Origin of the sequence: Martelella limonii (genome assembly GCF_013344475.1) — a bacterium.
In the GTDB taxonomy this organism is placed as follows: Bacteria; Pseudomonadota; Alphaproteobacteria; order Rhizobiales; family Rhizobiaceae; genus Martelella; species Martelella limonii.
In genome coordinates this window covers 1-56,219 of the sequence record NZ_JABUOU010000004.1, presented here as the reverse complement: position 1 = coordinate 56,219, position 56,219 = coordinate 1, and the positions used below count along the sequence as shown (strand labels likewise).

The 56,219-nt window shown below is 61.4% G+C and carries 52 protein-coding genes, 1 tRNA gene, 1 pseudogene and 1 riboswitch (1 of these 55 running past the window's edge); of the genes and pseudogenes, 27 read left to right on the top strand and 27 right to left on the bottom strand.

Annotation, left to right across the window (positions count from 1 at the left end; all coding sequences use genetic code 11):
- Together HPQ62_RS10215 and HPQ62_RS10210 are read right to left on the bottom strand one after the other, a co-directional pair.
- Positions 1-109, bottom strand: the start of a protein-coding gene (locus tag HPQ62_RS10215) for an ImuA family protein (protein WP_244629637.1). Its footprint begins 452 nt before the window's first position; the window shows 109 of its 561 coding nt (coding positions 1-109); the start codon lies at positions 107-109; its stop codon lies off the left edge, out of view.
- A 104-nt stretch (positions 110-213) separates the two neighbouring features.
- Positions 214-1,395, bottom strand: coding sequence for a TCR/Tet family MFS transporter (locus HPQ62_RS10210; RefSeq protein ID WP_174802450.1), 1,182 nt, complete (start codon positions 1,393-1,395; stop codon positions 214-216).
- 359 nt (positions 1,396-1,754) lie between these two features.
- Here HPQ62_RS10210 and HPQ62_RS10205 point away from each other — a divergent pair, with 359 nt between their 5' ends.
- Complete coding sequence (locus tag HPQ62_RS10205) at positions 1,755-2,315, top strand: bifunctional transcriptional activator/DNA repair enzyme AdaA (protein ID WP_174802449.1); 561 nt, start codon at positions 1,755-1,757, stop codon at positions 2,313-2,315.
- Entirely contained in the window at positions 2,312-2,830 is a 519-nt protein-coding gene (locus HPQ62_RS10200; protein WP_174802448.1) for a methylated-DNA--[protein]-cysteine S-methyltransferase, read from the top strand. The genes HPQ62_RS10205 and HPQ62_RS10200 overlap by 4 nt, the downstream gene beginning before the upstream one ends.
- Here the strand turns inward: HPQ62_RS10200 and HPQ62_RS10195 are convergent.
- Entirely contained in the window at positions 2,827-3,834 is a 1,008-nt protein-coding gene (locus tag HPQ62_RS10195; protein WP_174802447.1) for a helix-turn-helix domain-containing protein, read from the bottom strand. The two genes, HPQ62_RS10200 and HPQ62_RS10195, sit on opposite strands and share 4 nt — an antisense overlap.
- Before the next feature lie 128 nt (positions 3,835-3,962).
- Here HPQ62_RS10195 and HPQ62_RS10190 point away from each other — a divergent pair, with 128 nt between their 5' ends.
- The gene (locus HPQ62_RS10190; protein WP_174802446.1) at positions 3,963-4,982 is read left to right on the top strand and encodes an alpha/beta hydrolase family protein; all 1,020 of its coding nucleotides are present in this window, start codon (positions 3,963-3,965) and stop codon (positions 4,980-4,982) included.
- A 37-nt stretch (positions 4,983-5,019) separates the two neighbouring features.
- Here HPQ62_RS10190 and HPQ62_RS10185 read toward each other — a convergent pair whose 3' ends face one another.
- The 4 genes from HPQ62_RS10185 to HPQ62_RS10170 all read right to left on the bottom strand — a co-directional run bounded on the left by HPQ62_RS10185 (position 5,020) and on the right by HPQ62_RS10170 (position 8,440).
- The gene (locus tag HPQ62_RS10185; protein WP_174802445.1) at positions 5,020-5,853 is read right to left on the bottom strand and encodes an ABC transporter permease; all 834 of its coding nucleotides are present in this window, start codon (positions 5,851-5,853) and stop codon (positions 5,020-5,022) included.
- Positions 5,850-6,560: an ABC transporter permease gene (locus HPQ62_RS10180; RefSeq protein WP_174802444.1), complete on the bottom strand. Its 711-nt coding sequence runs from the start codon at positions 6,558-6,560 to the stop codon at positions 5,850-5,852. The genes HPQ62_RS10185 and HPQ62_RS10180 overlap by 4 nt, the downstream gene beginning before the upstream one ends.
- Positions 6,561-6,809: 249 nt before the next feature.
- On the bottom strand, positions 6,810-7,589 hold the full coding sequence (locus HPQ62_RS10175; RefSeq protein WP_174802443.1) for a transporter substrate-binding domain-containing protein: 780 nt from the start codon (positions 7,587-7,589) through the stop codon (positions 6,810-6,812).
- Between the two features lie 53 nt (positions 7,590-7,642).
- On the bottom strand, positions 7,643-8,440 hold the full coding sequence (locus HPQ62_RS10170) for an ABC transporter ATP-binding protein (protein ID WP_174802442.1): 798 nt from the start codon (positions 8,438-8,440) through the stop codon (positions 7,643-7,645).
- A 149-nt stretch (positions 8,441-8,589) separates the two neighbouring features.
- Here HPQ62_RS10170 and HPQ62_RS10165 point away from each other — a divergent pair, with 149 nt between their 5' ends.
- The 4 genes from HPQ62_RS10165 to HPQ62_RS10150 are packed head-to-tail and all read left to right on the top strand — an operon-like array spanning position 8,590 to position 12,856.
- On the top strand, positions 8,590-9,459 hold the full coding sequence (locus HPQ62_RS10165) for a dimethylarginine dimethylaminohydrolase family protein (protein WP_244629636.1): 870 nt from the start codon (positions 8,590-8,592) through the stop codon (positions 9,457-9,459).
- 1 nt (position 9,460) lies between these two features.
- Positions 9,461-10,084, top strand: a complete 624-nt coding sequence (locus HPQ62_RS10160; protein WP_174802441.1) for a TetR/AcrR family transcriptional regulator — start codon at positions 9,461-9,463, stop codon at positions 10,082-10,084.
- 1 nt (position 10,085) lies between these two features.
- Entirely contained in the window at positions 10,086-11,276 is a 1,191-nt protein-coding gene (locus HPQ62_RS10155; RefSeq protein ID WP_174802440.1) for a pyridoxal phosphate-dependent aminotransferase, read from the top strand.
- Positions 11,273-12,856, top strand: coding sequence for a 5-guanidino-2-oxopentanoate decarboxylase (locus HPQ62_RS10150; protein WP_174802439.1), 1,584 nt, complete (start codon positions 11,273-11,275; stop codon positions 12,854-12,856). Before HPQ62_RS10155 ends, HPQ62_RS10150 begins: the two co-directional genes overlap by 4 nt.
- A 212-nt stretch (positions 12,857-13,068) precedes the next feature.
- On the opposite strand, the gene HPQ62_RS10145 is transcribed toward HPQ62_RS10150, so the two are convergent.
- The 4 genes from HPQ62_RS10145 to fabA form a co-directional block, all read right to left on the bottom strand.
- Entirely contained in the window at positions 13,069-14,148 is a 1,080-nt protein-coding gene (locus HPQ62_RS10145; RefSeq protein WP_174802438.1) for a porin, read from the bottom strand.
- Positions 14,149-14,852: 704 nt separating this feature from the next.
- Entirely contained in the window at positions 14,853-15,662 is an 810-nt protein-coding gene (fabI, locus tag HPQ62_RS10140) for an enoyl-ACP reductase FabI (RefSeq protein ID WP_174802437.1), read from the bottom strand.
- A gap of 7 nt (positions 15,663-15,669) precedes the next feature.
- Positions 15,670-16,896, bottom strand: coding sequence for a beta-ketoacyl-ACP synthase I (fabB, locus tag HPQ62_RS10135; RefSeq protein ID WP_174802436.1), 1,227 nt, complete (start codon positions 16,894-16,896; stop codon positions 15,670-15,672).
- A gap of 36 nt (positions 16,897-16,932) precedes the next feature.
- On the bottom strand, positions 16,933-17,448 hold the full coding sequence (gene fabA, locus HPQ62_RS10130) for a 3-hydroxyacyl-[acyl-carrier-protein] dehydratase FabA (protein WP_174802435.1): 516 nt from the start codon (positions 17,446-17,448) through the stop codon (positions 16,933-16,935).
- Positions 17,449-17,750: 302 nt separating this feature from the next.
- On the opposite strand from fabA, the gene irrA reads away from it, so the two are divergent.
- Positions 17,751-18,161 (top strand): iron response transcriptional regulator IrrA, encoded by a 411-nt coding sequence (gene irrA / locus HPQ62_RS10125; RefSeq protein WP_174802434.1) that lies wholly within the window; start codon positions 17,751-17,753, stop codon positions 18,159-18,161.
- An 11-nt stretch (positions 18,162-18,172) separates the two neighbouring features.
- On the opposite strand, the gene HPQ62_RS10120 is transcribed toward irrA, so the two are convergent.
- The 4 genes from HPQ62_RS10120 to HPQ62_RS10105 form a co-directional block, all read right to left on the bottom strand.
- Positions 18,173-18,931: a YdcF family protein gene (locus HPQ62_RS10120; protein WP_174802433.1), complete on the bottom strand. Its 759-nt coding sequence runs from the start codon at positions 18,929-18,931 to the stop codon at positions 18,173-18,175.
- Between the two features lie 7 nt (positions 18,932-18,938).
- On the bottom strand, positions 18,939-19,976 hold the full coding sequence (locus tag HPQ62_RS10115) for an aldose epimerase family protein (RefSeq protein ID WP_174802432.1): 1,038 nt from the start codon (positions 19,974-19,976) through the stop codon (positions 18,939-18,941).
- 57 nt (positions 19,977-20,033) lie between these two features.
- Complete coding sequence (locus HPQ62_RS10110; protein WP_174802431.1) at positions 20,034-20,966, bottom strand: homoserine O-succinyltransferase; 933 nt, start codon at positions 20,964-20,966, stop codon at positions 20,034-20,036.
- A 52-nt stretch (positions 20,967-21,018) separates the two neighbouring features.
- A riboswitch (SAM riboswitch) is annotated at positions 21,019-21,096 on the bottom strand.
- Positions 21,097-21,135: 39 nt separating this feature from the next.
- Positions 21,136-21,765 (bottom strand): LysE family translocator, encoded by a 630-nt coding sequence (locus tag HPQ62_RS10105; protein WP_174802778.1) that lies wholly within the window; start codon positions 21,763-21,765, stop codon positions 21,136-21,138.
- 150 nt (positions 21,766-21,915) lie between these two features.
- Here HPQ62_RS10105 and HPQ62_RS10100 point away from each other — a divergent pair, with 150 nt between their 5' ends.
- Together HPQ62_RS10100 and HPQ62_RS10095 are read left to right on the top strand one after the other, a co-directional pair.
- On the top strand, positions 21,916-22,119 hold the full coding sequence (locus tag HPQ62_RS10100; RefSeq protein WP_174802430.1) for a heavy-metal-associated domain-containing protein: 204 nt from the start codon (positions 21,916-21,918) through the stop codon (positions 22,117-22,119).
- A 52-nt stretch (positions 22,120-22,171) separates the two neighbouring features.
- Complete coding sequence (locus tag HPQ62_RS10095) at positions 22,172-24,649, top strand: heavy metal translocating P-type ATPase (protein ID WP_174802429.1); 2,478 nt, start codon at positions 22,172-22,174, stop codon at positions 24,647-24,649.
- A 71-nt stretch (positions 24,650-24,720) separates the two neighbouring features.
- Here HPQ62_RS10095 and HPQ62_RS10090 read toward each other — a convergent pair whose 3' ends face one another.
- Entirely contained in the window at positions 24,721-25,578 is an 858-nt protein-coding gene (locus HPQ62_RS10090; RefSeq protein ID WP_174802428.1) for a C40 family peptidase, read from the bottom strand.
- A 3-nt stretch (positions 25,579-25,581) separates the two neighbouring features.
- Entirely contained in the window at positions 25,582-26,955 is a 1,374-nt protein-coding gene (locus HPQ62_RS10085) for a leucyl aminopeptidase family protein (protein WP_174802777.1), read from the bottom strand.
- Between the two features lie 128 nt (positions 26,956-27,083).
- Here HPQ62_RS10085 and HPQ62_RS10080 point away from each other — a divergent pair, with 128 nt between their 5' ends.
- On the top strand, positions 27,084-27,872 hold the full coding sequence (locus HPQ62_RS10080; protein WP_174802427.1) for a tetratricopeptide repeat protein: 789 nt from the start codon (positions 27,084-27,086) through the stop codon (positions 27,870-27,872).
- Positions 27,873-28,015: 143 nt separating this feature from the next.
- Here the strand turns inward: HPQ62_RS10080 and HPQ62_RS10075 are convergent, their stop codons facing one another.
- The 4 genes from HPQ62_RS10075 to HPQ62_RS10060 form a co-directional block, all read right to left on the bottom strand.
- Positions 28,016-28,882, bottom strand: coding sequence for an SDR family oxidoreductase (locus tag HPQ62_RS10075; RefSeq protein WP_174802426.1), 867 nt, complete (start codon positions 28,880-28,882; stop codon positions 28,016-28,018).
- A complete protein-coding gene (queG, locus tag HPQ62_RS10070; RefSeq protein WP_174802425.1) occupies positions 28,873-30,012 on the bottom strand; it encodes a tRNA epoxyqueuosine(34) reductase QueG in 1,140 nt (379 codons plus the stop codon). Before queG ends, HPQ62_RS10075 begins: the two co-directional genes overlap by 10 nt.
- Positions 30,013-30,077: 65 nt before the next feature.
- Complete coding sequence (locus tag HPQ62_RS10065) at positions 30,078-30,770, bottom strand: glutathione S-transferase family protein (RefSeq protein WP_174802424.1); 693 nt, start codon at positions 30,768-30,770, stop codon at positions 30,078-30,080.
- 117 nt (positions 30,771-30,887) lie between these two features.
- The gene (locus HPQ62_RS10060; protein WP_174802423.1) at positions 30,888-31,727 is read right to left on the bottom strand and encodes an undecaprenyl-diphosphate phosphatase; all 840 of its coding nucleotides are present in this window, start codon (positions 31,725-31,727) and stop codon (positions 30,888-30,890) included.
- A gap of 182 nt (positions 31,728-31,909) precedes the next feature.
- On the opposite strand from HPQ62_RS10060, the gene HPQ62_RS10055 reads away from it, so the two are divergent.
- Both HPQ62_RS10055 and HPQ62_RS10050 read left to right on the top strand, forming a co-directional pair.
- Positions 31,910-32,317 carry a DUF805 domain-containing protein gene (locus tag HPQ62_RS10055; protein ID WP_174802422.1) on the top strand — a complete coding sequence of 136 codons (408 nt, stop codon included), beginning with the start codon at positions 31,910-31,912 and terminating at the stop codon, positions 32,315-32,317.
- 131 nt (positions 32,318-32,448) lie between these two features.
- The gene (locus tag HPQ62_RS10050; protein WP_244629635.1) at positions 32,449-33,732 is read left to right on the top strand and encodes a lytic murein transglycosylase; all 1,284 of its coding nucleotides are present in this window, start codon (positions 32,449-32,451) and stop codon (positions 33,730-33,732) included.
- Between the two features lie 27 nt (positions 33,733-33,759).
- Here HPQ62_RS10050 and HPQ62_RS10045 read toward each other — a convergent pair whose 3' ends face one another.
- The gene (locus tag HPQ62_RS10045) at positions 33,760-35,400 is read right to left on the bottom strand and encodes an MFS transporter (RefSeq protein WP_174802421.1); all 1,641 of its coding nucleotides are present in this window, start codon (positions 35,398-35,400) and stop codon (positions 33,760-33,762) included.
- A gap of 283 nt (positions 35,401-35,683) precedes the next feature.
- Between HPQ62_RS10045 and rimP the strand changes: the two genes are divergently transcribed.
- From rimP to infB, 4 genes are all read left to right on the top strand, one after another.
- Positions 35,684-36,295 (top strand): ribosome maturation factor RimP, encoded by a 612-nt coding sequence (rimP, locus tag HPQ62_RS10040; protein ID WP_174802420.1) that lies wholly within the window; start codon positions 35,684-35,686, stop codon positions 36,293-36,295.
- An 81-nt stretch (positions 36,296-36,376) separates the two neighbouring features.
- Positions 36,377-38,035, top strand: coding sequence for a transcription termination factor NusA (gene nusA, locus HPQ62_RS10035; RefSeq protein WP_174802419.1), 1,659 nt, complete (start codon positions 36,377-36,379; stop codon positions 38,033-38,035).
- A 2-nt stretch (positions 38,036-38,037) separates the two neighbouring features.
- Positions 38,038-38,694 carry an RNA-binding protein gene (locus tag HPQ62_RS10030; RefSeq protein WP_174802418.1) on the top strand — a complete coding sequence of 219 codons (657 nt, stop codon included), beginning with the start codon at positions 38,038-38,040 and terminating at the stop codon, positions 38,692-38,694.
- A gap of 104 nt (positions 38,695-38,798) precedes the next feature.
- Positions 38,799-41,528: a translation initiation factor IF-2 gene (gene infB / locus HPQ62_RS10025; protein WP_174802417.1), complete on the top strand. Its 2,730-nt coding sequence runs from the start codon at positions 38,799-38,801 to the stop codon at positions 41,526-41,528.
- 592 nt (positions 41,529-42,120) lie between these two features.
- Here the strand turns inward: infB and HPQ62_RS10020 are convergent.
- From HPQ62_RS10020 to HPQ62_RS10010, 3 genes are read right to left on the bottom strand one after another with little or no spacing between them, the layout of a single operon-like run.
- Positions 42,121-43,392: an HlyC/CorC family transporter gene (locus HPQ62_RS10020; protein ID WP_244629645.1), complete on the bottom strand. Its 1,272-nt coding sequence runs from the start codon at positions 43,390-43,392 to the stop codon at positions 42,121-42,123.
- Between the two features lie 44 nt (positions 43,393-43,436).
- Complete coding sequence (aroB, locus tag HPQ62_RS10015) at positions 43,437-44,564, bottom strand: 3-dehydroquinate synthase (RefSeq protein WP_174802415.1); 1,128 nt, start codon at positions 44,562-44,564, stop codon at positions 43,437-43,439.
- On the bottom strand, positions 44,557-45,150 hold the full coding sequence (locus HPQ62_RS10010) for a shikimate kinase (protein ID WP_174802414.1): 594 nt from the start codon (positions 45,148-45,150) through the stop codon (positions 44,557-44,559). The genes aroB and HPQ62_RS10010 overlap by 8 nt, the downstream gene beginning before the upstream one ends.
- A gap of 78 nt (positions 45,151-45,228) precedes the next feature.
- Here HPQ62_RS10010 and xerD point away from each other — a divergent pair, with 78 nt between their 5' ends.
- The 4 genes from xerD (at position 45,229) to HPQ62_RS09990 (ending at position 48,808) form a co-directional block, all read left to right on the top strand.
- Positions 45,229-46,188 (top strand): site-specific tyrosine recombinase XerD, encoded by a 960-nt coding sequence (xerD, locus tag HPQ62_RS10005; RefSeq protein ID WP_174802413.1) that lies wholly within the window; start codon positions 45,229-45,231, stop codon positions 46,186-46,188.
- A 75-nt stretch (positions 46,189-46,263) separates the two neighbouring features.
- Positions 46,264-47,217 (top strand): acetyl-CoA carboxylase carboxyltransferase subunit alpha, encoded by a 954-nt coding sequence (locus HPQ62_RS10000; RefSeq protein WP_174802412.1) that lies wholly within the window; start codon positions 46,264-46,266, stop codon positions 47,215-47,217.
- 143 nt (positions 47,218-47,360) lie between these two features.
- Positions 47,361-48,569, top strand: coding sequence for a L,D-transpeptidase family protein (locus HPQ62_RS09995; protein WP_174802411.1), 1,209 nt, complete (start codon positions 47,361-47,363; stop codon positions 48,567-48,569).
- Entirely contained in the window at positions 48,563-48,808 is a 246-nt protein-coding gene (locus HPQ62_RS09990; protein ID WP_174802775.1) for a sulfurtransferase TusA family protein, read from the top strand. The genes HPQ62_RS09995 and HPQ62_RS09990 overlap by 7 nt, the downstream gene beginning before the upstream one ends.
- A 110-nt stretch (positions 48,809-48,918) precedes the next feature.
- Here the strand turns inward: HPQ62_RS09990 and HPQ62_RS09985 are convergent, their stop codons facing one another.
- Together HPQ62_RS09985 and HPQ62_RS09980 are read right to left on the bottom strand one after the other, a co-directional pair.
- Positions 48,919-50,010 (bottom strand): CobW family GTP-binding protein, encoded by a 1,092-nt coding sequence (locus tag HPQ62_RS09985; protein ID WP_174802410.1) that lies wholly within the window; start codon positions 50,008-50,010, stop codon positions 48,919-48,921.
- A gap of 5 nt (positions 50,011-50,015) precedes the next feature.
- Positions 50,016-51,098 carry a D-alanyl-D-alanine carboxypeptidase family protein gene (locus tag HPQ62_RS09980; RefSeq protein WP_174802409.1) on the bottom strand — a complete coding sequence of 361 codons (1,083 nt, stop codon included), beginning with the start codon at positions 51,096-51,098 and terminating at the stop codon, positions 50,016-50,018.
- A 177-nt stretch (positions 51,099-51,275) separates the two neighbouring features.
- On the opposite strand from HPQ62_RS09980, the gene HPQ62_RS09975 reads away from it, so the two are divergent.
- From HPQ62_RS09975 to HPQ62_RS09950, 6 genes and pseudogenes are all read left to right on the top strand, one after another.
- On the top strand, positions 51,276-52,439 hold the full coding sequence (locus tag HPQ62_RS09975) for a M20 aminoacylase family protein (protein WP_174802408.1): 1,164 nt from the start codon (positions 51,276-51,278) through the stop codon (positions 52,437-52,439).
- A gap of 202 nt (positions 52,440-52,641) precedes the next feature.
- Positions 52,642-52,718: transfer RNA gene (locus HPQ62_RS09970), tRNA-Arg, on the top strand.
- A gap of 122 nt (positions 52,719-52,840) precedes the next feature.
- On the top strand, positions 52,841-53,818 hold the full coding sequence (gene thyX / locus HPQ62_RS09965; protein ID WP_194246312.1) for an FAD-dependent thymidylate synthase: 978 nt from the start codon (positions 52,841-52,843) through the stop codon (positions 53,816-53,818).
- Between the two features lie 148 nt (positions 53,819-53,966).
- A complete protein-coding gene (locus HPQ62_RS09960; RefSeq protein WP_174802407.1) occupies positions 53,967-55,049 on the top strand; it encodes a DNA cytosine methyltransferase in 1,083 nt (360 codons plus the stop codon).
- A gap of 2 nt (positions 55,050-55,051) precedes the next feature.
- Positions 55,052-56,080, top strand: coding sequence for an HD domain-containing protein (locus HPQ62_RS09955; protein WP_174802406.1), 1,029 nt, complete (start codon positions 55,052-55,054; stop codon positions 56,078-56,080).
- Between the two features lie 52 nt (positions 56,081-56,132).
- A pseudogene (locus HPQ62_RS09950) lies at positions 56,133-56,219 on the top strand (IS5/IS1182 family transposase); the annotation flags it as partial.

Genomic DNA, 56,219 nt, shown 5'->3' with positions numbered 1-56,219 from the left:
GTCTGATCCACAGCACAGTGCCGCCGGTCACGCCGGAAAGCGCTGCGGCAAACACCGTGGCACCGGGCCCGGTCGCATCATGCACCCGGCCGCGCCGGAGCGGAAACATGGTTGAAAATTCATCCTGCATGGCGGGATGATATAGCGGATCGGATGAGAATGAAAAGGGAACAAAATCGAAGGGGAGACCATCCGCCGATATGCATCGAGGAATCAGCTGGCTGGCTGCGTTGTTTTCAGCATGAGCACGAATGGCACGGCCAGCGCATAAATGGCGACCACCGAAAGCCAGACCGCGCCCGGCCACTGCGCCTGGAAGGCGAAGTAGATCGCCGAGAAGGCCAGCGGCGCGATGATCGAGGAGAGGCTGATGATCGCCTGCAGCACGCCCTGGAACTGCCCTTGCCGCGTGTCGTCGACCAGCCGCGTCGCGAGCGATTGCAGCGCGGGCACGCCGATGCCGGCAAGCGTGAAGACTGGCATGACGGCGAAGACCATCCAGCCCTGATGGGTGAAGGCCATGGCGGTGAGCGCGATGGAGGCGCCTGCGATGCCGGTGAGGATGGCGCCGCGTTCGCCGAGGATCCTTGCGGCGGGGCCGGGCAGGAAAATCTGCGTCAGTGTCTGGCAGATGCCGAACGCGCCGAGCGACAGCCCGATCCAGAAACCGTTCCAGCCGAATACGTCATGGCCCCAGAGCGCCCAGCTCACCCCGTAGGCTTCGCCGGTGAAGCTGAACAGGAAGAAGATCAGGATCACGGGCAGCATGCCGGTCATCGAAAAGGCCCAGCGGAGCGGGCGCAGCGGATTGAGCGATGCCGGATCGAACCCGCCAGCGCTCGCCTTGCGGGTTTCGGGCAGAACAAAAAGGGCGAGCAGGAAATTGCAGCCGTTCAGCGCCGCCGCCGCGATGAAGGGCAGCCGCAGCCAGTGATCGCCGAGAAAGCCACCGGTAACGGGGCCGGCGATAAAGCCGATGCCGAACATCGCGCTCATCAGGCCGAAGCGGCGCGCGCGGGTTTCCGGCGCGGAGATGTCGGTGATGAAGGCCGCGGCAACGGCCGTGTTGGCGCTGGTGAGGCCGGCAATGGCGCGGCCGAGAAACAGCAGCCAGAGCGACGGCGCAAAGGCGAGGAGCAGATAGTTGATGGCGCCGCCGCCGAGCGAAATCAGCAGCACGGGCCGCCGGCCGAGCCGGTCCGACAGCGCGCCGAGCACCGGCGCGAAGACGAACTGAACGGCGGCATAAAGCGCCGTGAGCGCGCCGATATAGGGCGCCACATCGGCCGAGTGGGTGACCTCCTTCAGAAGCGAAGGCAGGATCGGAAAGATGAGGCCGATGCCGAGGGCATCGAGCGCGATGGCGGCATAGATGATGATGAGGGGTCTGTTCATGGACGCGTTCCTGTGCCGCAGACACGGATGTGGCGTGCTTGCGTTCGGGCCTGAAGGATCAGGCGCTGGTTCAAGGGAAACGCTGGCCGGCCGGGACGAAGGGTCCGGGCGGCGTGTGCATGTCCATCAGTCGCCGCCTATAGGCGGAGGACGGACCCTTTTCGCGATAGGCTTCCTTTATACCGTCGCCGAACGCGGAGCAAGATCGAATTCTTCTTTCGGAGATGCGGCTTTTAAAGCATTGAAGCCCGCGCCGGGCGTGGATTCAAAGCAAAGACGCTCCTTCGTCTCCGGCCGTTTTCGGACCTCATCATCACATCGCGCTCGCCTGACAAAACCGCCGCTGCTAGACTTCGCCCATGTTTGATTTCGACACATGTGAAGCGGCGCGGCAGAGGCGGGATCCAGCGTTTGACGGCAGGTTCTTTACCGCGGTCCGGACGACGAAGATCTATTGCCGGCCGGTCTGCCCGGTGAAACAGCCGCTGACCAAGAATGTCAGCTACTATCCGACGGCGGCCGCCTGCGAGCGGGCGGGCTACCGGCCATGCCTGCGCTGCCGGCCCGAGACCGCGCCGTTTTCGCCGGCCTGGAACGGCACGCGCACCACGGTCGACCGGGCGCTGAAGCTGATCGCGGACGGTGCGCTCGATCATGGCTCGGTCGATGCGCTTGCCGAACGGCTCGGCGTCGGCGTGCGCCATCTCTCGAGGCTGTTTGCCGTCCATGTCGGGGCCTCGCCGCTGCAGACGGCGCAGACGATGCGGATCGGCCGGGCGAAGCGGCTGCTCGACGAGACGGCGCTGCCGATCGGCACGGTGGCGCTTCAGGCCGGATTCGGCAGCATCCGGCGCTTCAATGCCGCGTTTTCTAGTCTTTACGGCAGGCCGCCCTCCTCGATCCGCAGGCCCGCGCGATGAGCGGGCTGTTCTACACCATTGTCGAAAGCCCGGTCGGCGACCTGCTGGTCGCGGGCGATGGCAACCGGCTGCATTTCATCTCGTTTCCGACCGGCCACAAGGCGTTTGGCCCGCGACCGGACTGGCGGCGCCATGATGCGCCGTTTTCGGAGGCGCGGCGGCAGCTCGATGCCTATTTCGCGGGCGAGTTGAAACAGTTCGATCTCGCATATCATCTCTCCGGCAGCGGCTTTCAGAACCGGGTCTGGGAGTATCTCGCCACCATTCCCTATGGCGTGACCACGACCTATGGAACGATCGCGAAAGCGCTCGGTGATCCGAATGCGAGCCGCGCGGTGGGTACGGCGAATGGCAACAACCCGCTGCCGATCCTTCTGCCCTGCCACCGGGTCATCGGCGCCAACGGCGCGCTGACCGGCTTTGGCGGCGGCCTGCCGACCAAGAAATTTTTGCTGACGCTTGAAGACGCGCTTCCCGAGCCGTCGCAGGCGGATCTGTTTGCAGCGCGCCGCTAGCGTTTGTCCGCAAGCGCCGATTTCGCCCAGGCCGAGGGGCTCTTTCCGGTCACGCGCTGAAATTCCCGATTGAAGTTCGACTTGGTGTTGAAGCCGCTTTCCAGCATCGCGGTGGTGACATTGTCGCCGGCGCTGAGCCTTTCGCAGGCATGGTCGATGCGGAAGCGGTTGATGTGGCGGGAGATGTTCTCCCCGGTTGCCCGGTTGAGCGCGGCGGAGAGCTGCTTGGCCGGCATCTGCAGCCGCCGGGCAAGGCGCGCGAGGGTGAGCGACGGCTCGAGATAGAGGGTTTCCTCTGCAAGCAGGCGATCGAGCCGCTCGACGATCGCGTGATCGCCCTCATCCGGAACGGGAGGCGGGGAGGGGCGCGGCGGGTCCTCCGGCTCGATCTCGCCGAAGGCGTTCGGCGAAACGCTGAGGAGGCCGACCGAGAGCAGGGCGCAGGAGGTGAAGATGGAGATGATCAGCTTTGCCCATCCCGGGTTATCGGAAAGGAAGGCGACCGCGATCAGGCTGTCGCTCAAAGCAGACAGAAGCAGGCTGACGGCAATGCCGGTCCAGAGCCAAAGCGGCTGGCGGCCCGCCTCCAGCCGCGCCAGCGGCAGCGCATCGCCGCCCGATTTCAGCACGGCGAGGATCGCTCCGCCGTAGATCAGGAAGATGACCGGCAGGATGATGTCTATCGTGGCTGGCGCGAAAAGGATGCAGAACACGGTGAAGGCCGGCACCAGAAGATGGAGGCCGTCGCGCGGTTTCACCGGCCGCAGGAACGCGGTCTGGAAGGTGAGCCACGCCAGGACCGGTATCAGCGTGGCGGTTGCCGGCTGGACCGGCCGGAGCGCCGAAATCCCGTAATATTGCAGCGCCGCGACGATCAGGCTCTGCCCCGCGCAGGCCGTCAGAAACACGATCACCACCGGTGGGCGCTTCTCGACGGTCAGCACCCGCAGGATCAGAAAGCCGAGCACCAGAGCGGTGACCATCGGGATCGGTAAAACCAGCATCTCGTCTCCTTCATCTGCCGGGCTGATAGTCCATAAACCGGTTGCGGGCGACCTGAAACCGGATTGAGGACGCGCGTGGACCTGAAAATCGCAGAAGGAGTGTGTCTCAACCCGAAAGGATCACGCTCATGAACCATATTCTTCTTGCCCTCCTGATTTCCTCAAGCGCCGCCGCCCATGCCTTTGCAGCAGAGGATCTTCCCGGCTACGAACGGCTGACGGTGTCTGCGGAGCACCGGGCAGCGCCGGTTGCCGCGGCACTCTGGTATCCAGCCGGTGTACGCAGCTATGCCGGACATGTCGGCGGTGGGCCGGTGTTTTACGATACGCGCGTGATGATGGGGGCGCGGATCGCCGAAGGACAATATCCGCTGTTCGTGTTCTCCCACGGTTCCGGCGGCAACATGGACAACAGTGCATGGCTTTTCTCAGCGCTTGTCGCCAAAGGCGCGCTGGTGCTCGCGGTCAACCATCCCGGAAGCACGTCTGGCGATTCCTCGCCGCGGGCCTCGCTGTTTACCGACCGCCGTGCCGGCGATATCTCAGCCGCGCTTGATGCCTTGCTTGACGATCCGGTGCTTGGCCCGCATGTGGACCGGTCGCAGATCACCGCGCTCGGCTTTTCGCTTGGCGGCGCGACCGTGCTCAATCTCGGCGGCCTTGCGTTCGACCGTGATGCTTACGGCCGCTACTGCCATGACAACCCGGCATCGACCGATTGCGCGTTTCTGGCCAAGGGCAATGTCGATTTCGATCAGCTGCCCAGGGGCTTTGAAGGGGCGCCGCGCGATTCCCGGATTGGCCGTGTCATCGCCATCGATCCCGCCTTCACCTATGTGGCGACGGCGTCGAGCATTGAGGCGATGCCGGTTCCGGTGACGTTGATCAATCTCGGCGATGAGCATCGGCTGACTGCCGGGGATGTGTCCGAAAATGGCAGCAATATCGCCAACCGATTGCCGAATAGCGCATATCTCAAGATCGCGCCCTCCTACCACATCACCTTTCTGGGACTTTGCAAGCCGGAGGGGGCGGCGATCCTCGAGGAAGAGCAGGACGATCCGATCTGTACCGATCCGGAAGGCGTCGACCGGGCCGATACCCACGACAAGATCATCAGCGCCGTCGCGAAATCGGCGGGGCTCTGATCATGCCGGGCCGCGCGGCTGGATCCGTGCGGCTCGCTCACCGGCCCCGCGTGGGTATCTTCTTCTCGTAGTGGCGGAAAATACCGACCAGAACGCCGGTGAGGCAGAGATAGATCAGGGCGAGGAACAGCAGCGGTTCGTAGGTGAGATAGGTCGACTGGCGGATATCGCCGACCACGGCGTAAAGGTCGATCACGGTGATGGTGGCGACAAGCGGCGTGGATTTGAGCTGCACCACGGTTTCGCCCGCAAGCGTGGGCAGGGCCCGGTGGATCGCGCGCGGCAGCCAGATGCGCCTGAGCGTCGTGAACCGGCCCATGCCGTAGGCGCGCGCGGCTTCAAGTTCGCCGCGCGGCACGCCGGCGAAGGCTCCGCGCATCACTTCCCCCTCATAGCCGGCATAGGACAGCGTCAGCGCCACTAGCCCATAGGGCCAGGCCTCCCGCAGATAGGGCCAGATGAAAGTCTCGCGAATGCCGGGGATGCCTGGAAACAGCGAACCGAGACCGTAATAGAGCAGCCAGAGCTGCAACAGCAGCGGCGTGCCGCGAATGATGGTGCAGAAGATTTTCGCAGGCCAGGCGAGAAACACAGGCCCCGCCGCCTGGGCAAGACCGAGCGGGATGGCCATCAACAGGCCCAGCACGGTGGAAGCGATCAGCAGCGCTACCGTGACCCAGAGGCCGGCAAACAGCATGCCGGCATAGTTCGGCAGCCAGTCCCATCGCATCTCGACAGCCATGAGGACCAAAAGCCCGATCGCCACTGCCACAATGATCAAACGGTGCGGGCGCATCATCGCCGAAAGCTTCGGAAAGGTTGAGGGCCTTTCAAGCTCTGCGATATCGCCGGAGACATTGTGTTCGCTCATCTGCGCGCCCTCGCCATGCCGCGGCTGTAGTGGCGTTCGACATAATGGAGGAACACGTTTGAGACCAGGGTGACAGAGAGGTAGAGCACGCCGGCGGCTGAAAAGAACAGGAAATACTCATGGGTCACGCCGGCGGCCTGCCGGGTCGCGAGCGTCAGCTCGGTAAAGCCGACGACGGCAAGCAGGGCGGTATCCTTGGTGGTGACAAGCCAGAGATTGGCAAGGCCGGGGATCGCATGCGGCAGCATGGCGGGCAGCGTAATCCGGCGCATCACCATGGCCGGCGGCATGCCATAGGCCCGTGCAGCCTCGATCTGGCCGCCGGGAATGGAAAGGATCGCGCCGCGCAGCACTTCGGTCGAATAGGCGCCCTGCACCAGGCCGATGACGAGGATGCCGGCAAGCATGCCGGAAATGTCGACAGAGCCGAAGCCGAGCGCGCTCATCAGATTGTTGAGGCCAGCCGTGCCGGCATAATAGAGCAGCACGATCAGCACCAGTTCGGGGATGGCCCTGACAACGGTGGTGTAGATTTCCAGAAGGTCTCGGATCACCGGTCCGCCATAGAGCTTGCCGGAGGCTCCGAAAATGCCGATGAGCTGGCCAACCGCAAATCCGCCTGCGGCAACCTGAAGCGAGGTGGCAAGCCCCCTCAGTAGCACGCCGCCCCAACCCGGCGGCGACAAGGCCAGCAATTCCCAGTCCATGCGTCTTTCCTGTTTTGGCCCGTTGATCAAACAACCGGCGCCTGAACCTTCGGTCGCGCCCCGCCTGCGGGGAAATAGAAGACCGTGGGCTGATCCCGTAAACCCGATAGAGGGGCTGCGGTCTTCTCTACCCATTCTACCTCCCTGCCTGGTGCCATGCTCGGGCAAAGCCCGTGGATGACGATAGAGAGGGGGAAGGGGTCTCAGTAAACGAAAGCAGCGCCTTTGCGGGCGCTGCTTCCGTCCGGATCAATCGCCGTAGATGTCGAAGTCGAAATACTTCTTCGTGATCTCTTCATACGTGCCGTTTTCGCGCACGGCGACGATGGCTGCGTTGAACGTGTCCTTGAGCTGGGTGTCGTCCTTGCGCAGGCCGATGCCGATGCCCGGGCCGTAGATGTCGACGTCTTCCGCCACATTGCCGACCATTTCGCAGCAGGCCTTGCCATCATCGCTTTCGAGGAAGGGCTGCAGCGTCACGACGTCAGCAATCTCGGCATCGATACGGCCGGCATAGAGGTCCTGATTGACCTCGTCCTGGGTCTGGTAGGTCTTCAGCTTGGCGTCGGGGAAATGCTTTGCGGCATAGTCCTGGTTGGTCGTGGAAACCTGTACGCCGAGGATCTTGCCCGAAAGGGATTCCGCCGTCGGCTTGATGTCAGAGCCCTTGGCGGCGACGATTGCGCCGGGGGTGCTGTAGTATTTGTTGGTGAACGCGATTTCCTTTTCGCGATCGGGCGTGATCGACATCGACGACATGATCGCATCGATCTTGCCGGCGGTGAGCGCCGGAATAATGCCGTCCCAGGAGATCGGGGTAATGACACAGTCGAGCTTTGCCTGGTCGCAGACCGCATTCATGAAATCGATTTCCCAGCCGCTCCAGTTGCCGGATGCGTCCGGAACGGTAAACGGCGGATAGGGTTCTGCCGCAACGCCGACCTTGACGGTCTCGGCGGAAGCAGCGCCCGCTGCCATCAGAGTAGCAATGGCGGCTGCACCACCGAGTGCGGATTTGAACTTTTTCATGGATTTATCCCTCTGTTGAAGTCTTACCTATATGGCGGAGAAAATCGCCGCGACTACTGAACGGTGCTGATGAATTTTTTCAGCCGTTCGGAATTCGGATTGTCGAAGACGGTCTTCGGGTCGCCCTGTTCCTCGACCTTGCCATCATGCAGAAACACGATTTCGCTTGCCACTTCGCGGGCAAAATTCATCTCGTGGGTCACGAGCAGCATGGTGCGCCCTTCTTCCGCAAGGTCGCGAATCACGGTCAGCACCTCGCCGACAAGCTCAGGATCGAGCGCGGAGGTCGGCTCATCGAACAGCATGGCTTCAGGTTTCATGGCCAATGCGCGGGCAATGGCAGCGCGCTGCTGCTGGCCGCCGGAGAGAAAGGCCGGGTAGGATTCGCGTTTTTCGTAGAGGCCGACACGCTTCAAAAGCGTTTCGGCTTCCGTGATCGCCTCGTCGCGTTTCACGCCCAAGACATGGACGGGGACCTCGATGACGTTCTGCATAAGCGTCATATGCTGCCAGAGGTTGAAATTCTGGAAGACCATGGCGAGGCGGGTGCGGATGCGCTGGATCTGCTTGCGGTCGGCCGGCATCAGCCCGCCTTGGCCATCGGATTTCAGTGCGATCTCTTCGCCATGCACGCTGACCTTGCCGCGCGTCGGCCACTCGAGCATGTTGATGCAGCGCAGCAGCGTTGATTTTCCAGAGCCTGATCCGCCGATAATGGCGACCACATTGCCCTGGTGCGCTGCAAGAGAGACGCCCTTCAGAACCTCGAAGTCGCCAAAGGATTTGTGCAAATCCTCAACGACCACCGCTTCAGCAGGATTGTCGCCCTGCGGCGTTTTTTCAGCCTTCATTAAATCGGTTCACCGTTCCCGGTTGGCAGGCCGGCACATCTGAGGTGCTTCTGACCCTTAGTTGCATTCTTTCCGTGTATTACTACACTTGCGGAGTTATTATGCAAGTGTATAACTACGGCAAAATCATATCAGACGGAGATGACAGAATGTCCTACGGTGCCCAGACCATGGCGGAGCCGATCAAGCGGGTGATCATGCGCAGACCCGGCGAGAGCCTGAAACAAGCGGATCCCGCCAAATGGCATTATGGCCCGACTTTTGATGCTGCACGGGCGATCGAGCAGTATGCGGCCTTCGCCGATATGGTCGCCGCTTCCGGTGCTGAAATCCTCTGGTTCGAGGACAAGGGCGACGGGCTCGCCGATGCGATGTTCACCCACGATCCCTCGCTCGCCACCGTTCATGGCGCGATCCTGCTCAATATGGGCAAGCCCCTGCGTCGTGATGAAGTGGCCGGCCATGAGGCGGTTTACACCGCGGCCGGCGTTCCGATCCTCGGTCGGCTTTCGGGCGATGCCACGGTCGAGGGCGGCGATTGCGTCTGGGTTGACGAAAAAACGCTCGTCGTCGGCCGCGGCGTGCGCAGCAATGCCGAAGGCATCGCCCAGCTTCGCGACATTCTCGCGCCCCATGGCGTCGAGGTTCTCTCCTTCGATCTGCCGCTGTGGCAGGGCGAAGAGGCGTGCCTGCACCTGATGAGCGTGATTTCGCCGCTCGCAGACAAGCTGGCTCTGGTCTATGCGCCGCTCCTGCCGGCGCCTTTCTATCAGCTCCTGAAAGCGCGCGGATACACACTGATCGAAGCGCCCGAGGACGAGTTCATGGCCTCCAACGGCCTGAACCTCAATGTTCTGCCGCTGAAGCCGAACGACGTCGTCGCTGTTGCAGGCTTCGATAAGACCAAGGCGCTGATGGAAGAGGCCGGCTGCCGGGTGCAGACCTTCGAAGCCGATGCGCTCTGCATTGCCTGCGAGGGTGGCCCGACCTGCCTGACCCGGCCGATCTGGCGAGGCTGATATGAGCCGAAAGCCGTTCCGTCGCGCGGGCGATGCAGAAAGGCGCGCCGATCTCATCGAGGCGATGCTCGACTGCATCGCCGAGGGCGGGATCCAGAATGCGACGGTGCGGGAAGTGGCGGAGCGCGCCGGCGTCAGCGGCGGTCTGATCCGGCACTATTTCGAAACCAAGGAACATCTCCTCCACGCCGCTTACCACGCGACGATGGAGGAGATGATGGCGCTTGGCAACGAGGCGATTGCGGCCTGCCCGCCAAAGGCGAGGCTGAAGGCCTTCGTTGTCGCCTGCCTGACGCCGCCCATGATCGATCCGCGCCGGCTGTCGCTTTGGGCGGCCTTCATCGCCATGGCGCATGCCGATCCGGCGATGGGCAAGATCCACCGCGAGACCTACGGCGCCTATCGCATCCTGATCGAAAACGTGATTGCCGAAGCTTTCAGCGAGGCGGGGCGTGTGGCTCCGCAAGCGGTGGTCCGGCGGCTGGCGATCGAGGTCAACGCGGTGCTGGACGGGCTCTGGCTCGAGGGCTCGCTTGCCGGCGACATGTTCGATGACGGCGAATTGCTGCAGGCGGGGCTTCACGCCGTCGAGGCGATCACCGGTTTTACGCTTGAAGGTGAATGATATGCACTACTCCAAAATTACCGAACGCCTGGGCGGGCTCGGATCAGACAAATGGGCTGTCCACCTGAAGGCCCGCGAGATGAAACGCGCTGGCGCCGACATTCTGGAACTGACGATCGGCGAGCCGGACATCGCGCCCGATCCGATTCTGGCCGAAACGATCACGACGGCGCTCGGAAAAGGCCGTACCGGCTACTCCAATGGCCGGGGCGAGACGGCGCTGCTCGATGCGATCTCGAAGCGTTACACCGCGGGTTCGGGACGAACCGTCGGCCACGAGCATATCGTCTGCTTTCCTGGGACCCAGACGGCACTGTTTGCCGTGCTCCTGACGCTGGTCGAGGCGGGCGATGCGGTTCTCGTCGGAGACCCGCTTTATGCCACCTATGAAGGGCTGATCCGCGCCACGGGCGCCGATATGGTTCCCGTTCCGCTTCGGCCCGAGGACGGTTTCCATATGCGCGCAGACGTTCTGGAGCAGGCGATCACGCCGAATGCACGGGTGCTGTTGCTCAACACGCCGCACAATCCGACGGGCGCGATTCTCTCTGAGGAAGAGGTCGCTGCGATTGCGGATGTCTGCGAAAGGCATGACATCTGGATCATCTCCGACGAGGTCTATGAGGAACTGATCTTCGGCGGCACGTTTGCCTCGCCGCGCGATTTTGCGCCGGAACGGACGATTGCCGTATCATCGATCTCCAAATCGCATGCCGCGCCGGGCTTCCGCAGCGGCTGGGCCGTGGGGCCGGCGGAATTCAGCGAGAAGCTGCTGCCGGTCGCGGAAACCATGCTGTTTGGAAACCAGCCCTTCATTGCGGATGCAACGGCAGCCGCGATCGAAACCCCGAGCGGTGTCTCGGCGGCGCTGCGGCAATCGCTGAAGCGCCGGGCGGAGCTGGTGGTAAACGCCCTTGCGGGCGCACCGGGCATTTCCTGCTCCATGCCGGAGGCCGGCATGTTCGCTCTGGTCGATGTGCGCGCCACCGGTATCGATGGGGAAGCCTTCGCGCTCGGCTTGCTTGCGGCGGAACAGGTTGCGGTGATGCCGGGATCCTCGTTCGGAGAACAGGCCACAGGCTTCATCCGCGTCAGCCTGACCGTCCCTGACGAGATTCTGCTGGAAGCGGCAGGGCGGATACGCCGCCATGCGAAAGGCTTGATTGATAGACGGAAGGTGGCTTCGGCATGAGCAATGACATCAGTGTGGGCGAGGCGCTGGTCCGCCTTCTGGAAGCGCATGGCGTCGACATGGTGTTCGGCATTCCGGGCGTTCATACGGCAGAGCTCTACCGTGGCCTTGCCACGTCGAAAATCCGCCATGTGACACCCCGTCATGAACAGGGCGCAGGCTTCATGGCGGACGGCTATGCCCGGGTCACCGGCAGGACGGGCGTCTGTTTCATCATCACCGGCCCCGGCCTCACCAACACCATCACCGCCATGGCTCAGGCGCGGGCCGATTCTGTGCCGATGCTGGTGATCTCCGGCGTCAACGCACGCAAGACGCTTGGCAAGGGGCAGGGCTACCTGCACGAATTGCCTGATCAGAGCGGGATGATGAAGACCTTCGCCAAGGCCTCTGTCACGCTGACGTCCGGTGAGAACCTTGCGCGCACGCTCGCCGATTGCCTTTCGCTGGCACAGGCGGGCCGCCCCGGTCCCGTCCATCTGGAAATTCCGACCGATGTCATGGTCGAGCGCGTGCCGGTTCCGGTGGCAGCCCTCGGTGCGCCTGCCGAGCCGCAGGCGGAGGCAGCAGCGCTTGCAGCGGCGGCGGAAGCCATTTCAAAGGCGTCAGCGCCGGTGATCCTGGCAGGCGGCGGCGCTGTGAGGGCCGATGAGGCCTTGCGCGCGTTCGCCGAAAAGATCGATGCGCCGGTGGTGCTCACTTCCAATGCCCGCGGGCTCCTTTCAGGCCATGGCCTGCGCGTCTGCGCAAGCCCCAGCCTTCCCGGCGTTCGCGACCTGATTGCCGCAAGCGATCTGGTGCTTGCCGTCGGTACGGAGTTTGGCCCAACGGATTTCGACATGTATGGCGATGGCCGGATCCCGGCCATGAGCCGTCTGGTGCGGATCGATCGCGGCGCGGAGCAGATCGCAGCGGGTCCGGAAGTTGTTGCCGCGCTGGTGGAAGACAGCGCCAGCGCGCTGACACGGCTTTTGCCAAATGTGACCGCGTCTGCCGGCAAGAATGGCCTTAAGCGCGCAGAGACTGCCCGCGAGGCAGCCCTTTCCAATCTCGATGGGAGAATCACCGGCGAAGTGGGGCTCCTGCATCGGCTCCGCGATATCGTGCCCGAAGCCCGGTTCGTGGGCGATTCGACACAGCTCGTCTATGCGGGAAATCTCTATTTCGATGCGCTGCGTCCCGGCTCATGGTTCAATTCGGCGACCGGCTACGGCTCGCTCGGCTACCTGCCACCAGGCGCCATCGGGGCAGCCCTCGGCGATCCCGCAACCCCGGTTGTCGCCATTGTCGGCGATGGCGGCCTGCAGTTCTCGCTGGCCGAGCTCGGCACGGCGGTGGACGAGGGGGTCGATGTTGTCTTCCTCGTCTGGAACAATCACGGCTACCGCGAAATCGAGACCTTCATGGTGGATGCCGGCATCACACCGGAAGGTGTCAAGCCGACGCCCCCCGACATGGAGGCAATGGCGAAGGCCTTTGGGCTCGGCTTCGCAAGGGCTGGCGACGAGGATGCTCTTGTGGCGGCGATTGCGGCCTCCATTGGAAAAGGCGGGGCGCATATCGTCGAATACGTGATGTAAGGTTGCATCCGCGACGGCCGTTCCGGCCCGATCAAGGCTGATGAAGAAGGGGATGGCCGAAAGCCGTCCCTTTTTTTGTCCGGGGAAGGACGGACGCGCCCGGGCCTGGCATCTTCAAAGCGCCTGCCTGAACCAAAAAAAATACCCCCGGAAGCGTTGCCGCTCCGGGGGTATCTGCAGGGCCCGAAGGACCCTGCGATCTATTGCGAGACTTAGAAGTCGCGCTGCAGACGGAACCAACCGGCCCAGTAGTCATCAGCGTAGTACTGATCAGGCGTGTCGGTGTACTGTACGTTGAGCTTCGCGCTCAGGCCTTCGACGATCGTGTAGTCGAACAGGGCGCCAGCGGACCAGAAGTCTTCGTTGTCGGCACCCGGGATCTTAGCAGACGTCCACTGGAAAGCAGGCGTGACCGAGAAGTTGTCGGCAACGTTCAGCTTGTAGCCGGCAGCAAGTGCCCACTCGGCGTATACGCCCGGCAGAGTCGTCGGGGTCGGAAGCGAGTAGTCGAGGAAGTCGTTGTCGCCATAGGTGTTGGCGTACGCGTTCCAGCCGGTCGAGTAGTTCGCACCGAGGTCAAGCGATCCCGGGCCGAGTGCCAGCGAGGTCATCGCACGGAACGAAGCTTCTTCGTTGTAGGTGTCGTAACCAACATCGAGCTTGGCGCCAACGCCGCCAGCCTGGAAGCCGATACGACCGGAAACGCCGAGATGCGGAACGTTGTTGCCGCTGTTCGACAGGCCGATCATGCTCGGCTCGAGAGCGTCGAGCGAGATGCCGCCGATGAAGCCGTCACCAACGTATACGTAACGGATCGAGTTGAAGCGGGTCTGGCCGGACAGGTCGTCGATTTCGCCGAGAAGACCTTCATCCCAGTAGCTGTAGAAGAGACCAGCCTGGAAGCCGCCGAGGGCGAGGTAGGTTTCGTCGAGGTAGGTGGTCGTCGAACCGTCGTTCGAGTAGTACTCGCTGTTGAGCGTGATGTTGCCGGTCAGGGCGCCAAGCTCAGTGTCGGTCTTCGAGTTGATCGCGATCTGGCCACGCGACCAGACGTTCCAGCTGTCCGGGCTGTTGGCGCCGGTCTGTGCGTCGATCTGGAAACGGACATAACCGCCAACGCTAAGGCAGGTTTCGGTGCCGGGGATGTAGAAATAGCCAGCGCCGAAAGCGTCGCAGATTTCTACATAGTTCGCCTGAACGGGTTCGATCACGACGACCGGATCAGCTGCCTGAGCGGCGGAAGCAGCTGCGAGAGCCGCTGCGGAGCCCAGGAAAAGGCTTTTGATGGTCATAGTTAAATCCTCAAGTTTAATCGAGCTTGGTAAGGAGGCCTGAGCCTCGATTTAGTGAAGTCCGGCGAATTGCCCCCCGGCTTCTGATGCTCATTAACAACGTCTTGCTGCTTCGTCTCAATGAACCATAGGTGGAAATATAAATCAGTTGATTGAATAAAGGGGTGTGGTGCAGAAACGCAACAGAACCGGTGACCGGCGCCAGGCTCGCATTTCCCCGGTATTCGGTGGTGCCTGGCGCAGCCGGAATACGCCTGGTTGCAGGAAAAGCTATATAAGTCAGGCGATTAAACTGATTGCTGTCTTCGTGGCGTGGAGATGTTCCCATGATGAATCGCGCTCGATCACGGTTCTCGGTCAGGTGGAAACGGCATCAAAACTGAACAAAGTGTTAACGCCGGCTTCGAGGGGGCGGACTCGGCCCGTTTCGGGCCTCCACAGGCGCGCGAGGCAGTCAGCCGGGAGGCCGGACGTGTCCTCGTTTTGGCCAATAATATCTCTATAAAACAATGGATTATGCCCATATTCACGAGGTGTGAAACAGTGGCTTTCGGGCGCTTTGGTCTTCGGGTCCGCACCATGGGGCCGCCATGAAACGCTGCATTTGCGCCGGCCGAAGGACTTGAAATAAAAAAGGCGCGCTCAAAGCAATGAGCGCGCCTTTTGCAACCTGTGGTTAAATTCGTCCCGTCAGGAGCCCCGTTTCAGGTTTCGGGGTCGCCGCGGCGCATCATCTCCGGAATCGGCATGGACAGGATATTGTAGCCGTTGTCGACGAAATGGATCTCGCCGGTCACGCCTGACGACATGTCCGAGAGCAGATAGAGCGCGGAACCGCCGACATCCTCGATCGTGGTCGGACGGCGGAGCGGTGCATTGCGCTGCTGCCAGGCATAGACAAGGCGGGCATCGCCGACGCCGGAACCGGCAAGCGTGCGCACCGGCCCTGCGGAGATCGCATTGACGCGGATACCCTGCGGCCCGAAGTCGCCCGCGAGATAGCGCATCGACGCTTCAAGCCCGGCCTTGGCCACGCCCATCACATTGTAATTCGGCACGACGGCGGTGGAGCCGCCATAGGTCAGCGTCAGGAGGGAGCCGCCATCCGGCATCAGCTCTGCCGCGCGCTTGGCGATCTCGGTGAAGGAGAAGCACGAGATCACCATGGTGCGGATGAAATTTTCCCGCGTGGTGTTGGCGTACTGGCCCTTCAGCTCGCTCTTGTCGGAGAAGCCGACGGCATGGACGACGAAGTCGAGCTTGCCCCAGCGTTCCTTGATCGCGGCGAAAACCGAATCAACGCTTGCAATATCCTCGACATCGCAAGGCACCACGAAATCGGAGCCAAGTTCCGCCGCGAGCGGATGAACCCGCTTGCCGAGCGCCTCGCCCTGATAGGTGAAGGCCAGTTCGGCGCCCTCGGCGTGAACCGCCTTGGCAATGCCCCAGGCGATGGAGTGGTTGTTGGCAACGCCCATGATGAGGCCGCGTTTGCCTTTCATAAGTCCGGTCATTTGCGCATTATCCATTGTAGCGCTGGAAGACCAGCGTAGCGTTCGTGCCGCCAAAGCCGAACGAGTTTGAAAGAACGGTGTCGATCTTCGCGTTGTCGATGCGCTGCCGCACGATCGGCACGCCGTCGAACTCGGGATCGAGCTCCTCAATGTGGGCGCTTTCGCCGATAAAGCCTTCATGCATCATCAGCAGGCTGTAGATCGCCTCCTGAACGCCTGCAGCACCGAGCGAATGGCCGGTGAGCGACTTGGTCGACTGGATATGTGGCATCTTGTCACCGAAGACTTCGCGGATCGCGCCGATCTCGCGGCTGTCGCCGACCGGTGTGGAAGTGCCGTGGGTGTTGATGTAATCGATTTCGCCGGAGGCGGTCTCGATTGCCATCTTCATGCAGCGCACTGCGCCTTCGCCGGACGGGGCGACCATGTCGTAGCCATCGGAGGTCGCGCCGTAGCCGACCACTTCGCCGTAGATCTTCGCGCCGCGTGCCTTGGCGTGCTCCAGCTCTTCCAGCACGACGACACCGGCGCCGCCGGCAATCACGAAGCCGTCGCGCTTGGCGTCATAGGCGCGCGATGCCCGCGTCGGGTCGCTTTCGTTGAAATCGCTCGACATGGCGCCCATCGCATCGAACAGGTTCGACATCGTCCAGTCGAGATCCTCGTGGCCGCCGGCGAACATCATGTCCTGCTTGCCCCACTGGATCATCTCAACGGCGTTGCCGATGCAATGCGCAGATGTCGAGCAGGCCGACGAGATCGAGTAGTTGACGCCGTGGATCTTGAACCAGGTCGCAAGCGTGGCCGAGGCCGTGGACGACATTGCCTTCGGAACGGCAAACGGGCCGATCCGCTTCGGCGAATTGTTCTTGCGGGTGATATCGGCCGCTTCGATCAGGGTCCGGGTGGACGGGCCGCCAGAGCCCATGATGATGCCCACGCGCGGCTTTTCGCTATAATCGCTTTCCTCAAGCCCGGAATCGGCGATCGCCTGCTTCATGGCGATGTGATTCCAGACGCCGCCCTGCGACAGAAAGCGCATGGCACGGCGATCCACCATGTCGGTGGTATCGATGTCGGGGCTGCCCCAGACCTGGCAGCGGAATCCGTGCTCGGCAAAGTCCGGGGAGAACGAAATGCCCGATTTCGCCTCACGCAGCGAGGCGGTGACTTCGGCGGCATCGTTTCCGATCGAGGATACGATTCCCAATCCTGTAACGACAACACGTCTCATAGCTTGTGACCTCTTTTCTTGTCTTGCACGCGGGCGTTATTCGGACTTGTCTTTGGACAGTCCAACGCGCAGATCGCTTGCCTGATAGATCGTTTCGCCATCGGCCTTCAGCCAGCCATCGGCAGTGCCGAGAACCAGTCGTCCGCGCATCACGCGCTTGAAGTCGATGCCATATTCGAGAAGCTTCACGGTCGGACGCACCATGCCCTTGAACTTCACCTCGCCGGTGGAGAGTGCCATGCCGCGTCCCTGTTCGCCGAGCCAGCCGAGGAAGAAGCCCGTCAACTGCCACATGCCGTCAAGTCCCAGGCAGCCCGGCATGATCGGGTTGCCCTTGAAGTGGCAGGCAAAATACCAGTCGTCCGGGGATACGTCATATTCAGCGCGGATGAAGCCCTTGTCATGGGCGCCGCCGGTTTCCGAAATCTCGGTGATCCGGTGGACCATCAACATCGGCGGAAGCGGCAGTTGCGCGTTTCCGGGGCCGAAGAGCTCACCCTCGGCGCACTTGATGATGTCCTCGTAGTCGAACTGCGATTGTCTCGTGCTCATTAAAACTCTGCTTCCCTTCGTTCAGCGAGGGGTTTTCGTGGTCGTCACAAGATAAGGAGGTAATCACCGTCCAGCAATGCGCGGCGGTGTTACTTCACCAAAATCCTGCAAACCCTTCATCGTTTGCTCCACACGAGGCCATACAGGAAGCCGCCCGAGGCCGAAAGAGTGAAACGTTACGGCGCCTGTATTTGCAGTTTAATTTCAGCCACCGCAAGCCCTTGGCCTATTGAAAGCGATTCTCAAGCCCGTTATATCAGGCTATATTTATGTTCCCGCAGATGCAGGCAACCAGACGGATTATGAAAACAAGACACTCCGAAGACAGGCTCCGTGAAAGCGGTTTGCGCCCGACGCGCCAGCGCGTTGCGCTGGCCGATCTTCTGTTTGCCAAGGGCGACCGTCACCTGACCGTCGAGGAGCTTCATGACGAGGCGATCGAGGCCGGCGTGCCGGTGTCGCTTGCAACCGTCTACAATACGCTCCACCAGTTTACCCATGCCGGCATGATCAGGGTTCTGGCGGTAGAGGGTGCGAAGACCTATTTCGACACCAATACCTCCGATCACCATCATTTCTTCATCGAGGGTGAGAACCAGGTCGTGGATATGCCGGACAGCAGCATCTCGCTCACCGGCATGCCGACGCCGCCGGAAGGCATGGAAATTGCCCATATCGATGTGGTCGTGCGCCTGCGTCCCAAGCGCGGCTGACCATGCAGCGGTCAGCCCCGTGACCGCGCCATTCCCGCCCATTCCCTGAGCGCCGTCGAAAACATGGTTGCGTTGATGACCGGTTTGTCGACGCTGAGCGCAAAACGCACATTTCCATCGGTGCGGTAATCCGCCGGCCACGGCGTTACCGCCAGTTGCTCCCTCTCGAACAGCGCGATCGAGCGCGGCATGTGATAGGCCGAGGTTATCAGCAGGCAGGGCCCGGTCATGTTGCTGCTGGCCAGAAGGGCTGTCGTCAGCCGCGCGTTTTCGGCCGTGTTGCGCGCCATCGGTTCATAGATCAGGCGATCCCTGGCGACCCCGTGATCGGCGAAGAAGAGGGCAGCGGGATCGGCCTCGCCGTTGATGTTGCCGGAAAGGGCGTTGTCGCCTCCGGTAACCAGAATCTTCATCTCAGGATAAAGCCGTGCGAGCCGCAGCGTCTCGATGTAGCGGTCCGCTGCCCGCGAGAAAACATAGCTTTGCCGCCGGGCCGAAATGCCTGTGCTGATGCCGCCGCCGAGCACGATCGCGCAGGCCGGCGGTTGCGAAAGGGTAGGGCGCGGGAACCGGTTCTCGAGCCCCGCCATCATCATCGTGCCGAGATTGGTGAAACAGGCGATGCCCAGCGTCAGAACGGCAAGGCCCGAAAACACCGCGGCTGCGGCATTGCGTGCGAGAAGGATGCACACGAACGCGGCGAGCGCATTGAGAAAGGCAAAGGCCAGTGGCTGGAGCAGCATCCAGAACAGTTTGGAGAGGACGAACATCGGCGCCTCAGGCCTGGGGCTTCTTCACCTCGCTCTTGCGGAAGACGTAGTCCGTTTCCTGGCGAAGGGTTTGGCCGGGCCTGAGGATTGCGTTCGGAAAGCCCTGCTGGTTGATCGCATCAGGCCAGACCTGGGTTTCGAGACAGAAACCGGCAAAGGGCCCATAGGGAAAGCCGCTCAGGCCTTCCGGGGTCTCGTCCAGCTTGAAGGCGGTGTAGAACTGCACGCCGGGCTCGGTGGTCAGGACATCCATGGTCACGCCGGAGGAGGGGGACCGCACGCTGATCACCGGGCGCTTTTCGCGGCGTTCGGACGACAGGCAGAAATTATGGTCAAACAGCACCTGCCGGCTGTTGGGATAGTCCCGCTTCATCGGCTGGCTCTTGCGGAAGTCGAAGGGGGTATCGGCCACGGGCCGGATCTCGCCGGTCGGGATCTGCCGCTCATCCGTCGGCAGGTAGTGGTCGGCGGCGATCATCAGCTGGTGCTCCAGCGTGTCGGTGCCGTTGCCGAGATTGAAATAGCTGTGATTGCAGATATTGGCGATCGTCGGGGCGTCGGTCGTGCTCTCGTAGACGACGGAAAACACGCCGCGCGACTTCAGTTGGAAATGCGCGCGGATCGTGCAATTGCCGGGAAAGCCGCCGCGGCCGTCGCGATCGACAATCTTGAGCGTGACCCTGTCGTCGCCGATCTCCTCGAATTCCCAGAGGCTGACGCCTGTTCCATCGCTGCCGCCGTGGAGGTTGGTCACGCCGTTCTCGTTGCGATCGACCTGATATTCCTGACCATCGATCGAAAACCGGCCATCGGCGATGCGGTTTGACGAACGGCCGGGCGTGGCGCCGAAATAGGGCGAATAGTCGAGATAATTCTCGAAATCGTCGAAGCCCAGAACCAGCGCATGGGAATGACCTTCAAGGCGCAGATCCTGCACCACGGCGCCCCAGTTGAGAATATTGGCGGTCAGGCCGCCCCCGGAGATCGTGACCCGGGACACGGTCTCGCCGTTACGGGTCGTGCCGAAGGTTTCAGGCGCATTCATGTGACTTCTCCGCATAATGTATTGCGGCGCGGATAGTGCGCCGGATTGGCGAACGCTTCAAGCGCCCGCCCGGTCTTGGCCGATTTCTTCCAGATGATACGGCGTCGTCTGGTAGACTTCGTTGATCCAGTTGCCGAACAGCAGATGCGCATGCGAGCGCCAGCGGTTCTGGGGCGTTTTCTCAGGATCGTCGCCGGGGAAATAATTATGCGGCAGATCGACAGGCACATTGGCCTCGACATCGCGCCGGTATTCGTCGCCAAGCGAGTTGGAATCATATTCGATATGATTGAACATGTAGAGCCGGTTGGCGAAATCTTCCTGGGCGAGACAGGGGCCGACAGTATCGGAATCGATCAGGATTTCGACGCCGTCAGCCTTGGCGAGGTCTTCCCGGCGCACCTCTGTCCAGCGCGAAACCGGCACCTGGAAATCGTCGGAAAACCCGTTGAGATAGACCGAGGCCGGTTTCAGGTTGCGGTGGCGGTAGACGCCGAACGCCTTCTTCTCCAGAAGCGCCTTCGGCACGCCATGAAAGTGATAGGCGGCCGCCATCGCGCCCCAGCAGATATTCATCGTCGAATGGCAGTTCGTGGTGGTCCAGTCGAGGATCTGCTTGAGCTCGTCCCAGTAGGTGACCTCCTCGAAGTCGATGGTTTCCACCGGCGCACCGGTAATGATGAAACCATCGAACTTGCGATCCGAGACCTCGTCCCAGGTGTTGTAGAACGACAGCAGATGCTCGATCGGCGTGTTCTTGGCTTTGTGACCGCCGACGCGGATCAGCGACAGTTCGATCTGCAGCGGCGAGGCGCCAAGGAGGCGCGCGAACTGGACCTCGGTCTTGATCTTGTTCGGCATGAGATTGAGCAGGCCGAAGTGAAGCGGACGGATATCCTGCCGCTCCGCAACCGTTTCCGTCTTGACCCGCACGCCTTCCGCAACCAGCGTTTCGTAGGCGGGCAATGTGTCTGGAATCTTGATCGGCATAATCGCACCCGTACAAACAGAAAACCGGCCGCGTACAAATCGCAGGCCGGGGGCTTCCGCTCGCTCGGCCCTTTAGCGACTTGTTTAACGTGGCTGCAAGCCGGCCGGCCAAATCACCACGAAGAAAAAGCTAGATAGCGCTGCAAGGGGCAGACGTCAATCTTTGGGCTCAGCCGGCCCGGCGCCAGGCTGCGGTGGCGATCCCCATGGCCACGAGCGCGCCCCCGCCGAGCCGGGGAAGAAGCGCCCTGACGGAAGGCGAGGAGAGGCGTGTCCTCAACCTGTCGGCAAGCAGTGCGTAGGCAAGCGTATTCACCGCTGCAAAGCCGACAAAGGTGGCAATCAGGATCGCAAATTGCGGCACCAGGCTTGCATGCGGGTTCACGAATTGCGGCACGAAGGCGATGAAGAACACGATCGATTTCGGGTTCAGCGCCGTCACCGTCAGTGCGTTGAAGAATACATGGCGCGGCGAGAGCGTGACTTTTGAGGAGTCCGGCACATCTTCGCCGATCGCCTTGCTGCAAAAGAGCTTGATGCCGAGATAGACGAGATAGGCCGCGCCCACCCATTTCAGGAGCAGGAACAGCTTGGCGGAGGCCAGCACCAGTGCGCCAAGACCGGCCAGCGACGCCGTCATGGCGATGAAATCGCCGAGTGCGACGCCCGCGACCGTTGCCAGCGCCACCCGGCGTCCCTGGCTCACCGCATAGCTCAGCACCAGCAGCACCGTCGGGCCGGGGATCAGCAGCAGCGCGGTCGAGGCGGCGGCAAAGGCGAGCCAGACATGAAGGTCCATCATGCATCTCCTGTTCGGTTTCATCGATCAAAGACAGAGACAATCCGGTTTTTCAAGATGATCGCTTGCTGAAAATTGCACGGCACCTCTTGACCTTCCAGCAACTGGAAGCCCCACCTTGCGATCACAACAACGATCAGGAGAACGACGATGAACGAGAAGCTCAACATCAAGGGCATGGGCTGCGGCGGCTGCGTGACGAGCGTGCGCAATGCACTGATGGGCGTTGCCGGCATCAGCAATGTGGATGTCAGCCTGGAAAGAAAGCAGGCCCGGTTCGAACTGGCAGCCCCCGCCACGCGGGATGACGCGGTCAAGGCGGTGGAAGAAGCAGGTTACGAGGTGATCGAATAAGGCCGTTGCTGCGGCCCCTTTTCGAGACACGGCGAAACGAAGGAACAGGACGATGGAACAGACGATCGCAACCCGCATGAGCCTGCCTGTCACCGGCATGAGCTGCGCTTCCTGCGTGGCGAATGTCGAACGGGCGGTCGGCAAGGTCGAAGGCGTCGAGAATGTCTCCGTCAATCTTGCCACAGAGCGGGCCGAGGTTCTGCTGAAGGATCCGCTTGCGGGCGCGGCCGTCGTCGAGGCGATCGAAAAGGCGGGCTACGGCGTCGAGATGACGACGCTGGAGCTCGGGATTTCCGGGATGAGTTGCGCATCCTGCGTCGGCAATGTCGAAAGGGCCCTGATGCGGGTGCCAGGCGTTGCGGAGGCGCATGTAAACCTGGCAAGCGAACGGGCCACGGTCAGGACCTCTGCCTCAGCCAGCGCATTGGTGGCTGCGGTCGAAAAGGCCGGCTATGAGGCGCATCCCGTCAATGACCGCGCCGGCGAGGCCGATAGCCAGGCGGACCGCAGGGAAAGGGAACAGGCGGCGCTGAAGCGCGATTTCTTCGTTGCGCTCGCCTTCACCCTGCCGCTGTTCGTACTGGAAATGGGATCGCATCTTGTCCCGCGGCTCGGGCACGGGCTGATGGCAGCCGTCGGCACGTTTCCGCTGCATATCCTGTACTTCGTGCTGGCGACGATTGTCGTTTTCGGCCCCGGTCGCCGCTTCATCCGCCATGGCGCTGCTTCGTTCAGGCGGCTTGCCCCCGACATGAACGCGCTGGTGATGCTGGGCTCGCTTGCGGCCTGGGCCTATTCGACGCTTGCGACCTTCGCGCCGCAGCTTTTCCCCTCCGGCGCCGCGCAGGTCTATTTCGAGAGTGCCGCGGTGATCGTCACCCTGATCCTGCTCGGCCGCTATCTCGAGGCGCGCGCCAAGGGGCGAACATCTGCGGCCATCACCCATCTGATGGGGCTGCAGCCAAAGACAGCGCGGGTGGAACGCGACGGCGAAACCCGCGACATTGCGATTGCCGACGTTGTTCGCGGCGATATCGTTGTGGTCCGGCCCGGCGAGCGCGTGGCGGTGGATGGCACGGTCCTCGAAGGCCAGTCGCATGTCGACGAATCGATGATTTCAGGCGAACCGGTGCCGGTGGGAAAGGGCGAGGGCGACGCCGTGACAGGCGGCACCATCAACAAGACCGGCAGCTTCACGTTCCGCGCGACGGCGATCGGTTCCGATACCGTGCTTGCCCGGATCGTCGAGATGGTGGAGACCGCTCAGGGCGCGAAACTTCCCGTGCAGGCCATGGTCGACAAGGTGACAGCCTGGTTCGTGCCGGCGGTGCTGGCGGCGGCCGTTTTGACCTTCATCGTCTGGCTGGTCTTCGGCCCCGCGCCTGCCTTTTCCTTCGCGCTGGTCAACGCGGTGGCCGTGCTGATCATCGCCTGCCCATGTGCCATGGGTCTTGCCACCCCGACCTCGATCATGGTCGGCACGGGAAGGGCGGCGGAAACCGGGGTCCTGTTCAGGAATGGCGAGGCCTTGCAGACCCTTCGCGACACGCGGATCGTCGCCTTCGACAAGACCGGCACGTTAACCGAGGGCCGTCCGCAGGTGACCGACATCGTCACGCTGGAAGGGTTTGACGATGACGCGCTGCTTGCGCTTGCCGCGGCCGTGGAGGCCGGTTCGGAACACCCGCTTGCAGAGGCGGTGGTGGAAGGTGCGCGGGAGCGAAAGCTTGATCCTGAAAAGGCCGAGGGCTTCGAGGCGGTGCCGGGCTTCGGCGTCGCAGCCTCGGTCGGCGGCAAACCCGTTGCGATCGGCGCCAGGCGGTTCATGGAAAAGCGCGGCATCGATGTGGCGACCCTCGATGACGATGCCAGCCGGCTTGCCGGCAAGGCGCGATCGCTGCTCTATATCGCCGTCGATCACCGTGCCGCCGGTCTGATCGGCGTTTCCGATCCGGTCAAGCCGTCCGCAAAGGCCGCGATCGCAGCGCTTGTTGAAAGCGGGCTGAAGACGGCGATGATCACCGGCGACAATGAAGCGACGGCGCGGTCGATCGCCGCCGAAGTCGGCATCGACACCGTGGTCGCTGATGTGCTGCCGGACGGCAAGTTCGCAGCGCTTCAAAGGCTCAGGGCAGCCCACGGCGCGATCGCCTTTGCCGGGGACGGCATCAATGATGCACCGGCCCTTGCCGCAGCCGATACCGGCATCGCGATCGGCACGGGCACCGATATCGCCATCGAGACCGCCGATGTGGTGCTGATGGCGGGCGATCTTGCGGGCGTCGTCAACGCGATTGCCCTTTCACGGGCGGTGATGCGCAATATCGCCGAAAACCTGTTCTGGGCCTTTGCCTACAATGTTGTTCTGATTCCCGTCGCAGCCGGCCTCCTTTATCCGGTGGCAGGCGTGCTGCTGTCGCCGATGCTGGCCGCGGCCGCCATGGGGCTTTCGAGCGTCTTTGTACTGACCAATGCGCTGCGCCTGAAGCGCTTCGGAAAAAGGCTCCTCGGTAGCGCGCGGCCGGCGTGATCGACAGACGCCGGCGGCATCCTTCCGGTGGGGGGGATATTCGAGCGGCCGATCGGGAAAGCCCCAGCGTCCTATTTCGCAGCGCGCAGATAGGAGGTCGGGTTGCCGTAGAAGGGGGCGATGCGGGTAATCGCATGGTCGAGGTTTTCCCGTGTGACGCGCATGGTGGCGCCATTGGCGTGCACCAGCGTCTTGGTATCCTCCATCAGCCCCACATGACCTTTCCAGAATACGAGGTCGCCGCGCTTCAGGGCGCGCCGTGTCACCGGTTCGCCATCCATCAGCTCCTGCATGTCGGAATCGCGCGGCACGTTCCGTCCCGCCATGATCATCGAGATCTGCACCAGCGCCGAGCAATCGAGCCCGAAACCGGAGCGGCCGCCCCAGAGATACGGCGTTTCGAGAAAGCGCAGCGCCGTCTTTACCGGATCGCGTTCGAACGGCTTGCCGACCGGAAAACAGTGATCGGCAAAGACGGCGGTGCCTTCTTCCGTCAGCAGATAGCGCGTACCCCGCACTTCCGCTTCGTCGACGAACACCATCCGGCTTGCCATGGAAAGCGCGGAAACCGGACTGAGCTTCAGGTCTGGCTCGGGATAGAGGAAGGTACGCGGCGCCGCGATCAGATGGGTCGCGGCCGGGTGATGACCCTCCGCAACCATATCCTCCGGCAGATAGCCGACATAGCAGTCGAAGCGCGACTGGACCCACAGCCAGCCATCCGCCCGCTCGAAGATGTCGACGGTTTCGCCGTAGAGCAACTGGGTGTCGAGGCCCGCCGAATGCGAAGGCTTGCGCCTCAGCGGCGCGACCGGAACGATCACCTGGGCTTGAACCGGATCGGCAAAGCGTTCCGACCTGACGATGCCGGAAAGCCGGGCGTCGGCAAGGTCGTCCCTGAATGCGTGCAGCCGGCGGTCGAGTTCCATGGGTCAGGCCTTGCGTATGGTTTCGAAAATGGCGCGGATCGCCTGTGCCTCGCCCCCGGCAGGGCCGAAGTCGCGGTCGTTCTGTGCGTAAGCGTAGATATCGAAATGGGCCCAACTGCGGGCGCGGCTGACGAACTGCTTGAGAAACAGCGCGGCTGTAATCGCTCCGGCCATTCCGCCTGCGGGCGCATTGGTGAGATCGGCAATCCCGGTCTTGAGCTTTGTTTCGTAACCCGCAAAGAGCGGCATGCGCCAGACCGGATCGCCGAGGCGGTTCCCGGCCTCGCCGAGCGACGCCGCAAATTCATCCGACGTTGTAAAGAACGGGGCGATGTCCGGGCCGAGGGCAACGCGGGCGGCGCCGGTCAGCGTCGCCATGTCGATCAGCAGATCGGGCAGTTCCTCATCCGCATAGGTAAGCGCATCGGCAAGGATCAGCCGGCCTTCGGCATCGGTATTGTCGATCTGCACCGTCAGGCCCTTGCGTGAACGGTAGATGTCGCCCGGACGGAATGCATTGCCTGCGACCGAATTCTCGACGCTCGGAATGATCACTCTCAGATCGACGTCGAGGCCGGCATCCATGATCATCAGCGAAAGCGCCAGCACATTGGCCGCCCCGCCCATATCCTTCTTCATCAGCGCCATGCCGGAAGAGGGCTTGAGATCGAGGCCGCCGGTGTCGAAGCAGACGCCCTTGCCGACGAGCGTGACGAGGCGCGCGCCCTTGCGGCCCCAGCGCATCTCCATCAGCCGTGGCGCCTTTTCGCCCGCACGGCCGACGGCATGAACGAGCGGGAAGCCCGCCGGAAGCAGATCGTCGCCGCGGATGGACTTGAACGATGCCTGGTAGTGGTTTGCAAGCGCTGAAAACACCTCTTCCAGATGGTCGGGCTGCATGTCGTTTGCAGGCGTGTTGACGAGATCGCGGGCAAGCGCGATGGCAGCCCATACCCGTTCGATTTCGGCAATCGCGACCCCTTCCGGCACGGCAAGGCGCACGGACCTGGCAGCCGGCTTCAGATAGCGCTCAAAGCGATAGCTGCCCGCAGCAAAGGCCGTCAGCGCAAGCGTGGCATCGCCCTCATGGTCTTCAAGCCGCCAGTCGCCTGCCGGCAGGAGCTTAGACAGGCGCCCGAAGACAAACGGATTTTCCCCTGAACCGAGGCCGAACAGGGCTCCGCCGAGCCCGCCTTCCGCGCCGGGAAAAAGCAGGCACTCTCCCTCTCGCGCGCCAAAGCCTGCGGCGGTCGCGAAGGCGCGGATATTTTCGGGCAACTTTTCCGCCGCAGACTGCGTTAGGGCGTAGAGCGGTCTCGTTTCCGCTTGAATGGGACTGAAGGGGCTTTTACGTTCGGCATACTGGAAGAGGGGCATGATCATGGCTCGGGTCTGGTCTGGCGGCTTATTTTCGCGGGAAATCGTTTTCTGTAAAGTATCCTGGGTCGGCGTCAGTGGTTCCATACCCCATATCATCGCTGAGAACAGACGGAGAGTGAACTGAGATGAAGAATTCTACCGGTCGTGCGACGCGCGCGGCGGCATTGCTTGCTGCAGGACTTATCGCCTTGTCAGGTTGCGCGAGCGTGCGCGGCAGCGGATCGTCAAATGGATCATATCGCACGGCGGAGGATTTTGCCGGACTTTCGCTCGCTGAGCAGACGCAGGTCAACTACCGTCTTGAGACCGCATTCCTCTCGCGCCCCAGCAGGCTCAGCAGCGCCATCGAATATTCGGAATATCTGAAGGCCACGGGCGATTACAACAAGGCGAACGAGGTGATGCGCCAGGTTGCAGCCCTCAATCCCGATTCCGGTAAGGCGCAGCTCTATTATGCGCGCTCCCAGGCAGCGCTCGGACACTTTCCGGATGCGCTCAGAACCGTCAGGAATGCCCAGAGGCTGAGCCCGAACGACTGGAGGGTCTACATGGATGAGGGCACGATCCTCGACCAGATGGGCAAGACGACCGAGGCGCGCATGTCCTACCGCAAGGCGCTCAGTCTTTCGCCGAACAATCCCGATGTGCTGTCGGCAATGGCGACATCCTATGTGCTGACCCATGATCTGACGACAGCCGAGAACCTTCTGCGCCAGGCCGTGGCAAGCCGTGATGCGGGGGCCGATGTCCGCCTCAATCTCGGTCTCGTGCTGGCGCTTCAGGGCAAGCAGGCCGAAGCGCAGGCGGTGGCAACCAGCGGCCTTTCTGCCGAGCAGGCCAGCAACAACCTGCAGGCGCTTGCCGCGGCAACCGCGCCAGGCGGTGCATGGGAGCGCTATTCGGCGGGCATGTAGGCCTCGTTCCGGACGGGCCGTGTCTTTCAAGCCTCTCCCGATGCCGGGAGAGGCGGCCTGCGATCCGAATGAACGTCACGGCGTTTCAGCGCGCCAGCGCTGGAACCTCTGCAGCGGCTCAGCAATGTTGCGCTGCGGGCCTGCTAGTAGGTCCGCATATCCCACATCTGTTTCAGCGATTGGCGATAATTCGGAAACTCGAACTCGTAGCCGAGCTTGCGCAGCTTTTCGTTGCTGACCCGCTTGTTCTCGCCCCAGAAGGAGCGCGCCATCGGCGACATGTCGGCGTCTTCGAAGGCGATTTCCGCCGGTGGGTCTATGCCCATCAGCCTTGCGGCTTCCGTGATCACATCCTGCGGGGGCGCAGGCTCGCTGTCGGTCACGTTGAATATCCCGCCGATTTCGCGTTCGGCTAGGAATGCAGCGGCATAGCCGATGTCTTCCACGCGGATGCGGTTGAAAACCTGACCTTCCCTGATCACCCGCTTGGCGGATCCGTCCATCAGTTTGCGAAACGGATTGCGGCCCGGCCCGTAAATGCCGGAAAGGCGCAGGATCGCGACCGGAAGACCGTGTTTCTCGCCGGTTTCAAGCCATTGTTCCTCTGCAGCAAGGCGCTGTCTCGACCGCTCGGATGTGGGGCGGCATTCCGATGTTTCGTCCACCCATGCGCCGTCATGATCGCCGTAAACGCCGACGGTCGAGAGATAGCAGAGCCATTGCAGGTCCGGCAGGTCGTTGTGGGCGTTGCGGCTTGCGATGTTGAGCAGGTCGTCGCCATCCGCGCCCGGCGGAATGGATTGCACAAGATGGGTGATCGAGGAGAGCCTGTGGCCAAGGTCCGGCACGATCGTCTCGCCGTCAAAGACGAAGGGCGTGATGCCGGCCTTCTTCAGGTCGGCGGCCTTTTCGGCAGAACGGGTCGTGCCGCAGACATGGCGGGTGGAGTGGGAAAGCGCCGCGGCGATCGCCTTGCCGGAATATCCGGCTCCGAAAATCATCAGATGCATAGCGTTTCCTCCTCACGTTTCCATTCCCTGCGCACGATCTCTTCACTGTCATGCGAGCGTGTTCTTGCCAATGCGGCAAATTCGCGGCCGGGCAGCAGGCGGGCGAGCGCCCAGACGGCCATGGACCGCACCGCCGGGCTCTCGTCTTCGAGCAGCAGCCTGCAGCGCGCCGCAAGCGTTTCGTCGCCGCTGTTTCCGGCGGCAATCAGGCAATTGCGCACGAACCGGTTCCGGCCGATCCGCTTGATCGGCGAACCGGAGAACAGGGCGCGGAAGGCCGTGTCATCGAGCGCCAGAAAATCGGCAAGAAGCGGCGCCTTGAGGTCGTCGCGCGCGATCAGCTTGATCTCGGCCGATTGCGCTGCGAACTTGTTCCACGGGCAGGCGGCCAGGCAATCATCGCAGCCATAGATGCGATTGCCCATGGCCGTACGGAATTCCAGCGGTATGACGCCGTGATGCTCGATCGTGAGATAGGAAATGCAGCGGCGGGCATCGAGCGTGTAGGGCGCCGGAAAGGCATTGGTCGGGCAGATATCGAGACAGGCCCGGCAGGAGCCGCAGTGATCGCGCTCCGAGGCGTCGGGTTCGAGCTCAAGCGTGGTGAAGATCGATCCGAGGAACAGCCAGGAGCCGAACTGCCGGCTGACCAGATTGGTGTGCTTGCCCTGCCATCCGATGCCCGCCTTCTCGGCGAGCGGCTTTTCCATCACCGGTGCTGTATCGACGAACACCTTGACCTCTGCGCCGGAGCGGGCGGCAAGCTTGCCGGCAATCTGCTTCAGCTTGCCCTTGATGACGTCGTGATAGTCGCGGTTTCTGGCATAGACGGAGATGTTGGCGCGGTCCTTCTGCGCCAGAAGCGGGCGCGGGTCTTCCTCTGGGCCATAATTCATCGCCAGCATGATCACCGAGCGGGCCTCGGGCCAGAGCTTCAGCGGCGAGGAGCGGCGCTCGAAGGTTTCGGCCATCCAGGCCATCTCGCCGAAATGGCCCCTGGCAATGCCTTCGGCAAGCGCCTGCGCTGCCTTCGGCATGTCTTCGGCGCGCGCAATTCTGCATTCGGAAAAGCCCTCGGCGCGGGCCTCCTTCAGCAGAAACGCTTTCAGCTTGTCAGATCCCTGGTTCATGCCGCCGCCATTTTCGCGGGTCGTCCGTTGATGGACGGCCTTTCCTCAAGGTGGCGCTTCAGGATCTAAAAATCCAGATCGGCATAATGGGAAACAGGCACAACGCCGCGCACCCGGTCGCCGAGCAGTGGGCGGAAGGCCGGGCGCGATTTCAGGCGCTGGTACCATTCCTTGGCGGCGGGCGCCTCGTCCCAGTTGATTTCACCCAGATAATCGAGCGCCGAGATCGCGCCGCCGGCGGCAAGATCGGCATAGCTCATCCGCTTGCCGGCAAGCCATCCGCGGCTTGCCGCAAGCCAAGCGATATATTTCATGTGCTGGCGGATATTGGCGCGGGCTGCGCGCAGTACCCGCGAATCGGGCGCGCCGCCGCCATATTCGGTGCTCATCTGCAATTTGTAGACGCGCTCCCGGCAGAGCGGGTTGGTGACGTCCTGTTCAAGCTTCAGCAGGAACCACTCGGTCAGCCGCCGGATTTCGGCGCGCTGGAACGGCTCTTCCGCCAGAAGCCGCCGCTCGCGCTGCAGCACGCCGTGGGTCTCGTCCATGAATTCGGCGATCACGAAGGGGCCGCAAAGCGCGCGCATGTTGTCGTCGACATAGACGGGAAGGGTGCCCGCAGGATTGGCGGTCAGGAAGGCCTTGCGTTTTTCCCACGGGCGTTCCTCGATCAGGTCGACCTCGAACGCATATTCGCCGATGACCAGGCGAATGAAGCGCGAGGCGGCGGACATGGGGTGGTGATAAAGCGTAGACATCTGGCTTCCGTCGCATCGGACACGGGAAATGCTGTCGGCCTTCAGCCGCCGCAAGACCCGGTCGTGGGATTGAATTCGCGCTTATCTAACCATCGAAGGATTAATGATGGGTGACCATCAGCCCGTTGCGCTGATGACGCCTGTCGAAAGCAGCACCAGAAGAAGCGCTCCGAGGGCCACGCGGTAGTAGACGAAGGGCATGTAGCTGCGCGTCGAGACCAGCCGCAGGAAGAACACGATCACGGCATAGCCGACGAAAAAGGCGATCACGGTGGCAAGCGCGGTCGGCCCCCAGCCGACGGGATTGTCTTCGCCGATCGACTTCACGAGCTGGTAGAAGCCGGAGCCGAAGACGGCAGGAACGGCAAGCAGGAAGGAATAGCGCGCCGCAGCCTCGCGGGTATAGCCCAGCAGCAGGCCGGCACTGATCGTGCCGCCGGAGCGCGACACGCCCGGGATCAGCGCCATCGCCTGGGCGAAGCCGAAAAGAATGCCGTCGCGCCATGTCAGTTGCTCGAGCCGGTAGCGCTTGGCGCCGATCCGGTCGGCAATGCCCATGACGATGCCGAAGATGATCAGCATGGCAGCGGTGATATAAAGATTGCGCAGCGAGGTCTCGATCGCGTCCTTGAACAGGAGCCCGAGGATCACGATCGGCAGCGAGCCGAGGATGATCAGCCATCCCATGCGGATGTCGGCACGGTTGTATCCGCTGCCGATCCGCAGGTTATGCCGGAGCCATGCTTTTGCAATCCGCATGATGTCCGACCAGAAATAGACGAGGACCGCAAGCTCGGTGCCGATCTGGGTGATCGCGGTAAAGGCCGCGCCCGGATCTCCGCCGGATGGCATGAAGGCGCCTGCGATGCGCAGATGGGCGCTGGAGGAGATCGGAAGAAATTCCGTGAGCCCCTGCAACAGGCCGAGAAAGGCAGCTTCGATCCAACCAAATGTCATGCGTGTCACCGCTCCGGCTTCTGGAACATATTCAGCGCATCACCGCGCCCCTGGCTTCGTAGCGGAAGCCGGCGGAATTGGAAAGCCGGACGGTTCGCGCGTGCATCGACCCGGCCCGCGGCAACAATTGCCGTCTGCGTTGACCTGGGGTAGCTTGTCTACGGGGAAAACAGGGGAAAGACATGACCAAGACATCGATTGTGGGCCGCGAGCACCGCGAGGTGGGATTCGTCGAGGCACTGAAACTCGCATTTTCGAATTACGTTCTGTTCAGCGGCCGCTCGTCGCGCGGCGCGTTCTGGTTCTGGATCCTCTGGACGCTGATCATCTCCATCGTCCTGAGCGGCATCGATTCGGCTCTGTTCGGCGGCGCGAAGGTCGGCTATCTCGGCGGTATCTGGAACCTCGTGACCTTCATTCCCGGCATCGCCATCGGCGCCCGAAGGCTCCATGACATCAACCGGACCGGCTGGTGGCAGCTGATCGGCATCACGGTCATCGGCGTGTTCGTCCTGATCTACTGGTTCTGCAAGCCGGGTCAGGCGCAGACCAATGATTTCGGCCCGGATGTGGAAGCCGGCAGGCAATAGCAGAGGCCCGGTCCCGATCGCAGTCGTTTTGACGGGCATGCGCGCCATTGCAATGCCCGCAAACGGCCATATTTGATTCACGGTTCAGTAACCCTGTTGCTGGAGAATCCGCGCGAAAAAGGAGACCGTGCATGACCCGATTCCGCCCGCTGATGGCCATCCGACTGTTTGGCGCCGTATGTGCGATTGCCCTTGCCTTCATTGCGGGGGCCGGGTTCTCCTCGGTTGCCAACGCCTATGACCGGGCAAGCGTCGACCGCCAGTTCAGCCAGTGGCTTGCCACCGACATGCGCCAGGCGGCGCTGAAATCGGGCGTTTCGGCCGCGGTCTACGACAGGTCTACCCAGGGTCTTTCGATCAACTGGTCGCTGCCCGATCTGGTGCCGCCCGGCACCAAGCCGCCGGCCGAGCGCCGCCAGACCCAGCCGGAATTTTCCGAACCCGGTCCCTATTTCAGCGAGAACAACATGAATTATCTCGCGGTCAAGGGACGAAAGCTCTATAACCAGTACAAGCCGGTGCTCGACCGGATTGAGGCGCAATACGGCGTTCCCGGCCGGATCGTGCTGGCGATCTGGGGCCGCGAAATGGGCTATGGTGCTGCGGAGGAGAAGTACGACATCCTCCAGGTACTCGGCACCAAGGCCTTCATGACCTCGTCGCGCCAGCAGATGTTCCAGCGTGAGTTCATCGCCGCGCTGCAGATCATCCAGAGCGGTGCAGCACCCCTCGACAAGCGCAAGGCTTCGTGGGCCGGCGCCTTCGGACAGCCGCAGCTGATGCCGTCGAACTTCATGAACTATGCCGTCGATTTCGATGGCGACGGCGTGATCGACGTCTGGGATTCGGTCCCCGATTCGCTTGCGACCATTGCCAAGCATCTCGCCAGCGACGGCTGGGAGCGGGGCCGCGACTGGGGCTATGAGGCCGTTATTCCCGACAACGTTTCCTGCGCCCAGGAAGGGCCGGACAATGCGCGGGCGATTTCGCAGTGGACCAAGCAGGGCATCACCCGCATCGGCGGCAAGGCCTTTCCGGCAGAGGAACTGCGCAAGCCCGGCATGATGCTGGTGCCGCAGGGCCGCTATGGACCGGAATTCATCGTCACGCCGAATTTCTACGTGCTGAAGGAATACAACAATTCCGACCTCTATGCCCTTTTCGTCGGCAATCTTGCCGACCGGATCCAGTATGGCATGGGCGCCTTCGCGCAGCCGTGGCAGAAGACCGGCACGCTGCTGCGCTCCGATGTGGCGGCCATGCAGAGGAAGCTCGAGGGCATGGGCTATGACGTCGGCGGCGCGGACGGCCTGGTCGGCTTCAAGACCCGCCGTTCGATCGGCGACTGGCAGGCACGAAACCGCTATCAGCAGACCTGCTGGCCGACCCCGGCGCTGAAGCAGGAACTGCTCTGAAGACCGGTGATCCCGGGCTCCACCCCCTCAGTGATGATGGGGGTGGACGTCATAGGGGCGGTTGAATACCACGTCGCGCGGCGGAATGGCCTGCCGCTCGATCATCCGCCGCACGCGCGGCATGCCGTCTTCCCGGTGCAATTCGCGCAGCCGGTCCATGTTTTCCGCATCGGCCTGGGTGCGGCGCTGGTTGTGGCGCACATAGTCGACCCAGGTCGGCGCATGGTAGGTCTCGAACCAGATGTCGGGCTCCTCGATATCACGCATCAGAGCCCATTTGCGTGCACCGTCCCGGAGCCGGATGCGCCGGCGCTCCACCATGAGACGCAAGAATTCCTCGGTATCGGCGCCCGCAATGACGAAACGCGTCTCGACCACGATCGGGCCTGAGCGGGCGAGCAGGTTGAGCGCGGGTTCGGGCGTGCGGAACCGGTTCAGCGGATCGAGGTTCAGGCTCTCAAGCGCCGGCATCTTGAACAGGAGCCCGCTTGCAGCGCCGAGCACGGCAACGCCGGCTGCGGCGAAGAACGCATGGGTAATGGTCAGGTCCTCCGCCACATAGCCCCAGAGCCAGCTCCCAGCCGCCATGCCGCCGAAGGCAGCCGTCTGGTATAGCGACAGTGCGCGTCCCACGACCCAGCGCGGCGTCGTGAGCTGCACCACCGTATTGAACAGCGAAAGCGCCAGCACCCAGCATCCGCCTGCGGCAAACAGGGCGATGCAGTCGAAGATGAGCGATGTCGACCATCCCATGATCAGCGCGCTTGCGCCATAGACCAGAAAGGCAAGCCGGACGATCGCCTCGTTGGAAAGCGTGGCCCTCAGTCGCGCATTGGCGAAAGCGCCGCCGATGGCGCCGATGCCGAAAGCCCCGAGCATGATGCCGAAGGTCTGCGGTCCGCCGTCGATGACGTCGCGGGCGACCAGCGGCAGGAGCGCCAGCGCCGAGACCGTTGCAAGGCCGAACAGGAAGGCACGCAGCAATACTTTCAGGATGTTCGGGGACATCACCACATAGCGCAGCCCGGCGCCGATGGCGGTGGTCATCTTTTCCCGCGGCAGCGGGCTTTCGGGACGTCTGAAATCCCAGCGGTAGATCACGGTCAGAAGGCCGAGATAGCTGAAGGCGTTGACCACGAAGGCCGCAGCAGCGCCGCCGATTGCAACGATCGTGCCGCCGAAGGCGGGGCCGACGCTGCGGGTGATGTTGAAGCCGACCGAGTTGAGGGTCACAGCGCCCGGCACATCCGAGCGCGGCACCATGTCACCCACGGAGGCCTGCCAGGACGGATTGTTGAGCGCATTGCCGCTGCCGATCAGGAAGGTGAAGGCGAGCAGCATCCATGGCGTGATGATGCCGGCGATGGCCGCAAGCGCAAGCGCGACGGATACCGCGAACATGAAGCTCTGGGCGGTCAGTATGACCCGCCGCCTGTCATAACCGTCGGCGATCGCGCCGGCGACAAGTGCGAACAGCATGACGGGCAGCGTGGTCGATGCCTGTACCAGCGCCACCATGCTCTCGGATTTGGAGATCGAGGTCATCATCCAGGCCGCGCCGACATTCTGGATCATGGTGCCGAGATTGGAGGCGATCGAGGCGAACCAGATGTTGCGGAAGGTCCCGTGCGCAAATGGGGCGAAAAGCGAGGGTGTCGCCTTGTTCATGGGTTCCTCCGGGCATTTTCTTGTTTGCGCGCGGCCACCAGTGGAATCGGTTGTGACTGCTGCCTGATTGCCGAAACATGAGTATAGGGCCGAAATCGGGCGATTGACCATATCCCGCAGATGACGGCCTGAGGCAGGATAAAACTTGCAATTTTCAGGCCGAGGGGTTATCTAGGCCTCAAATTCTTGATCGTCAGATGAAGAGTGGGGCCGCACGGACCCGCTCTTTTTTGTTTGGCGCGGCCAAAGGGCGCCGCAAGCCCGATGGGACAGATTTGAGGACATGGCTGACAAGGCAAGAGAAGAACGGCTGATCGTGGAAACCGGCATCGACAAGCGGATTGCCGACATGATCGAGCCGGTTCTGGAAGATATCGGTTTCAAGCTGGTGCGGGTAATGCTCTCCGGCCAGAACGGACTGACGCTCCAGATCATGGCGGAACGTTTCGATGGCACGATGACGGTGGAAGACTGCGAAGCGGTCTCCAAGGCGGTATCGCCGGTACTCGACGTCGAGGACCCGATCGATCGCGCCTATCATCTGGAAGTCTCCTCGCCCGGCATCGACCGGCCGATGGTACGCAAGTCCGACTTCTATCGTTGGAAGGGGCATCTCCTGAAATGCGAGACCTCGGTCATCGTCGAGGGGCGCAAGCGCTTTCGCGGCCGGATCATCGAAGCGGATGCCGACAATTTCACGCTTCTGCGCGACGGCGTTGCCTATGGCGAGCCGAACGAGGTGACGATCCCGTTTTCGGCGCTTTCCGATGCCAAGCTGGTGCTCACGGACGACTTGATCCGCGATGCGCTGAAGGCGGACAAGCTGGCCAAGGAAAAGGCCGCCAACGAAAACGAAGATGACAGCGGCGTTGAAAGCGACGCGGAAGAAAACTGAGAGCCGCCGCTTTCGAAAAGCGGGCGTGACACGAAATTCGCGTTTGCCTGAGGGCGCGCAGATAAACATGGAGACAGGAACATGGCAGTAAGTGCGAACCGGCTTGAACTGTTGCAGATCGCCGATGCAGTGGCACGCGAGAAATCGATCGATCGCGAGATCGTTCTGACCGCGATGGCCGACGCAATCCAGAAGGCTGCAAAGTCGCGGTATGGCTCCGAAACCAATATCCGCGCCGACATTAATCCGAAGACCGGCGAGATCCACCTGCAGCGCCTGCTCGAAGTGGTCGATGAAGCCGAGGATTACGGCACCCAGATCCCGCTCGCGCTCGCACTCGACCGCAACCCGGAAGCCAAGCTTGGCGACTTCATCGCCGATCCGCTGCCGCCGATGGATTTCGGCCGCATCGCCGCCCAGTCCGCCAAGCAGGTCATCGTCCAGAAGGTGCGCGAAGCCGAACGTGACCGCCAGTTCGACGAATACCGGGACCGCATCGGCGAGATCGTCAACGGCACGGTCAAGCGCGTCGAATACGGCAATGTCATTGTCGATCTCGGCCGTGGCGAAGCCATCATCCGCCGCGACGAGATGATCCCGCGCGAAGTGCCGCGCTATGGCGACCGCATTCGTGCCTATGTCTACGACGTTCGCCGCGAGCAGCGCGGCCCGCAGATCTTCCTGTCGCGCACCCATCCGCAGTTCATGGTCAAGCTGTTTGCCATGGAAGTACCGGAAATCTACGATGGCATCATCACCATCAAGTCGGTTGCCCGCGATCCGGGCTCGCGCGCCAAGATCGCCGTGATCTCGTCCGATTCGTCGATCGATCCGGTCGGCGCCTGCGTCGGCATGCGCGGTAGCCGCGTCCAGGCCGTCGTCGGCGAACTTCAGGGCGAGAAGATCGACATCATTCCGTGGTCGGAAGATCCGGCGTCCTTCATCGTCAATGCGCTGCAGCCGGCAGAAGTCGCCAAGGTTGTGCTGGATGAAGATGCCGAGCGCATCGACGTCGTGGTGCCGGACGACCAGCTGTCGCTGGCGATCGGCCGTCGCGGCCAGAATGTCCGCCTTGCCTCGCAGCTCACCGGCTGGGACATCGACATCATGACCGAGAACGAGGAATCGGAGCGCCGCCAGAAGGAGTTCAACGAGCGTTCGCAGCTGTTCATGGATGCGCTCGATGTTGACGAGATGGTCGGCCAGGTGCTGGCATCCGAAGGCTTTGCCGCCATCGAGGAACTCGCCTATGTCGAACTCGACGAGATTTCCTCGATCGAGGGCTTCGATGAGGAAACCGCCCAGGAAATCCAGATGCGCGCCCGCGAGCACCTGGAGCGTCTCGAGGCCGAGCTGGACGAGAAGCGCAACGCACTCGGCGTTTCCGACGACCTGCGCCAGATCGACGGCATGACGCTTGCCATGATGGTGGCGCTTGGCGAAGACGACATCAAGACCATGGAAGACTTCGCCGGCTGCGCTGCCGACGATCTCGTGGGCTGGTCCGAGCGCCAGAACGGCCAGACCAAGCGCTTCGAAGGCACGCTGTCGAGCTTCGATCTTTCCCGCGTCGAAGCGGAGAACATGATCGTGCAGGCGCGTCTCGCCATCGGCTGGATCACCGAGGAAGACCTTGCCGCCGATGTTGTCGAGGAAGAGGCTGACGCCGAAGGCGAAGACGAAACCCAGAATGAAGAGCACAACAACGAGGACGTGAACAGCGTATTTCCGAAGTCGTGAGCATGCCCCGAAAGGCGGTCGAGGAGGCGGCGATGAATGATCGCACCTGCATCGTCACCCGCAAGGCCGGCGAGGCGGATGATCTGATCCGCTTCGTCACCGGTCCGGATGGTCAGGTGGTGCCGGATCTGAAGCGCGAGCTTCCCGGCCGTGGCTGCTGGGTGACGCCGGAACGCTGGGCTGTTGACAAGGCTGTGGCGAAGGGCCTGTTTTCCAGGGCCTTCAAGCAGAAGGTCGAGGCGCCTGCCGATCTTGGACAGATGGTCGACATGTTGCTCGTGCGCCAGCTCGCGGGTATGATCAACATGGCGATCAAGGCCGGTGAGTTTGTGACCGGATCGGCCAAGGTGGATCTCGCCATCAGAAGTGGCGCAGCGCTTGCCGTGTTTCACGCAGCAGAGGCCGCGCCCGACGGGGTTCGCAAACTTGACCAGGCACGCACCGCCTTCATGCATCTCAGCGAGGCCGATGCGCCGATTCCGTCGCTCAGGCCCTTCGAAGAGGGCGAAATCAGCAGTCTTTTGCATGAGAATGCGTTTAAACACGCCGCAGTGCTTGCGGGAAAGGCCGGTGAAGGTGTAGTGAAGCGCGCAATAACACTTCAAAGGTACCGGTTAGAACCCGGAACCGAAGGAAAAGCCGCGATGACGAACACATGACGACGTCACGGAAGTTGGCCGGACGCCAAATTATGAATTTTTAGGCGGGAACGCGCCGCCTCCATGTGTGGAGGACGGTTCCCGCGCCAAGGAACGGGAACCGAATGACGGACAATAAAGACGACAAGACACTCGACAATGCAGGCAAGAAGACGCTCAAGCTCAAGCCGTCGGGTGTAAGCCAGGGCACCGTGCGCCAGGATATGGGCCGCGGTCGCAGCAAGGCGGTCGTGGTTGAAACACGCAAACGCCGGATCCACAAGCCCGGTGAAGAAGCAGCCGCAGCGCCCGCAGCACCGCGCGCGCCTGCGCCGCAGGCGAGCCAGCCGCGTGCCGGCGAGACCCGCAGGAACGACGATCGACAGACGCATCAGCCGAAGGGCCAGCCTTCGCGCCCGGGTGGCCAGAACCGCCCGCGCGGCGGACAGCCCGACCGTGGTGGCGCCGGCGGCCAGAATCGCCAGCGCGGCAACGTTCTGCATGATCTTTCGCAGGGCGAGATGGATGCCCGCCGCCGTGCACTGGTGATGGCACAGCAGCGCGATGCCGAAGACGCCGAACGCCGCAAGCGCGAAGCCGAAGAAGCCCGCATTGCCGAGGAAAAGGCAAAGCGCGAGGCCGAAGAACAGGCAAAGCGCGACGCCGAGGAAGCCAAGGCACGTGCTGCCGAGCCGGCTCCGGCCGTCGAAGAAAAGCCCGCCGAGGCGGAAGCCCCTGCCGCGCCTGATCTTCCCCCGGGTGAGGATGCCAAGCCGAGCCGGACCGCACAGCGTCCGCGTCCGGCCACGCGCGCTGCAACCGAAGACGAAGACAGCCTTGCCCGCGGCCGCAAGCCGCGCCGCGAGGGCGAGGATGATGGCGGTCCGGCACGCGGCAAGGCGCTGCGCCCCGACACGACGCCCAAGCCCGCTTCGCGCCCGAAGGGTGCGGCTGAGCGCCGTCGCGGCAAGCTGACGGTTACGGCCGTCACCGGCGACGAGGATGGCGGCAGCCAGCGCGGTCGTTCGCTGTCGGCGATGCGTCGCCGCCAGGAGAAGATGCGCCGCGCCCAGATGCAGGAGCCGCGTGAGAAGGTTCTGCGCGAGGTCATCCTGCCGGAAACTATCACCATTCAGGAACTGTCGCAGCGCATGTCCGAACGCTCGGTCGATGTGATCAAGTACCTGATGAAGGAAGGGCAGATGATGAAGCCCGGCGACGTGATCGATGCCGATCTCGCCGAACTGATCGCCACCGAATTCGGCCACACCGTCAAGCGCGTTGCCGAATCGGACGTGGAAGAGGGGATCTTCGACGTCAAGGATGACGATGCCGATCTGGAATCGCGCGCTCCGGTGGTCACCATCATGGGCCACGTCGACCACGGCAAGACCTCGCTGCTCGATGCCATCCGCCACGCAAACGTGGTCTCCGGCGAAGCCGGCGGCATCACCCAGCATATCGGTGCCTATCAGGTCGAGCAGGACGGTCAGAAGATCACCTTCATCGACACCCCCGGCCACGCCGCCTTCACGGCGATGCGTGCCCGTGGCGCGCAGGCGACCGATATCGCGATCCTGGTGGTTGCCGCAGACGACAGCGTGATGCCGCAGACGATCGAATCGATCAGCCACGCAAAGGCTGCCGGTGTTCCGATCATCGTGGCGATCAACAAGATCGACAAGCCGGACGCTGACCCTCAGAAGGTGCGCACCGCGCTGCTTCAGCATGAGGTGTTCGTGGAAACCATGGGCGGCGATACGCTGGAAGTCGAAGTGTCTGCCAAGACCGGCAAGAACCTCGACAAGTTGCTCGAGGCGATCCTGCTGCAGTCCGAAATCCTCGACCTCAAGGCCAATGCCGAACGCACCGCCGAGGGCGTCGTCATCGAAGCCCAGCTCGACCGCGGCCGTGGTTCGGTTGCGACCGTTCTCGTCCAGAAGGGCACGCTGAAGCCGGGACAGATCGTTGTTGCCGGCGACCAGTGGGGCCGCGTGCGCGCGCTGGTCAACGACCGTGGCGATCACGTCAAGGAAGCGGGGCCGTCCATGCCGGTCGAAATTCTCGGCCTCAGCGGCACGCCCGCTGCCGGTGACCGCTTTGCCGTCGTCGAGAACGAAGGCAAGGCCCGTGAAGTGTCCGAATACCGCCAGCGGCTTGCCCGCGACAAGGCGGCGGCCCGTCAGTCCGGTTCGCGCGGTTCGCTCGAGCAGATGATGAGCCAGCTTCAGGATACCGGCCTCAAGGAATTCCCGCTGGTGATCAAGGGCGATGTGCAGGGCTCGGTCGAAGCCATCATCGCGGCGCTCGACAAGCTCGGCACCGACGAGGTTCGGGCGCGGATCGTCCATTCGGGCGTGGGCGGCATCACCGAGTCGGATATCTCGCTTGCCGAGGCTTCGGATGCGGCGATCATCGGCTTCAACGTCCGTGCCAATGCACAGGCCCGTCGCGCCTCCGAACAGGCCGGCATCGAGATCCGCTACTACAACATCATCTACGATCTGGTGGACGATGTGAAAGCGGCGATGTCGGGTCTGCTTTCGCCGGAACGTCGCGAGACCTTCCTCGGCAATGCGGAGATCCTCGAGGTCTTCAACATTACCAAGGTCGGCAAGGTCGCGGGTTGCCGCGTCACCGAGGGACGCATGGAACGCGGTGCCGGCGTCCGCCTTGTCCGCGACAACGTGGTCATCCACGAGGGCAAGCTGAAGACGCTGAAGCGCTTCAAGGACGAAGTCTCCGAAGTGCCGGTCGGCCAGGAATGCGGCATGGCCTTCGAGAACTACGAAGACATCCGCGCAGGCGATGTCATCGAAGCCTTCCGCGTCGAGCACGTCACGCGCACGCTCTGATCTTCAGGGTACAATGGAAATCGAAAGGGCCGGCAGCGATGCCGGCCTTTTTTTGTTGTTTCTGAATGGTTGCCTAGGGTTGCCGCGAAGTGCGAGTTCGTTGAGCGATGAACGGTACAGCCTATCATCTCCCCCTTGAGGGAAGGGCCATCGCACGTGGCCAATTCCGGAGAATCGAAATGGGAGCTGATTGCAATCGTGTGAAGAAAAAGTGCTCCAAGATTCCAGCTTGTCGACAAGCGTCTACCACATCCGGGGTCATCCTCGGGCTTGACCCGAGGATCCAGGCCGCCCGGCAAGGTCTCATTATAAATATTCGCAAATTCAGTGGCTTAATTGCCTGGATGCTCGGATCAAGTCCGGGCATGACACAAGAACGAAGGACCGATGACAGAGGATGGTCAAAGCTTGGCGCTTTGTCAGCAGTCTGAGATTCCACGTTTGTTCGGCATATGCGATACCCTTGGCCTAAAGGGGGAGATTGGGAACGGGGAGGCCTTTGGTGGGGCTACGCCTCATGATTCGGCGTTCACCCGTCAAGGCAGTGCACTCAGCCAATGCAGCGCTCAGGCAGAACGACCGTTCCGCCCCATTACTTCGCCGGCGGCGTTGCCGTGGCTGCGGCGCCGAGGGGGCGGATGCGGAGCTTGGTGATGCGGTTCTTCTCGCGTTTCATCACGATGAAGCGCTTGCCGTAGAAGGTGAACGACTGGCGCTCTTCCGGAATGGTCTGGCTCTCGTGGATCACGAGACCCGCAATCGTGGTCGCCTCTTCATCGGGCAGGTTCCAGTCGAGCGCGCGGTTGAGGTCACGGATCGGAACCGTGCCGTCGACCACGATCGAGCCATCGGCCTCCTGCTGGACGCCGGAGATTTCCAGGTCGTGTTCGTCGGCGATGTCGCCCACGATTTCTTCCAGAATGTCCTCGAGTGTCACGATGCCCTGCACCTCGCCATATTCGTCGACGACGACGGCGATATGGACCTTGCGGCGCAGAAATGCGTTGAGCTGGTCCTTCAGATTGGTGCTGTCGGGCACGAACCACGGCTTCTGCGCCACTTTGACGATGTCGATGGTGGAGGGCGTGGCATTGGGTTCGGCAAGCGCGCGGGAGAGATCCTTCGAATGCACGACCCCGATGATGTTGTCGATCGAGCCGCGCCAGACCGGGAGCCGCGTATAGGGGCTTTCGAGCACGGTTTTTACCGCTGCCTCGGGCGCATCGTCGGCATTGACGGCGCGCATGGCGGTGCGGTGGATCATCACGTCGGAGACTTCGAGCTCGCCGAGATCGAGCACGCCGCCGAGGCGGTCGCGGTCGGCCTTGATCACGGAGCCTTCGCGGTGGAGAAGATCGACGGCACCGCGCAGTTCCTCGTGTGCGGTCAGCATTTCCGTGCCCTTGGACAAGGTTACGCCGAAGACGCGCAGGATCAGGCGCACCGCGATGTTGACGAGGCTCGACAGCGGGCCAACGACAATCACGAATATCCGGACCAAAGGCGAGACCACCAGCGCAAACCGGTCGGTGGCCGAGATCGCCCAGCTCTTCGGCAGCACTTCGGCGAAGATCACCAGAAGCGCGGTCATGATCAGCGTGGCATAGGCGACGCCGCTGTCGCCGAAAACGCGCAGGAACAAGGTGGTCGTAAGCGACGAGGCAAGAATGTTGACGAGGTTGTTGCCGATCAGGAGCGCGCCGATCAGCCGGTCGCGCCGCGCGATCATGGCATTGACGAAGCCGGCGCGGCGGTCGCCCTGCTGCTCCAGCGTGTGCATGCGCGCGCGCGAAACCGCCGTCAGCGCCGTCTCGGAGCCTGAAAAGAAAGCCGAAACGACGATCAGGCCGAAGATGATCGCCATGGTCGGTCCGTATTCGGCAAAGAAGTGCGAAATATCGCCTGTGGTCATTGCGGATGTTTTTCCGTCAGAAACGCCAGAACCTCGGAGGGCGGAACATCGTCTGCGATGAAGGCTTCTCCGATGCCGCGTGTAAGGATGAAGGTAAGCCTTCCGGCTTTCACCTTCTTGTCCTGGCCAATGGCATCCATCAATATATCGGGTGGAGGCAGCTCTCCGTCAATATCAGCCATGGATGTTGGCAGACCCGCCTGCGTGAGATGCGCTGCGACGCGTTTGGCGTCATCCGGGCTTGCAAGGTTCATGCGGGCAGAGAACTCGTGCGCCAGCACCATGCCGATCGCCACGCCCTCGCCATGCACCAGCCGTGCGCTGTCGTAGCCGGTTGCCTTTTCCAGCGCGTGGCCGAAGGTATGGCCCAGGTTCAAAAGTGCGCGGCGGCCGTTTTCGCGCTCGTCGGCGGCCACCACGGCGGCCTTCGCCTCGCAGCTTTTCGCGATCGCCTCGATCCGGGCCGCGCCGCCCTCGAACACGGCGTTCCGGTTTTCCTCGAGCCATCGAAAGAAATCCGGTTGGTCGATCAGCCCGTATTTTACAACCTCGGCATAGCCGGCGGCAAATTCGCGCCGGCTCAGCGTATCAAGCGTTGCGGTATCGGCAAGCACCAGATCCGGCTGGTGGAAAGCGCCGACAAGGTTCTTGCCATGGCGCGAATTGATGCCGGTCTTGCCGCCGACGGAGCTGTCGACCTGGGCAAGCAGCGATGTCGGGGCCTGGATGAAATGCACGCCGCGCCGGGCGATGGCTGCGGCAAAGCCGGTCAGATCGCCGATCACCCCGCCGCCGAGCGCGATCACCGCGTCGCCGCGTTCGATGCGGGCTTCGAGGATGAAATCGGTCACGGCCGTCAGATTGTCGAAATTCTTGGTCTTCTCGCCGGCGGCAAGCGTCATCGCGAAGGTTTCGATGCCGTCGGTCTGAAGGCTCTCGGCCAGCGTGTCGAGATAGAGCGGTGCGACATTCTCGTCGGAAATGATCGCCACCTTGCGGCAGTCGAGTCGGGCAAGGGTCTCGCCGCCTGCGCTTTGCAGCAGATCGGGACCGATCAGGATGTCGTAGCTGCGCGCGCCAAGATCGACGCGGACGATTCGCTTGTCTGAAACCAGCTCAGTCATGGGATTTCTTTCCTTGATCAAGGGTCGCCAGCGCCTTCAGCACGTCGCGCATCACCGCTTCCTTGCGGACATTGCGGGAGTGGACGGTGATCTCGGCCTCGCCGTAGATCGGGTAGCGGCTGTCCATCAGGTCTTTCAACGTCTGTTTCGGGTTCTCGGTCTTCAGGAGCGGTCTGGTGTGGCGTCGCTTGACGCGGTCCCACAGCGTTTCAAGATCGGCCTTCAGCCACAGCGACAGGCCGGAGCGGGCTATCAGTGCCCGGTTGACCGGGTTGATGAAGGCGCCCCCGCCGGTGGAGACGATGGCGGGGCCTTCCGTCAGCACGCGCTCGATCACCCGGGTTTCGAGCGCCCGGAACTCCGGCTCGCCGTAAGCTGCGAAGATATCTGCGATCGTCATCTGCGCGGCGGATTCGATTTCCTGGTCGGTGTCGATATAGGGCAGCGCAAGGTGTGCGGCGAGGAGCTTGCCGATCGCGCTCTTGCCGGCGCCCATGAGCCCCACCAGAATCAGATTGCGGCCGGCCAGACCCGCAAGCGCCTTTTGCTTCAGCCCCGTTCCGCCCGTGTCTTGTTTTACGTTCATTGTGCGCCCATTCTTGTCCAGTCACGTATCGGCAAATGCCGCCAAGGCGTCAAGGCGAAGGGTGGCGAATTCGCGTTCATGCAACAGGAGTTGACCGTATTGGACCTTTCCGGCGCCCATATCGAGGCCTTCATCGAAATGCTGAGCGCCGAACGCGGCGCGGCCGCCAACACGCTTTCCGCCTACCAGCGCGATCTCGACGACTACCGCGACTTCCTGATCGATCGTGGCGTTTCCGCCGATACGGCGACGTCCGCCGATGTCTCCTCCTATCTGTCTGATCTTTCCGGACGGGGCTTTGCTGCAAGCTCGCAGGCCCGCCGCCTTTCTGCGCTGAAGCAGTTCTACCAGTTCCTCTATGCCGAAGGGCTGCGCGGCGATGACCCGACCGGAGTGATCGATGCGCCGAAGAAGGCGCGTCCGCTGCCCAAGACGATGTCGGTTGCCGATGTCGACCGGCTGCTCGAACTTGCCGCGGAAGAGGCGCGCATGCCAGGCCCGCAGCATTTCGAGCGGCTGCGTCTGAGCGCGATGCTGGAAACGCTCTACGCCAGCGGCATGCGCGTGTCGGAACTCGTCACGCTGCCCGCGAATGTGATGAAGAAGCGTGAGCGGTTTCTGACGGTGCGCGGCAAGGGCAACAAGGAACGCGCTGTGCCGCTGTCGCGGCGCGCGCTCGACGCGCTCACCGCATTCGACGCCGAGCGCATGCGCCTGTCGCCGGATGATGACAATCCTTATCTGTTCGCCTCGGGGGGCGCTGCCGGCCATCTGTCACGTCAGGTCTTTGCCCGCGACCTGAAGGGCCTTGCCGCCCGGGCGGGGCTGAAAACGGCCGCGATTTCCCCGCATGTGCTGCGTCACGCCTTTGCAAGCCATCTGTTGCAGAACGGTGCGGACCTGCGCGCGGTGCAGGAAATGCTGGGTCATGCCGATATTTCCACCACGCAAATCTACACACATGTTCTGGAAGAACGGCTGCGCGCGCTTGTTGAAATGCATCACCCCCTTGCAAAAGAAGCCAAAAAACGGGATTAAGCGGCACAATATTGTAAGTGGAAGCCCGGCAGCGATGGTTTCGGGCGCGGCGGAAAACCCAGGGAAGAAGCGACCATGTACAGTTATCTCGATTTCGAAAGGCCGATTTCCGATCTTGAAGCCAAGATTATCGAGCTGAAGAAACTGGCCGACGATGGCGAGAGCATCGACACATCGGAAGAGATCGCGCGACTGGAAACCCGCGTCAGCGAAGCCATGACCGATATCTATGGCAAGCTTTCGCCCTGGCAGAAGGCGCAGGTTGCCCGCCATCCGCAGCGTCCCCATTTCGTGGATTATGCACGGCGGCTGTTCACCGATTTCACCACCGTTGCCGGCGATCGCAATTTCGGCGAGGACGCGGCAATCCAGGCAGGCTTTGCCCGGTTCCGCGGTCGCCCTGTCGCCGTGATCGGTGAGGAGAAGGGCCACGATACCAAGAGCCGGCTGAAGCATAATTTCGGCATGCCGCGGCCGGAAGGCTACCGCAAGGCAATCCGCGTGATGGAGCTTGCTGACCGCTTCAAGCTGCCGGTGATCTCGATCGTGGACACCCAGGGCGCCTATCCGGGCGTCGGTGCGGAGGAGCGCGGCCAGGCCGAGGCCATCGCCCGTTCCACCCAGATGTGTCTCCGGATCGGCGTGCCGATGATCACGCTGGTGATCGGGGAAGGCATGTCCGGCGGCGCAATCGCGATTGCTGCGGCCAACCGGGTCTACATGCTGGAGCATGCGATCTATTCGGTGATTTCGCCCGAAGGGGCAGCCTCGATCCTCTGGCGCGATTCCGCCCGTGCCAAGGAAGCGGCCACCAACATGAAGATCACCGCGCAGGATCTGAAGGAATTCGGCATCGTCGAGCAGATCATCCCCGAACCGGTCGGCGGCGCGCACCGCAATGCCGATACCGTGATCGATGCGTCCGGCGACCAGATCGCCGATGGTCTTTCGGAATTCGACGGCAAGTCTGCGGAAGAAATCCGCAACATGCGCCGCCAGAAATTCCTCGCCATCGGCCGCAATCTGTAGGGTGTTTGCTGCTTTCTGCGGGGGCGCCAGCGCCTGCGGAAAGAAACAGTTAACGCTTTCTTGAACTTTAGCGGTGCATTATGATAGCGAATTCGCGGCGGTGAACCGTTGCGTTCAATGCGAAAATCCGGCAGGTTCTATTCATGCGCTTGACTGTACTGGCCCCGATGATCTTCGCCACGATGGCGCTCACGGGCTGCAACAGCTTTTTTGACAGTACCGACTTCTCCACTGTGCAGGAGAAGATGAACTATTCTTTGCCTTCCACCATGGTGGCGAAGATGTCCAAGCGCAACATGTCCAAGAATGCTCCGATCACCATCCGCATCTTCAAGGAAGAGGGCGTCCTGGAGATCTGGAAGCAGACGCGCAACGGCACCTATGGCGAACTCGAAACCTACGAGATCTGCGCCTGGTCCGGCAAGCTCGGGCCGAAGAAGAAGGAAGGCGACCGTCAGGCGCCCGAAGGCTTCTATCCGCTGTCGAAGGGCCTGCTGAACCCGTATTCGCAGTATTTCCTGGCCATCAATACCGGTTTTCCGAACCGCTATGACCGCGCCAACCAGTTCACCGGTTCCGATCTGATGATCCACGGCGCCTGCTCGTCGCGCGGCTGCTATTCGATGACGGACGAGCAGATCCTCGAGATTTTCGCGCTGGCACGCGATGCGTTTGCCGGCGGCCAGCAGGCAATCATGCTGCAGGCCTATCCGTTCCGGATGACCGCCGACAACATGGCGCGTCACCGCTACAACGAGAACTATCCCTTCTGGCAGATGCTGAAGGAAGGCTATGACTATTTCGACGTCACCCACAAGGTGCCGGACGTCGATGTGTGCGGCGGGTCGTATGTCTTCAACAAGGACCCGGTCAATGGCGGCGACGTCGCTTCGGACCGCGAATGCCCGGTCATGGCCTCCAATATCCCGACCCAGGACATGATGCCGCTTGCGACCAACCGCACGTCCTACGAGAAGGCGTTTGCGGAGGCGCTCGAGGAAAACGACGACAAGGTCTGGATCGATCCGACCGAAGCGGAGCGCAAGGCGCTTGTTGCGGATCTGCGCAAGGACCCGATGGATGCGCTTTACCAGCCGACCGGTCCTTCGCTCGAAGCCGGCCGCTACATCACCATCGACGAGTATCGGATTGCCAAATACGGCCCGGTGGAAAAGCCTGCCGAGGTCCCGGTAGAAATCGATACCGCCACCCAGACGGCTGCAATCCCGGAAACGCCTGCCGCGCCTGCGGCGCCCGCTGCGGTCCCGGTTCCGGAGCCGAGCCCCATGGCAGCCTATGCCGAGCCCGAACAGCCGAAGAAGGGCGACAAGCCGTTCTGGAAATTCTGGTGAGCGAGAGCCAATCGCAGCCGCACTTTCATTATGATCTGAAGGGACTGAAATGCCCGCTGCCGGCGCTGAAGGCCGGCAAGCGGCTTGCAGCCCTTGCGCCTGGAAGCGTGCTGACGGTGGAAACCACCGATCCGCTGGCGGTCATCGACATACCCCACCTTTGTCAGGAAGCCGGCCACCGGCTGATTACAAGCGAGGCGACCGCAACCGGTCACCGCTTTGTCATTAAGCGCGCATAGGCCAACAAAGCCTGCCCGCAGGCACAGCACATCGCCTTGTCCGACTGTTGAGGGCTTCCTGTTTGAACAATAGCAGTGCCTGAAGGTGTTCTTCCGCAGCCGCCTTGACCCTAGCGTTTGAAGCCGAAGGCGGAAAGCGGGTTTTCCTCGAGCGCCGCGCGGTCCGGCCGGTCGATGGCCGGGCGATCCAGATAGGTTTCGAACAGCGCGCGCACCGCATTTTCCGAAAGGTCCGCCCCGATCACGACGAGCTGCGTCTGCGGCTCACTGCCGTGAGGCCATTTCGCGAGGAAGCGGGGCGGGTAGACAGTCGGGCCGACGCCATGGACCACGAGCGGCCGTGGTTCGCCTGCAAGGGCCACGACGCCCTTCACCCGCAGGATATGGTCGCCGTGTTCGGCGGCAAGCCGGTGCAGGAAGGCCTCGATGACGCCGCGGGAGGCGACGGTGGCGGCAATCAGCGAAAAGGCGCGGATGTGCTCACTGTGCCGGTTGACGTCGTGGTGATGGTGGTGGGCGTGTCTGGACGCCTCGGCACTCAACCAGTCACCGACCTGACGTGGCTTTCTTGCCGGATCGAACAGGCCAGCGACCAGAAGATGGGGGCGGGAGGCCTCAGGCGCGCTGCCATCGACGATCTCGGCCATCGGATTGATCGCTGCAAGCGCGCGTTCAAGCGCTGCAACCGCTTCCCCGTTGGCAAGGTCGGTCTTGGTGATGACGAGGCGGTCGGCGACGGCTGCCTGCCGGACGGCCTCATCGTGGCGTTCGAGCGTCGTCATGCCGGCGACGGCATCCACCAGCGTCACCACGCCATCGATGCTGAAGGTTGAGGCGATGACGGGATGGGCCATGATGGCCATCAGCACCGGTACCGGATCTGCAAGGCCGGTGGTTTCGATGATCACCCTGGAGACCGGCCGGACCCGTCCGGTCTGCATGCGGTCGGTGAGTTCAGCCAGCGTATCGATCAAGGCGCCGCGCACGGTACAGCAGAGGCAGCCATTGGCGAGTTCGATGATGGAATCGCCGGAGCTTTCGACAAGCAGGTGGTCAATGCCGACCGCGCCGAATTCATTGATGATCACGGCTGCATCCGCGAGGGCGGGATCTGCGAGCAGGCGGTTGAGCAGCGTCGACTTTCCGGCGCCTAGAAAGCCGGTGACGATGGAAACCGGTATCGGGGATTGCGGCTGATACATGTCTATTAGCGGGGCCTGGCGATGGGCAGGGGCACATAGGTGAGCGTGTCAAGCGTTGCCGCGACCGTTTCGGTGTCGTTTGGCAGGCGGTAGGCGTCGACGGTCGGGTAAACCTTGGGCAAAGGCTTCAGATAGGGCGACTTGAAGATGTAATTGCCGTCCTCGTCGCGAATGTCGCCGCGGTTTTCGACGGCCTGCGCCGTGCAGACCTCGTTGGTGATATCGGCAACCGGACGGTCCGGCGCGGGCGGAGGCAGGAAGGACGCAAGCTCTGGCCCGTTGCGGTCATTGGTGGTGAGGCCTGCCTGCAGCAGTTCCGCCGCCTTGTCGGCGCGCGCCGGCACGCTGTTTGCGCCGAACGCGACAGCGATCACCTCGCGCCCGTCGCGGGCAGCGGAGGATACCTGATTATAGCCCGAGGCGCAGACAAAGCCGGTCTTCATGCCGGTCGCCCCGTCGAAATTGCCGACCAGCAGGTTGGTGTTGCGGTATTTGCCGCTGTTCGACTGGATGCCGGGAATGGTGAAATAGTAGTGGTATTCGGGAAAGTCCCGATCAATCGCAAGCGCCAGAACGGCCATGTCGCGGGCGGTGGTATACTGGCCCGGCTGCGGATTGGCGAGCGAGGTCATGCCATTGGCATTGACGAAATGCGTATCCACCATGCCGAGCTGGGCAGCCTTCGCATTCATCCGCGCAATGAAGGCTTGACGTCCGCCGATCGCGGCATCGGCGACGGCGTGGGCGGCATCATTGGCCGAATGCACCAGCATCATCTTCAGGGCGTCATCGACGGTCACGCGCGTTCCCGGCGCGAAATACATCTTCGAGGCCGGTTCGTTGGCCGCTGCCGCCGAAAAGGTGATTGCCGCACGTGGATCGAGACGGCCTGCCTTCAGATCCTCGAACACCAGATAGGCCGTCATCAGCTTGGTCAGCGAGGCGGGAAACCATTTCTTAAAGGGTTCGTTGGAAAACAGCACGCGGCCCGTCTTGGCATCGACCACGATATAGGGATTGGCATAGGCTGCGGAGCCCGCGACCATCAGCACGGCGACGAGCAGCGCGCCCGCGATCGTCCGGACCATCGCGCGGGTCCTCGATTTCATCCTGGCCATTTGAAACACGAAAGCTCTCTCCACTTGCCTGTGGGTTGTTATCGATATACGCCTTGAAGGGCACATCTCTTGGTGGGCTCCCATCCAAGCCCTCTCAATGTTAGCGCGTTTTACAACGAATTTTTGAAAAATTCAGAGGTATCATTAATGCCGGTGCTGAACTATGCCGCCGAACTTCAAAGTCAAGCGAAAGAATGGCGGCGGCACCTGCACCGGTATCCCGAACTGCTTTATGACGTTCACGCAACCGCTGCGTTCATAGCAGACAAATTGCGGCAGTTCGGTGTCGATGAGGTTGTCGAGGGTATCGGCCGTACCGGCGTCGTCGGCATCATCCGCGGCAATGGCGGCGCGGGGCGCACGATCGGCCTGCGCGCCGACATGGATGCCCTGCCGATCGAGGAGACCACGGGGCAGGAATGGCGCTCGACCCTCAGCGGCAAGATGCATGCCTGCGGCCATGACGGCCACATGGCGATGCTGCTGGGTGCTGCAAGATACCTTTCCGAAACGCGCAATTTCACGGGCGAGGTCGCCGTGATCTTCCAGCCCGCCGAAGAGGGCGGCGGCGGCGGCAAGGCGATGATCGAGGACGGTCTTATGGACCGTTTCTCGATTGCCGAGGTCTACGGCATGCATAATTTCCCGGGGCTTCCTGTCGGGCAGTTCGCAATCCGCTCCGGCCCGATCATGGCGGCCACCGACGAGTTCCGGATCTTGGTCAGGGGGAAGGGCGGCCACGCCGCCCAGCCGCAGAAGACGATCGATCCGATCATTGTCGGAACCCAGATCGTCGGCGCGATGCAGACGATCGTCTCGCGCGTTGCCGATCCCGTCAGCGCGCTGGTGGTCTCGGTCACCGAGTTTCATGCAGGCTTTGCGCATAACGTGATCCCGTCGGAGGCGGAGCTCGGCGGCACGGTGCGCTCGTTCACGCCCGAAAACCGGGAAATGGCCGAAAGCCGGATCAGAGCGCTCGCGGAAGGGCTGGCAGCGGCCCATGGTGCCTCTGCCGAAGTGACCTATACCCGCAACTATCCGCCGACCGTCAATCACGAGATCGAAACCCTTCATGCCGTCGAGGCCGCGATCGCGGTCGCGGGCGAAGAGAGCGTCGATACCGCCTTTGCACCCTGGACCGCGGCGGAGGATTTTTCCTACATGCTGGAAGCCCGCCCGGGTGCCTTCATCATGCTTGGCAATGGCGACAGCGCCGGACTGCACAATCCGGACTATGATTTCAACGACGAGGCCCTCGCTTACGGCATATCCTACTGGGTTCGCCTCGCCGAAAGCCGGCTTTCCGCATAGCTCCCCCCGCTCCGCTACAAAAACAGGGCTTTTCATCAGCGCGCTGCTTTTGTATGGAGGGGCAAGTGGTCCCGTAGCTCAGCAGGATAGAGCATCAGATTCCTAATTCGATGCTCTTGAAACGGAAAGGCGAACCGGATCATAAGCATAGGCCTCGTCGGTATAGACCAAGTACCGAATAGGCACCGTAAACTGCCTAATTGGTCCCGTAGCTCAGTAGGATAGAGCGCGAGATTCCTAATCTCGAGGCCACTGGTTCGAATCCAGTCGGGATCACCATCACTCCGTCCCCTCAATACGAATGAAAACGTCTAAGCTGCCATTGCCATAAAGACGCAACGACCGAATGGTATGTGGTAATATCGGTCTATTGTTGAAGAATAGGTTGCGGAGAGTTTCACTTGTCAAAAAATGAAAAAATCCACGGGGAGGATTCCGAGATAGAGCTCTCTCGAGCTGAGAGCTTTCCCACCCGGCGTGCAACCGTACCAGCTCTAGAAGAAGTCCTTTTCACCAGAATTCCGATTCTCGATTCCGGCTTCATCAGGGTCATTGACTACATGGGAGACGATGCAGCCATCGTGCAGGCCGCACGCGTATCCTATGGTAGGGGCACACGAAAGGTCAGTGAAGACAGAGGACTAATCAGGTACCTGATGCGGCACCAGCACACCACGCCCTTTGAAATGCCGTCGATCAAGTTCCACGTCAAGTTGCCGATTTTTGTGGCACGGCAATGGATACGCCATAGGACGGCCTCGGTGAATGAGTACTCGGCAAGATATTCGATCTTGGAGCGTGAATTTTATCTGCCAGCGCCAGATCAGTTGGCCGAGCAATCCAGCTCGAATCGCCAAGGGCGTAGCACAGCGCTAACTCTGGAGGATGCGCAGCAGGTATTGGAACTTTTGGCTTCCGATGCCCAGCGCAACTACGAGCACTATGTCTGGATGCTCAATGAGGACGAACACGGCAACGTGCAGGATGACGCCCGGAGCGGCCTCGCACGCGAACTGGCAAGGATGAATTTGACGCTCAACACATATACCCAGTGGTACTGGAAAACTGATCTGCACAATCTTTTCAATTTCCTGCGCCTTAGGGCAGACACTCACGCTCAATATGAAATTCGGATATACGCACAAGCGATGATGCAAATCGCTTCGAAATGGGTACCAATGTCCTTTGAAGCGTTCGAAGAATACCGCCTGGGCGCCGTCTCCCTCTCGCGTACTGCTAAACAAGTACTCACCGCCATGTTGTGCGGCAAAGATGCCTCACCCTACATTGCAAAACTGAGCAAGCGGGAGTGGGATGAGCTCCGATCTCAGTTTGGGTTGCCAGACAACAATTCAGGTGCCGGGCAATCGGAAAGCTGATACAAAATTGACCGATTAAAATGTCGCAATAGTTGCAAATTATCGTAGCGCACTCGAAATAGCGCTTATTTCCGTGTCCAGCAGTTGAAAACTAAGATCTAATCCGCTCTTATGCGCTCCATGCATATTATTTTTTATTGGGGGGTATATGCGGGGAATCGACATCTTTTCAGGAGTCGGAGGAATGTCGATTGGCGCGGCAATGGCTGGCGTCAAAACCTGCCTTGCCGTCGAAATCGACCGATACGCCGCAAGTGCCTACGCTTTAAATCACCCAAGTACTAAAGTTATTTGCGCTGACATCCGTTCGGTGGATTTTTCAAAATACAGATCGGACGAAGAAACTGTAGTATTTGGCGGCCCACCGTGCCAAGGGTTTTCCACATCCAATCAACGAACCCGAAGTTCGACCAACCAAAATAATTGGCTATTTAAAGAGTTCTTGCGTGCGGTGCAGGAAATTGAGCCAGAATGGGTTGTGTTTGAAAATGTCAAAGGCATCACGGAAACCGAAGGTGCAAAATTTTTGCAACTCGTTGTCGCTGGGCTCGAAGCATTAGGGTACCGTGTCAATTTTACCGTTTTGAATGCACGCGACTACGGTGTACCTCAGAGCAGATCAAGACTGTTCGTGGTAGCGAACTCGTCTAGCCGACATTTTGAATTCCCTCCGCCAATCCACACCAAGCCTTTGACGGTTCGCGACGCCATCGCAGACCTACCCGCTTTGAAAAACGGGGCAGGAGTTGACGTGCTAGGATACGAGCTGCGGCCCATTTCCAACTACTCAAGGCTTTTGAGGCAAGGCGGCACCACGTCTGTTAGTGGAAACTTGGTTACAAAAAATGCACCTGAAATTCTTGAACGGTACAGGCACATTCCTCAGGGTGGCAATTGGGAAGATATCCCCGAATATTTGATGTCTAATTATAAAGATCGTTCGCGATGCCACACTGGAATATATCGACGACTTGAATGGGACCAACCCGCGGTAACTATAGGCAACTTCCGAAAGAACATGCTTGTTCATCCTGGAGAGGATCGCGGTCTTTCAGTTCGTGAAGCTGCGCGCCTTCAATCATTCCCAGATTCGTTCAGATTTTTCGGCTCGATTGGATTTCAACAACAACAAGTAGGAAATGCTGTACCGCCATTGCTATCAAAAGTTGTATTCCAGCAGGTGATGAGCGACATTTTGCCGACCGTTCATGCTATAGAGGCTGCGGAATAACGATGAACATTATTGACAACAGCCTTGAGAAAACACTCGAACAGCTTTGCTCAAACAACACAAACGAACTTCCATTCGACAACTCAAAACACACTTATTTCGCCCGATATATGGAGATGGCAGAAAAGCTCAATAGGGAGTTTCACGACCATGTTCTAGCGGGAAGCTCCGCGATCGATGGCGGAATCCTCACAGATCACGGCCCGGACCACATTAAAACCGTCATACAGCGGGCCTCAATTCTGCTCAACAATCCAAACAATCGATACCGCCTGTACGGGTACGAAATTTATCTTCTGCTTTGTGCAATCCATTTTCATGATCTTGGCAATATCAATGGCCGCGAAAAGCACGAAAAGCGCGTAGTCTCTATGATGGAGTACGTAAAAGATTACCTTGGCGATGCTATCGAAAAAGACATGATCCGCCAGATTGCGTCGGCACATGGCGGAGAAATCAACGGAGATCCCGATACAATTTCGTATCTTTCCCCTACTGAACCCCTCAACGGGATTGATGTCAGGCCACGAATGTTGGCCGCCATACTGAGGTTCTCTGACGAAATAGCAGATGACCATCATCGCGCTAACAAAGCACTTCAGAGACTGGGGGCAATACCAAAACAAAGCGAGATATTCCACAAATACGCATCATCGCTTCATTCTGTAATGGTACGAGACGACTGCCAATCTATAGAATTAAGCTATTCTATATCATTGGATGATATTCAAAATAAATTTCCAAAATTAAATAAAAATACAAAACGGTACCGTTCAGAATACATTGTAGATGAAATACTATCAAGACTATTCAAGATGTACAACGAAAGAACTTACTGTAATAGATTCATGAGTCCTATAGTAAATATTAGATCTATAAGCGTAAGAATTCGAGCTTCAAAGTATTCAAAAGAAATAGGAGAGAAGTTACCGGAGATATCATTCAGGCTTGAAGAGGCTGGATACCCATCCGGCCATGCGGACGGGATATACGCTCTCTCGAATGACTTAGGCCGTAAACTCATAAACTGATGGGTTCACGATGAGTGCTCGTTTTGATTCAATGGCTTCCTGAAAGGAACCCTTGATGAGACGACGTTTTGATCTGACGGATTTCGAGTGGGCGGTTATCGAGCCGCTTCTTCCCAACAACAGCCGCGGCGTGCCGAGG

Bases quoted from the DNA above. Each gene is read 5' to 3' on its own strand.
- HPQ62_RS10210 (WP_174802450.1), bottom strand. From the start codon at position 1,395: ATGAACAGACCCCTCATCATCATCTATGCCGCCATCGCGCTCGATGCC.
- HPQ62_RS10205 (WP_174802449.1), top strand. From the start codon at position 1,755: ATGTTTGATTTCGACACATGTGAAGCGGCGCGGCAGAGGCGGGATCCA.
- HPQ62_RS10200 (WP_174802448.1), top strand. From the start codon at position 2,312: ATGAGCGGGCTGTTCTACACCATTGTCGAAAGCCCGGTCGGCGACCTG.
- HPQ62_RS10195 (WP_174802447.1), bottom strand. From the start codon at position 3,834: ATGCTGGTTTTACCGATCCCGATGGTCACCGCTCTGGTGCTCGGCTTT.
- HPQ62_RS10190 (WP_174802446.1), top strand. From the start codon at position 3,963: ATGAACCATATTCTTCTTGCCCTCCTGATTTCCTCAAGCGCCGCCGCC.
- HPQ62_RS10185 (WP_174802445.1), bottom strand. From the start codon at position 5,853: ATGAGCGAACACAATGTCTCCGGCGATATCGCAGAGCTTGAAAGGCCC.
- HPQ62_RS10180 (WP_174802444.1), bottom strand. From the start codon at position 6,560: ATGGACTGGGAATTGCTGGCCTTGTCGCCGCCGGGTTGGGGCGGCGTG.
- HPQ62_RS10175 (WP_174802443.1), bottom strand. From the start codon at position 7,589: ATGAAAAAGTTCAAATCCGCACTCGGTGGTGCAGCCGCCATTGCTACT.
- HPQ62_RS10170 (WP_174802442.1), bottom strand. From the start codon at position 8,440: ATGAAGGCTGAAAAAACGCCGCAGGGCGACAATCCTGCTGAAGCGGTG.
- HPQ62_RS10165 (WP_244629636.1), top strand. From the start codon at position 8,590: ATGTCCTACGGTGCCCAGACCATGGCGGAGCCGATCAAGCGGGTGATC.
- HPQ62_RS10160 (WP_174802441.1), top strand. From the start codon at position 9,461: ATGAGCCGAAAGCCGTTCCGTCGCGCGGGCGATGCAGAAAGGCGCGCC.
- HPQ62_RS10155 (WP_174802440.1), top strand. From the start codon at position 10,086: ATGCACTACTCCAAAATTACCGAACGCCTGGGCGGGCTCGGATCAGAC.
- HPQ62_RS10150 (WP_174802439.1), top strand. From the start codon at position 11,273: ATGAGCAATGACATCAGTGTGGGCGAGGCGCTGGTCCGCCTTCTGGAA.
- HPQ62_RS10145 (WP_174802438.1), bottom strand. From the start codon at position 14,148: ATGACCATCAAAAGCCTTTTCCTGGGCTCCGCAGCGGCTCTCGCAGCT.
- fabI (WP_174802437.1), bottom strand. From the start codon at position 15,662: ATGACCGGACTTATGAAAGGCAAACGCGGCCTCATCATGGGCGTTGCC.
- fabB (WP_174802436.1), bottom strand. From the start codon at position 16,896: ATGAGACGTGTTGTCGTTACAGGATTGGGAATCGTATCCTCGATCGGA.
- fabA (WP_174802435.1), bottom strand. From the start codon at position 17,448: ATGAGCACGAGACAATCGCAGTTCGACTACGAGGACATCATCAAGTGC.
- irrA (WP_174802434.1), top strand. From the start codon at position 17,751: ATGAAAACAAGACACTCCGAAGACAGGCTCCGTGAAAGCGGTTTGCGC.
- HPQ62_RS10120 (WP_174802433.1), bottom strand. From the start codon at position 18,931: ATGTTCGTCCTCTCCAAACTGTTCTGGATGCTGCTCCAGCCACTGGCC.
- HPQ62_RS10115 (WP_174802432.1), bottom strand. From the start codon at position 19,976: ATGAATGCGCCTGAAACCTTCGGCACGACCCGTAACGGCGAGACCGTG.
- HPQ62_RS10110 (WP_174802431.1), bottom strand. From the start codon at position 20,966: ATGCCGATCAAGATTCCAGACACATTGCCCGCCTACGAAACGCTGGTT.
- HPQ62_RS10105 (WP_174802778.1), bottom strand. From the start codon at position 21,765: ATGGACCTTCATGTCTGGCTCGCCTTTGCCGCCGCCTCGACCGCGCTG.
- HPQ62_RS10100 (WP_174802430.1), top strand. From the start codon at position 21,916: ATGAACGAGAAGCTCAACATCAAGGGCATGGGCTGCGGCGGCTGCGTG.
- HPQ62_RS10095 (WP_174802429.1), top strand. From the start codon at position 22,172: ATGGAACAGACGATCGCAACCCGCATGAGCCTGCCTGTCACCGGCATG.
- HPQ62_RS10090 (WP_174802428.1), bottom strand. From the start codon at position 25,578: ATGGAACTCGACCGCCGGCTGCACGCATTCAGGGACGACCTTGCCGAC.
- HPQ62_RS10085 (WP_174802777.1), bottom strand. From the start codon at position 26,955: ATGCCCCTCTTCCAGTATGCCGAACGTAAAAGCCCCTTCAGTCCCATT.
- HPQ62_RS10080 (WP_174802427.1), top strand. From the start codon at position 27,084: ATGAAGAATTCTACCGGTCGTGCGACGCGCGCGGCGGCATTGCTTGCT.
- HPQ62_RS10075 (WP_174802426.1), bottom strand. From the start codon at position 28,882: ATGCATCTGATGATTTTCGGAGCCGGATATTCCGGCAAGGCGATCGCC.
- queG (WP_174802425.1), bottom strand. From the start codon at position 30,012: ATGAACCAGGGATCTGACAAGCTGAAAGCGTTTCTGCTGAAGGAGGCC.
- HPQ62_RS10065 (WP_174802424.1), bottom strand. From the start codon at position 30,770: ATGTCTACGCTTTATCACCACCCCATGTCCGCCGCCTCGCGCTTCATT.
- HPQ62_RS10060 (WP_174802423.1), bottom strand. From the start codon at position 31,727: ATGACATTTGGTTGGATCGAAGCTGCCTTTCTCGGCCTGTTGCAGGGG.
- HPQ62_RS10055 (WP_174802422.1), top strand. From the start codon at position 31,910: ATGACCAAGACATCGATTGTGGGCCGCGAGCACCGCGAGGTGGGATTC.
- HPQ62_RS10050 (WP_244629635.1), top strand. From the start codon at position 32,449: ATGACCCGATTCCGCCCGCTGATGGCCATCCGACTGTTTGGCGCCGTA.
- HPQ62_RS10045 (WP_174802421.1), bottom strand. From the start codon at position 35,400: ATGAACAAGGCGACACCCTCGCTTTTCGCCCCATTTGCGCACGGGACC.
- rimP (WP_174802420.1), top strand. From the start codon at position 35,684: ATGGCTGACAAGGCAAGAGAAGAACGGCTGATCGTGGAAACCGGCATC.
- nusA (WP_174802419.1), top strand. From the start codon at position 36,377: ATGGCAGTAAGTGCGAACCGGCTTGAACTGTTGCAGATCGCCGATGCA.
- HPQ62_RS10030 (WP_174802418.1), top strand. From the start codon at position 38,038: ATGCCCCGAAAGGCGGTCGAGGAGGCGGCGATGAATGATCGCACCTGC.
- infB (WP_174802417.1), top strand. From the start codon at position 38,799: ATGACGGACAATAAAGACGACAAGACACTCGACAATGCAGGCAAGAAG.
- HPQ62_RS10020 (WP_244629645.1), bottom strand. From the start codon at position 43,392: ATGGCGATCATCTTCGGCCTGATCGTCGTTTCGGCTTTCTTTTCAGGC.
- aroB (WP_174802415.1), bottom strand. From the start codon at position 44,564: ATGACTGAGCTGGTTTCAGACAAGCGAATCGTCCGCGTCGATCTTGGC.
- HPQ62_RS10010 (WP_174802414.1), bottom strand. From the start codon at position 45,150: ATGAACGTAAAACAAGACACGGGCGGAACGGGGCTGAAGCAAAAGGCG.
- xerD (WP_174802413.1), top strand. From the start codon at position 45,229: ATGCAACAGGAGTTGACCGTATTGGACCTTTCCGGCGCCCATATCGAG.
- HPQ62_RS10000 (WP_174802412.1), top strand. From the start codon at position 46,264: ATGTACAGTTATCTCGATTTCGAAAGGCCGATTTCCGATCTTGAAGCC.
- HPQ62_RS09995 (WP_174802411.1), top strand. From the start codon at position 47,361: ATGCGCTTGACTGTACTGGCCCCGATGATCTTCGCCACGATGGCGCTC.
- HPQ62_RS09985 (WP_174802410.1), bottom strand. From the start codon at position 50,010: ATGTATCAGCCGCAATCCCCGATACCGGTTTCCATCGTCACCGGCTTT.
- HPQ62_RS09980 (WP_174802409.1), bottom strand. From the start codon at position 51,098: ATGGTCCGGACGATCGCGGGCGCGCTGCTCGTCGCCGTGCTGATGGTC.
- HPQ62_RS09975 (WP_174802408.1), top strand. From the start codon at position 51,276: ATGCCGGTGCTGAACTATGCCGCCGAACTTCAAAGTCAAGCGAAAGAA.
- HPQ62_RS09960 (WP_174802407.1), top strand. From the start codon at position 53,967: ATGCGGGGAATCGACATCTTTTCAGGAGTCGGAGGAATGTCGATTGGC.
- HPQ62_RS09955 (WP_174802406.1), top strand. From the start codon at position 55,052: ATGAACATTATTGACAACAGCCTTGAGAAAACACTCGAACAGCTTTGC.